A 55,559-nucleotide genomic window follows, 5' to 3' on the forward strand; every position below is an offset into this window, starting at 1 on the left:
ATTTACTCAACCGCAAAACAACCTTTACAGGAAAGTGATCGGATGGTAATCGGGATTCATATTTTGTCAGTGAAACTTCTTTTGGGAAATTATCATTGGGCTGAGGTTTGCTATCGGCAGTTATTGTTCTGTAGGTATCCGTTAAAATACCATAGCGCTCCACCGTAAATTCAGGACTAACAAACACATGATCTATTCTGCTATCTGTTTTCTGATTCGTTTTAAATCCGTTGAAGGTTCCATTTAAAGCATAACAAACTTTTGCCGCCTTATAAGAATCCTTCAGTAACGAAGATCCTTCAAGTATGGCGTAATTCGGACTATTTTGATCCACATTAAAATCTCCGGTTAAAATAACCGGCTTATCTGAACACATTTCTGTAATCTTATTTAATACCTGCTTTGCACTATTCTTGCGCGCCTCCACTCCTACATGATCCATGTGCAGATTAAAAAAGTAAAACTCAAACCCGGTTTCTTTGTCGCTCAATGAGGCCCATGTACAAATGCGTGGCAATGCAGCATCCCAACCTTTATTGGGTTTGTCTGTAATATCCGAAAGCCAGAAATGACCTGATTGTGAAACTTTAAATTTCTCTTTCTGATAAAATATTGGCGCATACTCACCTTCTGTTTTACCATCGTCGCGCCCAACACCTACATAATCATATCCGGGCAGTCCGGCCAACATATCCTGCAATTGATCGTGCAATACTTCCTGTGCACCAAACACCTGAAAATTATTAAAGCGAATTAAATCACAAACCACCGGACATCTTTGCTGCCATCCATTTCCTTCTATGGAATCTTCTGAGTTATGATAGCGAACATTAAAAGAGGCAACAGTTATTTGCTCTGCTTGCTGCCTACAATTTGTAAACAATACAATGATTAGAACGATAATAAAAGTGTGTTTCATATTTATTTTAATAATAGACATTAGATGTTAGATAATAGATGATAGATTTTAGACTTTATATATTACAGAAAAGCTTTACAATCTTCTTAATTTCTGATTTTGGAATGTAAAACAAATACAATTCTACAAATAATCAAATTATAGGATAAACAAATCACCCAAACCAACTCTTCCTCATTATGATTAATATTTCAGATAGCAATAATTTATTAAATTCCTTATAATTATTCATTAATCATTTAATAAATTACTAATTACCCTACCTATACCCCTCTCTATAATCCATATACAATAGCGAAATATGCAAATACCCCGCCAGTACCCCTCAATATTATATAAAGATTTCAATTTATTTAAACTTTGGTAATATTAATTAAACATTCATACCGACTAGTCGGTCTATATTTGTGTAAAATTTCTTAACATAAATAATATGAATAAACATTTACTCTTTTTAGCATTGCTATGTCTTTTAAGTATCAATTTGCTAAACGCACAAATCGTAATCAACGAGGTGGATTCTGACACTCCAAGTACTGACATGGAAGAATTCATTGAACTAAAGACAAGCACTCCCAATATGTCATTAACCGGCTATGTGGTGGTTTTATATAATGGTTCCAATGACGCCAGTTACGATGCCATTGATCTGGATGGATATACCAGTGATATCAACGGTATCTTTGTGATAGGTACAACTGGTGTAACTCCAAGTCCTGATTTACTATTTTCAAGCAGCTCAAATGCAATTCAAAACGGTGCTGATGCCGTTGCAATTTATTCCGGACATGCATCTGAGTTCCCCAATGGAACGGCTGTTACCAGCACCAACTTAATCGATGCTATCGTATACGATACTAATGATAGTGATGATGCCGGACTACTTGCTGGTTTGGGTCAAACCACACAATACAACGAAGGCGAAAACGGAAATAAAGATACGGAATCTTTACAACGCCAATCCAACGGAACTTTTATTGCTGCAACACCAACTACCGGTTTATTAAACGATGGCTCAGGAGAAACTGCTACCACAATTACGATCTCAACAGACGCAGATGTGTATATGGAAGGTAGTACAATAAACGTTACTTTTACTTCATCCGAAGCAGTGTCTGAAGACCTGACTATAAACTTTACTTTAGATAACGATCCTTTCACCTCTGCTGATTATTCAGGTACTTTATCTGTAACAATATTAAATGGTAACACTTCTGCCAGCACCAGCATTACAATCATTGACGATTCTGAGAATGAAGACATTGAAACTGCAGTAATTTCTATTGTAAACCTAGATACAAACTACGAAGCCTATAATGACAATTACTCCATTACCATCAATGATAATGATTATACAACAAGTAATTATGGTACTCCGGTGAATCCAACTTATGGTTATGTGCTATCAACTGCACCTGATGAGTATTATTCAAGCATTGACGGCTTAAAAGGAGCAGCTTTAAAAACAGCTATTACAACCCTTATTTCAACAAATGTACACGCTCAAACATACGGAGATGTATGGACTATTTTAAAAGAGGCCGATGAAAACCCTGAAAACAATAACGAGGTTTGGCTTATTTATACAGAACAAGGAAGATCAAAATCGTTACAACAAGGTTCTGGATCGGGAGTTGGACGATGGAACAGAGAACATATCTATGCCCAATCCAGAGGTGGTTTTAAAGATGGAACTTCAACCAGATCAGATGGTAAAGATGTTTACATGGAGTCAAGTTCTTCTGATTTAAACCATGCTCACGGAGATGCTTTCCACCTTAGAGCATCTGATTCTTCAGAAAACAGCAGCCGTTCAAATGAAGATTATGGCGAAGATACCGGTGAATATAACGGACCGGATGGTAATGCAGGAAGCTGGAAAGGTGATGTGGCCAGAAGCTTGTTTTACATGGCTTTAAGATATGATGACTTAAGCCTTGCCACTGGTAATCCTTCCAATTCTACAGTTGGAGAATTGGGTGATTTAAATTACCTGTTAACCTGGGATAAAGAGGACAAGCCTGATGACTTTGAAATGCACAGAAACAATGTAATTTACACCTGGCAAAACAACCGTAATCCGTTTATCGATCTACCAGACCTTGTAGACTATGTTTATGGTGATAAACAAGACCAGCCCTACAACGTTTCAACAGATGTAGCTGATATGCATGTAAGTAAAGTTGCCATTTACCCTAACCCTGCAAGCGATCAAATTAACCTTACTGATCTTAAATCTGGTGACAAAGTAGATATTTATTCCATCACCGGAGCTATTGTAGCCTCGCAGTTGTATAATAACGATGCAATAAACATATCATCTTTAAAAGATGGCTTTTACTTTATTAAAGTGAATAACATATTCTATGGTAAATTTTTGAAGAAATAGATCCTGGTTACGATCAGAAATATTTCAGGAGCATAACATCATTGCTATTACATAAAACAAACGCCTGTGAAACTGCATTTCACAGGCGTTTTTCTTGTAAGGTACTGATTAATATCAAATAAAATCTGATTTATTCAACGATATTACAGTCGTTATAGTCTTTTAAATATCATACAAATCAATACTTCATATTTTTTGCTTACTATGATTTTTTCAATTCTTTTAAAACATTATTTATCAATTCGGTAAACACCAACAAGTTGTTTATAATATATTCAATATCAAACACCTCATAGGCATTTAGCAATCCATTACCAAATATTACAAATTGGTCTATATTAAAGTCTTCACCTACACTAATATTCCTTAAAGCAAAAGATTTAATATCGTCCATTGCTTGCCGTTCTTTCAGCTTTTCATGTTCCTGTTGAATCTGTTCCAGTTCTGCTAATAATTGCTTTTCTTTTTCTGATGACAATTCATATTTTATCAAAGGTTCATTTGTAATTAATTGAGAATTAGTTTCCCGATTTAATGGTGCATGTGGCAGATATTTAATCAGTTCATTAATTAACACTTCTTCCTTAATTGGTTTGGTTATAAAGGCCGAAAAAATAGAAAGTTCCTCTTTACTATACTTATTTTTTATTGCAGAAGCTGTATATGCAAATATAGGAACACCAGCATATTTTTTTAATTGATTGATATCTCTTGCCAACTCCAGTCCGCTCATCTCTGGCATTTGTATATCTGTAATAATCAAATCAATATCCTTTTCTTTCAGTTTCTGTAGCGCCTTTTTGCCATTTGAACAGGTAACAATCTGTAAATGCCTTACTTCCAGCATATCCTTAAGCAACTGCCTGTTATCTTTAATATCGTCAACTACAAGAACTCGTGATCCTTTAAAATCAACGTTTTCAAATATTTTATTACTCTGGCTTACTTTAATTACAGCATTATTACTACAGGTAATTGAAGGAAAATCAATCATAAAATCCGATCCTTTGCCAAGTTCACTTTCAACAGAAAGCTTTCCTCCCATTAATTCAATCAAATTTTTAGTAATAGTGAGCCCTAATCCTGTACCACCATATTTACGGATATCTTGCCCATCAACCTGATGAAATGAATCAAATATTTTTTTTCTGTTCTTTTTGTCAATCCCTATCCCCGAATCTGAAACAACAATTTGTATACTATAAGTTGACCCGTTTAAAGGTTTTGCCTTAACCTTCAATTTTACATATCCTTCATGAGTAAACTTTATGGCATTACTAATTAAATTAGTTAGTGCCTGCTGCAAACGCAGTTCATCAGCTACAACATGAATTGGAACATTATCATCAACATCAATTTTAAATTCAAGATTTTTTGTTCTTAATTTATAATTGAAAATTGTTTTCATTTCTTCAACAAGATTCCTTATGGAAACATACCCTGTATCCAATTCCATTTTCCCAGCTTCAATTTTTGCCAGGTCAAGAATATCATCTATCAATGAAAGCAATAATTTACTATTGGTATTTATATATGTAAGGTATTTTCGTTGTGTTTCATCACTGATCAATTTAGTCAGTATACTAACGTAACCAAAAATACTATTCATTGGAGTACGAATTTCGTGACTCATATTAGACAGAAATTCAGATTTTGATCTGTTGGCTGTAATAGCACTTTCCTTAGCTTCAATTAACTGTTGCTTTAATTTAATCTCTTCATTAATATCTGAAAATATTCCTATTACTTTATTGACTTTATTATCCTGTATTAAGGCTGCAGCATATACCTTAATCCAAATATATGCTCCATCTTTATTTTTAATTCGATGAATATGTTCATACTGATCTTTTTCTCTTGTCAGTAAGCTTCGATGATCTTCAATAATCTTATTTTTATCCTCCGGATGAATAATATTATCCCAATCCATCATTGAAATTTCTTTACCTTTATCAATACCTAAAATATCATAACCAACCGATGAAAAATACTTTGTATTATTTACATGATCAATAATCCAATAAGCTAAACTATTCTTCTCCAATGCCAGTTTTAATAAATGTTCATTTTCTGCAAGCTTTTTTAAAGACCTTTTCAGTGCCTTTGTCTTTATATGTAACGCACGATCATTTTTTCTTATTCTTAACGATGCTGGAATGATAACAATAAGAAACATGGAGAAAAGCAGAAGATATAGTTTAATAACCAACCACCTGTTTTCATCAATAATGCTATAAGAGATATCCTCTGAAGATGTTTGAAAAAGTTCAGTTGCCAGATGTAGATAATTCAGAATTTCATTGGAGTCTTTTATAATCTTATTTCCCAATAGAGAATTGTCTTCTACATTTAAATAATTTCTTATATCGCTAATAAAAGTTCTTACTCTATGATCGAGATTTATAGGTTCTTTATAATAATAACTCATCAAAGTATCCTGCACCAAACCGGTTACTAAGAATTTATGATTACTTTGAAATTCATCAACCAGTTCTTTAACTTCACTATAATTTGGATTTGACTGATCTTTTTGCTTTAAAATGATCAATGCTATTCGCTGCGAAAGCATACGCTGCTTTCCGGCAATATTGATGTATCTCGCAAATTGTTTTTGTGAATTAAAAATCTGATTTTGATGTTTTGTTTCTAATCTTATACCAACAGCGAGTGAAATAATTAAAATCACAAAACTAATGAGTACAATAATATGATTTGGAATGCTTTGTAGTTGTTTTTCAATCATAAACAGCTAGGTTAAGTTTTTTTGATTTTTACAATTTTAGTTACATAAAATCCATTTTAATACTTTCAAGGTAAAAAAATTTAAATACGTAAACAAACTTTATAGTTATGATTATTAACAACTTAACACCAACCCTTATTCTCAATTACATAACACCTTTAATAACAAACATTTAAATAACTAGTTATCTGCTATTAAAAAAACTATTAAAAACAACTGAATTATTATTATTCAGCTAAAAGTTAATCCTCATTTTTATTTATACCAAGTGTAATTCTATTGCACATCCTCTTATTCTATATTCTATTATTTCGTAAATAAGGTGTTTAATTTTTTTGCCTGACATGTTAGTTTTGCATTCTTATCAATGATATAAAACAATAAAAGGAAGCTATTGATAACTTCCTTTTATTTGTTGCAAATTTTGTGAACTAAAAATATTTATCTCGTTGTTTAGTAAACGAATAAATACTGAACTTATTTGAAATCTTTCACTTTTATTTAAAATTTATTTCGCTTGTGCCTCTTTAGGTCTGATTACCATTCTATCGTAAATGAACAATGCTATAATGGTAACAACACCTATACCTGTAATAAAATACCAAATTCTGTTCGGATCGTAATTGTCCCAAATAAATTGAGTCATTTCATTTTCTGTCATTCCTAATTTTGAAGCCGCAGAAGTAAAGTAATCATTCTTTGTAAATTGCTGGGTTATTTCAGGCATTACAATTCCTCTGCTTGCCATTTCTGTTTGCAAAAGACTTAATTTATCTGACCAAGCCTCGTAAAGATTACCTGAAACAAAGGTGGTTAAGAAATTACCTAAGAAAACTGGTAAGAAATAAGTTCCCATGTATAAGGCTTCTTTTCCTTTGGGTGATATTAAGGCAATAAATGAAGAGAAGGTTGGATTTGTCATCATTTCTCCAATTGAGAAAATCATGATACCCAATATGGTGTATAAACCATTACCTGTGTAAAAAGTAATACCGATACCTATCGCTGCAACAATAAATCCGTTTATCATGGCGCTTACATGGCGCATTCGTAACACAAAATATGATACGATTAACTGAAATACAATAATAGAACCAGCATCAAGGTTAATTAACATCTCAGGATTAACAGAGTCACCTCCTCCACTCATGGCACTGGCAATCCAGGGGGATACCTGGGCAATTGAATCATGCAAAGCTTTTGTATTTACCCAGTCTTCAATAAAAGTAGGGAGCGTATAGAACAGCTGGTTAAACATGGTCCAGAAACCAACCATAATAACTAACAATACAGAAAGGCGACTGTCTTTAACTGCTTCCCAAATCTTTACTAAGGAACTTTTAATGGCTTCGGTAATTGTTTCATTATTTTTTTCTCTGTCCTGTTCTTTATAAAAAAGTAATACGATTAACAGGTTTATGGTAATAACTATTGCTGCCTGAAGAAATATTATTTTCCACCCAAATTGAGTTCTTAAAGTCGATGAAAAAGCAGGACCGATAAAACCTCCAATATTTACCATCATATAAAAAATACCAAAACCTAAGGTTGAGTTAGACTCATCGGTATTTTTGGTAACAATAGCAGATGCTACAGGCTTAAACATTGCTGCACCAACAGCTACCCATAAAAACACCATAAATACCATAAAGTAAGAATTCACTTCACCCATTAAATAGTATCCTGAAATCAACAACAAATAGGCGATTACCAATGATACTTTATAGCCAATTTTATCTGCTATTACGCCTGTAAATAATGGTAACAAGTATAATATTGCAGTGACAATACCCATGATCTGGCCTTTTTCAGTATGCGAAAATCCCAAACCGCCATCATCTGTTGAACCTGTTAAGTAAAGTGCCAATACTGCAAATAGTCCATACCATGCCCAGCGCTCAAAAAGTTCCATAACACAAGCAAGCCAAAATCCTTTCTTAAAGGATTTAATGACTCCAAAAAATGATTTTTTATCTGTACTCATTTTCTTTTAGTTTTTTTATTTCAATGTAATGTCTTATATGATTTAGCTTTTTCAAGCTTTTCTTTATTTTATGCTTTTAACTTACTATTGAGGTTTATTATTTTGATTTATTTGCCAGGAGTATACCATTATCTTAACCCATAAATCATTTAAAGTTGTACTATTTGAATCAAACCCCCACAAATTTAAAAATTTGAATCACTATTCCTCAATTCATTTCATTAATAACTATAATTTGTATGGCATCTTAATAGTTTTAGGTAGTAAAGTGTCATATAATATGCAAAGAAGGCTTAATATAAATGATTAATATTTCTACATCGGGATTTACTTAAACCTATTCGAGAAATATCTCCAAGATTTACAACATCTTATACTATACAACGAAATCTATTGATGGAACATTTATACAAACAAAAAAAACATATGGTATGATCAAAAAACTTATTTTTTGGCTTCTTGCGGTATGAATAAATACATGCTTGCTATTTTTGTCAAGCCAAAAACACATTATTAATATGAAGAAAAATTTATCCGGAATTTTATTTGCGAGAGTGTTTTTACTTATAAGTATCAGCTTGCCATACTTAAGTAATGCACAAAACAAAGCCGACGGAAATTACCCTATTGAACCAGTATCATTTACATCGGTAACCTTAAATGATCATTTTTGGAAACCTAAAATTAAAATCAATCACGATGTTACGATTCCTATTGCGATTGAGCAGTCTGAGATTAGCGGCCGCATTAAAAACTTTGAAATAGCAGGAGGACAGGCTACTGGTGATTTTTGCTCTCAATATCCGTTTGATGATAGTGATATTTACAAGATCATTGAAGCTGCCAGCTATTCACTACAAACAAATCCTGATAAAAATTTAGATCATAAGCTTGATAGCCTGATTGCTAAAATAGCTATTGCTCAGGAAAAGGATGGATATATTTGTACCAACTTAACCATTGCGCAAAAAAATCATACTGAAGCGCATCCCTGGATTGGTTCTGAAAGATGGGAGCATGTAAATGAGCTCAGCCACGAACTGTATAACCTGGGGCATATGTTTGAAGCTGCTGCAGCTCATTATGAAGCTACAGGGAAAAGAAATTTCTTAGATATTGCCATTAAAGCTGCGGATATGTTAGATGCAACTTTTGGATGGGGAAAACTGGAAAATTATCCGGGGCATCAGGTTGTAGAAATGGGATTGGTACAATTATATAGAGTAACCGGAGAAAAGCGATATTTGAATCTTGCCAAATTCTTCCTTGATGTGAGAGGTCCCGGAGGTGAGGAATATTGCCAGGCCCATAAAAAGGTAATCAATCAGACAGAAGCTGTTGGGCATGCAGTAAGAGCAACTTATATGTATGCTGCAATGGCTGATATAGCTGCATTATATAATGATGATTCTTACTTAAAAGCCAGTCATGCTATTTGGGAAGATATGGTGCATAAAAAAACATACGTAACCGGTGGTATTGGAGCCAGTGGTGGTAACGAGGGATTTGCAAATCCTTACGAATTACCCAATATGGCGGCCTACTGCGAAACCTGTGCATCTATTGGTGAAGTATTCTGGAATTACAGAATGTTTTTATTTGATGGTAACTCTAAATATTATGATGTATTGGAACGTACCCTTTACAATGCTTTAATTTCTGGAGTTAACCTTGAAGGTAATCGATTCTTTTACCCTAATCCGTTGGAGTCAATAGGTCAGCACAGCAGAAGTAAGTGGTTTGGATGTGCTTGTTGCCCGCCAAATATTGCCAGATTGTTACCTTCGTTACCGGGTTATATTTATGCTAAAACTGATAAATCGCTATTTGTGAATCTATTTATGGAAAACACAGCACAATTAGAGGTTAACAATACAAACGTTACCATTAGCCAGCATACAGAATACCCATGGAACGGAAAAATAACCATTGATGTTTCGCCTGAAAAAGTAAAAGCTTTCGACTTAAAAATACGTATACCGGGATGGTCTCAAAATGAAGCGATACCAGGAGATTTATACACATTTGATACTAAAACCAATAATAAAATTGACATCATCCTTAATGGAAAACCTTATGCCTATAAAATGGATAAAGGATATGCTGTAATATCTAAAAAGTGGAAAAAAGGTGATGTAATTAGTTTTGATTTAACCATGACGCCTAAAACGGTTTTAGCCAATGAAAAAGTAAAAGACGACCGCAATAAAATGGCTGTTCAGTACGGACCGATGATGTATATAGCTGAATGGCCTGATATGGACGGTGGTAAGGTTCTGAACCTGATCGTAAATAAAGATCAAAAGTTTGAGGTTAAAAAAGAAGCTAAGCTATTGGGCGGAGTAAACACTATTAACGGATCTACACGTATTGTAAAAGCAACAACCGATGGTGGATTTTCTTACAGTAAGGAGCTTCCTCTGAAACTGATTCCTTATTATAGCTGGAACAACAGAGGAGCGGGTGAAATGACGGTTTGGATGCCATATAATGAAAATAGTATTCGTCCCTTACCTGCGCCATCAATTGCCAGCAACAGTAAAGTTTCAGCTTCTACATCTAGTAAAAGTTTAATCGCAATTAATGACCAGTTACTTCCTAAAGATGCCATTGACCATACCTGGCCTTATTATCACTGGTGGCCTAAAAATGATTGTTGGGAATGGATTCAATATGATTTTGAAAAAGAAGAAACAGTAAGTTCATCAAAGGTATACTGGTATGATGACAGTCCTTTTGGAGGTTGCAGAGTTCCTACGCAATGGGAGATTTTATATAAAGATGGTGAAAACTGGATTCCGGTAAAAGCTAAAGGTGAATATAAGGTTACCAAAGACCAATGGGATACCATAGAGTTTGAACCTGTTAAAACAACAGCTTTAAAACTAAGAATTAAACTACCTAAAGAATTCTCAACAGGAATTCACGAATGGATTGTAGAGTAAGGAATATCTCTTTCAAATAAGCAGTTTTGCCGCTGCTATTATTTGTAAAAACTACTATAAAAAAGCCTCTGATTACAAATATGATCAGAGGCTTTCTTTTTTTTTTTATTCAAGCAGCAGCTTAAAATTTATAATGCTTACGGTACATTTGAAAATGGGCTATTTGATTTAATTTGTTTCTGTTTAAAATCCTGATCTGACGTCCATGGAGACTAATCAGATTTTCATTTTTAAACGATGTTAAAACCCGGATTACTGTTTCTGTGGCCGAACCCAGTTTATTGGCCATTTCATCTCTGGTAATTCTGATATTGAGCATTTTTTCACAATCTTCGCCAAACTCATCATACAAATACAAAAGCATTTCAGCTACTCTTTCTCGTATTGATTTATGCACAATTTCTGTTACAAACGCGTTTAATTCACCCAACTCCTTACACATCATCTTAATCACCTTTTGTCTGAACTTCCAATTGTTATCAAATAACCGGGTTACTATTTCAAATGGAATATACCGAAGTATGGCATCTTCCATAATTTTAGCTGAAGTACAGGCTTCTTCGTTGGTAAGTAATGATCTGTAAGCAATTAAATCGCCTTTGTGAGCAAAACGCAAGATATACTCCTTACCTGTCAATCCCATTTTAAAGACTTTTACCACTCCCTTTTGTATACAATACAAGCCAGAATGCTTTCTGCCTTCGTAATAAACCACCTCTCCTCTCTTAAATCTGGTTCTGGAACTTTCTCTTTCTAAAAAAAACAATTCCTCATCCGTAAGATTATTAAATAAATCCATTGATTTTAAACAACAGTGATCTACATCAATTATCTGTGTTTCTTTAAAACTACTTACGAATGTTTCCATGAATATCTTTACTTCCTGTTACTATAAATATTTTACGCCTATACTTTATACAATTGTAAGTCCTCTCTCAAAACGATTCAATGATTCAGATCCATCTTCGCAAACTAAAACAGAATCCTCAACACGCATTCCGCCAAAGCCTGGTATATATAATCCAGGTTCTATCGTAACCACCATATCTTTCTTTAAAATGGCTTCTGAATCATATTTTATAAAGGGAGCTTCATGTATATTTAAGCCTGTTCCGTGACCAATACCGGGATAAAAGTATTGTTGATAGTCCTGAGGAATTGAAGCCCTTACAATACGGTCAATTTCTTTTGCTGAGGTATTATCCTTTATGGCATTTTGAGCATTTAATCCTGCATTGTTTACTATATCATGGATTTTTATTTGCTCAGGGCTCGCTTTCTCACAAACAAAAACACGACTGATATCGGCATGATAACCATTGTATAAAGCCCCGAAATCGAAAAGAATAATATCCCCACTCTTCAGCTTGGTTGAACCGGGTTTTCCATGCAAAAGAGAACTTCTTTCTCCAAACAACACCATCGTTTCAAAGGATAAATCGTCGGCACCACTTTTTTTCATGGCATATTCCAATTCTGCTGTTACATCCAGTTCTGAAACACCCGGTTTAATTAATGAAACAATTTTACTCAATGATTCATCAGATATTTCTGCAGCACGTTTTAAAGCATTAATTTCATCTTTGCTTTTAATTAAACGTAACTGTTCCACCAATCCAATTTTACCGGTTACCACAGTATCTTTAATCTGGCATAATTCAGCATGCTCAACATGTAAAAGATGCGCACTTTCAAATGCAAGAAATTTTACTTTTTCTTTACTGCACAAGTATTGATAGGTAGGCGCCTGAAATCTTTGATCTTCAATCCAGTTAAAAATCTGAATCCCTTTAAAACATTCCAGCTCTGCCTGTTCGGTATACCTGCCATCGGTTATTAAATATGTCCCTGTTTTTGTAATTAACAAACGCGAAGAATCTCCAGTAAACCCGGTTAAATACCTAATATTCTCCACTGAGCTAACAAATAATGCATCTAGCCTGTGTTTTTCTAATATTCTTATTATTTCGTCTATCTTTTGCATATAACCACTTATTTATGTTTGCAAAAAATGGCAAATACTTTATTATTCGCCATTTTCCTTGAAGCAATTGTTATATATAAATCTGTAATATTGATTTGATCTACATTATCTTTTTACAATTCTGGCACTGGCAACCGGACCGGCTCTATGCCCGTCATTAGGCACAAGTTTTACAGTTACTTTACCGCCATTAACCGTTAAGCTATCGGGTAAAGCATACTGCTGATTATAAAACTCACCGTTATTTTTATTCGATAAATTCTCTGTTGCTATTTTCTGATCATTTACAAATACATCAAAGGTTCTTTTACCTGGTAATCCACCATAATACTCCAATACAAGAGCCATAGGCTGACCTGCGTAAACATTCATTTCAAATGAAAACCATCCTCCCCGATCTGCCTCTCTGTATTTTACATGTTTCAATTCCTCAACCCAGGATTTATCTTCTTTAAAATGATGATCTCGTTCTGGTTGCATCTCTCCTAACTTAAAATAATCAATGGTCATCTCCTGAAGCTTCTTCATCTTCTGCTGTATTTCAAGATATTCAGCTTTATGCTGATCCCATTTTTCTTCTGTAAAAAGATCAAAATACACAGAATAGCTTCTTTCATGAACCTGATAAAAAGGTCTGAGCAACACATCCTTTGGTCTGCCAACACCTTCTGTTTTAAAAGTATTGACCGCTCCATCCTCTTTAAGCAACCACATTTCAGGGTTTCTTTCCGAGGTCATCAATACAGGAACGTATAGAAGATCTGTAGCTTTGGGATCATTCTCCGGACCTAAATCGCCAGCCATAACCAATGGCCCGTACATCACAGCCACTCTGTTTTCATCATCTGGCATAGATTCCAAGCGTAACGTAAAAGGAATAGAAACCTTCACCTCATCACCTGATTTCCAGGTTCTATGAATGGTTACAAAACTCTGAGGTTGTTCCACTACAGTTATTGGTTTATCATTAACAAAAATTTCAATGCCTTGTTGTGCCCATCCGGGATATCGAATATTTAAAGCAAAATCAACCGGTTTTTCGCATTTAATTTTGAATGATGTTCCTTGCTCGTCTGGGTAATTTGTATTTTGAGTAAGATGAACGCCTTTTTCTTTCCAGTTTAATTCAGATGCTATAAACTGCGACACAAAGAGTTCTTCGTGATTATGATAGTATATATTTTTACCATACTTGGCATGATTTTCCATACCAGTTCCAATACAACAGGTAAACCAATCTGGATCCTGATAAGCTTTTTGTCCACCCATTTCAAGCGAAAGGTTGTAGACTACTCTTCCGTCGACTGGATTTTGAGAAGAAAGAATTTGGTTAAAAAGAGCTCTTTCATAATAATCTGCCACTTCAGCTTTAGCTTCCCACTGAAACAAATGCTTCGATAATTTAAGCATATTGTATACATTACAAGTCTCTGTGGTTCCATCGCTCAATCTGTCTCGTAAAGTATCTGGTGCACCAAAATACTCGTGATTACAGTTTCCTCCGGTTACATAGGAATGATGATGTACTACTCTCTCCCAAAAATACTCAGAAGCATCATAATCACTTTTATTTCCTGTAAGCTCATATCTTCGTGCTGTACCAACAAACTTAGGAATTTGCGTATTGGCATGTTTACCTGGCAAAATATCTTTATGGTGAGCTATTGAATCAATAATGGCTTTATGATGAAATACCATTGACATATCAAGGTATTTTTGATTACCGGTAATGCCATAAAGTTCAGCAAGAACTTCATTAATACCTCCATGCTCACAATTCAACATTTCCTGAATCTGATCATCATTTAAATCCTTAACAATGGTAAATAACCAGTCAGAAAATTTCACCGCAATATCTAATGCTTCTTTATTATTGCATAATTTATAGGCATGTATCAAGCCATCTAAAACTTTATGCTGGGTATAATAAGGCACCCATATGCCGTTTAAGTTAAATCCCTGGGAACGAATATCTCCTTTGGCCACCTCTTCTTCCAGTATTCTTTCACCGTTTTCAAAAGCACCTACATATCCATTTCCTTCGGCATTTTGGCATTCAGCAAGCTCACTTACAATATAATCTGCTCGTTCTTTAAAAACTGAATCGCCTGTTGTTTGATACATTAAACAAATTGCAGTTAAGTAATGACCTAAACTATGTCCGGCAATGGTATTATCCTCCCATCCATGATATTGCTCTGCTTTAGGTTGAAGACCAGCCTCAATACGAAATCTAGCTAAAAAACGATCTGGTTCATAATTTAACAACACCTGCTTATCCAATTCAGTAGCATGATAAAAAGGACCATCCAATAGTTTTACATCAGTAATATCAAAAGTAATTGCCCTGAAAGGTATAACCTCTGATTGCGCACCGTTTATTGTTGGAGGATGATCTGTTGATTGTTTACAACCCATGGTAAATAAGAATATTATTACACAAAGTACACCAATATTTTTTGCCATTATTGTTATTGTTTTTAAAGGGATTCTTCACTTGTTTTTAGTTCAATCTGTTGATATTTAATCGCCTAAATATTTATTTTCAGCGGCATGACAAGATGGTGAAGTCTTAAACTCTGAAAAATATTGACTTACCAACTCATACAAATTCGGATCATATTTTTTTAAATCTTCTCTTGTATTAACCCAATTATGTTTTCCATCCGTTTCAGGAACCTCAGCATTGACATTAAACCAATCCTGAACAGCTTCTGCCCAGTATTCATAAATATCTGTTTTTGCATAAGTATTTTCATATTTGCCTTGAGCTATGGCATTATCCATAAGCTTTTGCAATTTGTCGTTGAAAGTTTTATCGCTAGGAGCAATTCCCAACAAATGTATGCCGTGCGAAAACTCATGAATGGTAATATCTTCTGCATGATATTTATCTATCTGGTAACACAAAAGGTTTTCTTCTGCACATGAAGAAAGCGGTGCATTTAAGTCACCTCCCAGTCCTCGAGCACGAACATCCCAGTTGATAGTTGTATCATTGGCCAACTCTTTTTGTTCCGGAAGATCAGTCGTTCCCTCATATCTTGCCATTACAGCCATACGAGCATCGTTCTTAATCATTGACTTTAAGACTTCCTTTGGTAAATCTTTAGTCATAAAATACACAATCTCCCATGCTTTTATTAAAGCAGCATCCGGCACTCTCCATGAGCTAACCACTGGTATTCCATTAGCATCCATATACTTTTTGTAAAACGGATCTAACTTTAATTTTGCAGGAGGAGCTGTAATAGCAGGAGTTTCAATAGAAGTGTTTTGTGCTGAAATAATAAAGAAACAGCAACAAAACAATAAGATAGATATGATTGATTTTTTGATATTCATTTTTATTCTTTTATAATATGTTTATTTAGTAGTACTCAGTTTTCAGTACTTAGTCAACTGAAGACTACTTAGTATATGTCCTGGTTCAAGTTTACAACTTGGACCTTCATTAAAATTTATTTAACTAACCAACATTGTATCATTCAATTAAAAATTCAAAGGGTACGAGATACAATCTCGCACCAGCATATGATTGCCTACTGTTAACTGTAAGATACTTAGCATGTAGTCTGGTTCAAGTTTCTAACTTGGACCTTCTTTATTATTAATAAAACTAACAATACTGTTTCATTTAATTTCTAATTAAAGAGGTACGAGATGCAATCTCGCACCAGCATAATACAATCTCGCATCAGCTTATGACTGCTAACTATATACTTCAGACTACTTACTATTTCTTTCCGGAGCAAATTGTTTATAGAAACACTCTACAAAAAAATCTCTTCGTTTTTGCTCACCAAATTTACCTCCCAGTGTATGAGGTAATCCTGGTAAAACAACCAATTCAAAATCTTTATTTGCTTTTATCAATGCATCAGCTAACTGCATGGTTGATGAAGGATCTACATTATCATCCAACTCTCCAAGAATTAACATTAAATGTCCCTTTAATCGATATGCATTAACAATATTTGAACATTCCTCATAATGCTTTCCGATAGGGAAGCCCATCCATTGCTCATTCCACCACATTTTATCCATTCGGTTATCGTGACATCCGCATGAAGAAACTGCAGCTTTATAAAATTCAGGATGAAATAAAACAGCTGCTGTAGAATTCTGTCCACCTGCAGATCCTCCAAAAATACCTACCCTTGTGGTATCCATAAAAGAATGTGTTTTAGCTGCGGCTTTGATCCATTTTATTCGATCAGGAAATCCGGCATCCTTAAGATTTTTAAAACACACATCATGAAATGCCTTAGATCTGTATGAAGTTCCCATCGCATCCATCTGAACAATAATAAAACCTAGCTCAGCTAAACCTGAAAAAGCATAATTATATGCTCTAAAGGATTTTTGCGTATAAGCAGCCTGTGGACCGGCATATATATACTCAATAACAGGATACTTTTTGTTAGGATCAAAATTGGTTGGATAATAAATATTTCCCCATATATCGGTTTTTCCATCTCTTGCTTTTGCTACAAAAACCTCTGGATAACGATAATCACTTGCCAATAACGCTTCAGCATTCGCAGTCTCAAGAATTTGCTTTTTACCAGAATCTGCAGTGTTTCTCACAAGCGTAACCGGAGCTTCATCTACTTTTGAGTAAGTATCTACAAACCATTTATAATCAGCTGAAAATACGGCCTGATGATTCATTTTTTCAGGAGTTAAATCAACCAGATTAGTTCCATCTAAATTAATTTTATAATAGTGAATAAAATAAGGATCCTCATCGTTATTCATTCCACTTCCTTTAAATATAAGGGATTGGTTTTTATCATCCACAAACTCAACTCCTCTTACTACCCACTGACCTTTAGTAATTTGGTTGATAACCTTACCAGAGATTCCGTCGATTAGGTAAAGATGATTCCATCCATCGCGTTCAGAGGCCCAGATGATTTGATTTTTGTCTTTTAAATCATATCGGAAATATTTTCCACTATAATCAATAAATGTTTTTGATTGCTCATCAATTAGTACAGAATATGCTCCAGTGCTGGCATTAACCTTTACCACCTGATAAACCTGATGACCTCGCTGATTAAATTCAAAAGTAAATAACTGACTATCCTTGTTCCATCGTAATTTTTCAAGTGAAAACTGATTCTCAAATGGTTTACTATCAACAGGTATTTGCTCCTTATTTTCAACATTAAATAAACAAGGTTTGGCAATTGGTAAAGCATCGCCGGGCTTTAAGTACTCGCGCTTTAAAAGTTTTGGTTCTAACCTGTCTTTAGGAGAAGATTCTATCAAATGAATATAGTGCTTTTCATTATCACGAATTCTAAGTGCAGCAATCTTTTTAGAATCTGGCGACCAGTGAATCTCTCCAGAGTAAAACTCACCAATAGAACCATCTGTACTTAACTGATACTCGCTATTTGTGGCAAGCTCTTTTACGTAAACATTATAGTTTTTAATATAGGCTACATAAGCAGAATCCGGTGAATAAAACGGATCAAAATCATAAATACCATCAGTCCAGCCCCAATGTCTTTCAGATGCTGTTTCAACATCGCCCAATACAATAATTGAATATTTCTTTAAGCTGCATTTTAAACGCTTACTGTTGTATTCAAAATTCAGCTCATTCAACTGTTTGTTTACAGAAAGGTTACCCAACCTATATTTATAAGGTTCGATCTGCTTACCAACAACCTCCCCAAGGCTTTTTACAAACTTTTCCTGGTTAAATAATGGATTAACTTTTTGTTTTTCGGAATCCACAATTTTATACTCTGTTCCTCTCTTGGTTTGAACTTCATACCAAAAAAAATGGCTTTGCTCAATCCATTGTACTCTATGTACATCCCCATATACCAATCCGCTAAACTTATACAGCGTATCAGCTCTTTCATAGTCTGCTGGTGTTACCTGCCCAGTACTAACACCACAAGTGATCAAATAAATAAAAAATCCTAAAAGAAAATGTTTCATCCGTTTATATTTTAATTTTTAATGCCAGATGGAACTCGCCAAATTTAATCGGTATCCCAATGGGAAATAACTAAATTTGAGGAGTTCCATCTGATCCTGCTTTCTATCCTCCCTAAAAGGGAGTTATTATTAATTCATAATCTAATTATTGATTTAACTTCCATTCTAAAATTCCGGCGGAAAAACCTTTCTGAATCTTAGCTGTAATTCTTATCGCTTTGGTTTTTACCGGATCAAAGGAAACTGTATTGTATTGATCCAATTTTGATTCATAGGCTGAGTGATTTTGTACTTCAACCCAATTGCCTTTTGCTGTCTGGTAACTGATTTGATATGATTCAGGAACTCTGTAATTCACATCATAATGATCAAGATTTAACCAGTATACAGAAGAAGATGAAATAGTCACTGACTTATCAAAATCATACTGAACCCATTCTTCTGATCCATCTTTTAACCACCAGTAAAAATAGGATTTATCGGTATCTGATGAACTTGAAGGATTAAAGCCATCGTTTAATCCGGGAGCCCAATCAGTTGATGCGCTTGCATTTGCCTGCATAGCCAGCTCTGTTGAATCAATAACCGTGGCAGCCTCTGAAATGTAAGGCATCCATACCTTCATACTGGCAGTACCACGGTTATTCCATGCATAGTAAGGAATTGCTTTAAGCATGATGGTTTCATCATTATTTTTTTCACCTTTTGTTTTAATTTTCCCCTTCATACTTAAAGTTACTACACCACCCAACAGGTTTTCTTCAAAACTAGTTTTAACATCCACACCTGAATCAACATATTTATCGAAAACATATTCGTTATTATTGTCTTTGTCTTCAAAACAAAAAACCACAGGTCCTCTCTGAAAAGCAATCTTACCTTTATCATAAGCAACTTTATCATTGGCAACCACTTTTCTGGCTTCCATAGGAAAATGAATATCGATTACATCTCCCTCTTTCCAGTTATGTGATAAAACAGCATATCCATTCTCCTCAACCCATTCTATACTTTCCTGATTTACCTTAATGGTATAGGTAGAATCCATTTGATTTACAAAATGGTATAGATCAGATGGAACCACCTTATTTTTAACCCAACCCGGAATACGGATTTTTAATTTGAATTTACTACTTACATTGCTTTGAACTGAAATATTTACATCTCCTCCCCAAGGATATAAAGTATTCTGAGTTAATTTCAAAGTATCTTTTCCTACTGGAATCGAAGCTGTTCCTCCTGCATATAAATTTACATAAACGGCATCTTTCGACTTTGTATAAATATATCCAGGAACAGAAGCCATAAAACGTGTAATATTACCCGGGCAACAAGCACATCCAAACCAAGGTGCACGCTCATGATTATGAGCAGATTCTAAAGGATTATCATAGAAAAAATGATCTCCGCTCAGTGAAACTCCCGATATTAATCCATTGTACAATGTTCTTTCCAATACATCATAGTATTTTGAGTTTCCTTCGTGCAAAAACAAACGATAATTCCAATAAACATTAGATATTGATGCACAGGTTTCGCAATAGGAAGTCATGTTATTTAACTCATAATTAGGACCAAAACCTTCTCCCTGTGCTCTTTGACCGATTCCTCCGGTAATGTATAATTTTTTGGATACAATATTTTCCCATACTCGTTTACTGGCATCCATTAGTTGCTGATCATGCATTAATGAAGCCACATCGGTAACTCCTGAATACAAGTACCCTAAACGAACCGCATGTCCTACAGCTTCTTCCTGATCTACGATAGGCATATGATCCTGACTGTATGCATTCAGCTTATGTCCATCTGTTCCTCGCCCTGTTTCATCGATGAAATAACGAGCCAATTCAAGATATTTCTGATCGTTTGTAACATTGTAAAGTTTTACTAATGCCATTTCTATAATCGGGTGACCCGATGGAACATGCTTCTGACCTTCATTCGGTCCGAATACTTTATAAACTAAATCTGCATTTTTAATAGCGATATCAAGCAGACTTCTTTTTCCTGTAGCCAAATAATGAGCCACTGCAGCCTCATAAAGGTGACCAGAATTATACAATTCGTGACTATTTAATTTATCCCATCTGCCTTTGCCGTACCATCCTCTTAAACGATCGCATTTATTGGTAACACAAGTCGTTAAATACCCATCATCTTCCTGTGCTTCTCCTATCAAATAAATTAAACTATCTAAATACAGATCCAAATCACTATCAGGTTTAACTGCCAATGCGTATGAAGCTCCTTCCAGAATCTTATACACGTCGGTATCATCAAACGGAAAATCTCCCTGATGTTCTTTATCTAATAAGCCACCAGCTACAGCAAAATTATCCATGCGCCCGGTTTCTTCGGACTTTTTAAAGGCCGAAGGAATTGAAACGGTTCTGTTTACTTCAATTTTGGGTGCCCAAAACGAGTCATTTAAATGCACCTGAGTAAAAGGTACCTGTTCCATTTTTTCTTTCTTATCTGTAGACTTCGTACATCTCCAGACCAGTAAAACACTGATAATAAATGTAATATAAATTGATTTTTTCATAACCTGATTTATTCTTTAATTAACACAAGCTCAACAGGCTTATTTTTTAACTTTATTTCATAGGTCCCCTTTTCGTCTTTTTTATATCCTTTGACGATATAAGAAGGGGTATTAGTTCCAAAATCTGCAATATTTAAATAAGCAGTTGTATTAAATTCGCTTTTCTTAGCAAAAACTATGCTAATTTCATTTGTTGAGGCATTGTATTTCACAGTTTGAAACTGACCTGCATCCAATGTTAACCATAAATTTTGCTCAGCGATATAAAACTTCGATTTGGCAGCTGTGGTAAGATCTGTTTTAATCCAGTCACCTTCTTCTGAAACATTTCCACCAAAGGCCAGCCAACCAAACTCTTTATGATGAATTAAATACGAAGAGGTATTCACTGCATATCCATAAAATCCGGTTCCGTAATCTCCTGAAATTCCATCATTTTTTAAGGTGGATGGGAAGGAATGAAAAGCACAAGGTGCAAATCCATCTTCTGTAATATTTGCAATTGCTCCCATAACTCCGCCATATCCAACTTTTAGCAGATAAAAGTCATCTGGATTTAGTTTATATTCATTTAAAACCGGAATCGCATTTAAAGCAGATCCGTAATGATGAATCTGACGTTCTACTCTGGAAAGTTTACCTCCAAACCAGAAATCCCAATAACGACGTGCATTTCCATTATATGCCCAATGTGGGATTGTTGGCATATAAGCTAAGATGGCATTTAAAGTAACAGCTGCTTTGTCTGAAAAACCAAAATAGCGCGACCATATATAAACTTCTTCCTGCCCGGTTGAATCCCATGGCATTTCACTTCCAAACGGATAATTCAAAGAAGCCCAATGTTCTGCCCGTTTTTTCATAGCATCCTCTAACCTGGCTGCCATCTCATTTAAACCTTCTTTTTGTAAATCTTTCAATATCAATAAAAACACACTTCCTTCCATTTGTCCGAACTGTGCATAATGCGGAGCCTGCTCAACCATAGCCATGGTTGTATAGTAAGCCTGGTTTAAATACCAATCCCAACCTTCCTGTTTTACCAGACCATTATAATACCTGCCTAAACGATACATCACCCAATAAGCTGCGGCAACGTGCGGATAATTATAAGAACGACCAACATCTTCAGAAGCCTCTTTACTCCATGCTGCCCAGGTTTTATAATTTATAGAATCATTATAAGTACCTTTGGGCATAGAATCCGGTTCATAATAAAACACACTTTTACGAACCCCATATTTACGAGCTCCGTCCTTAAATTGTATACCTCCCCACATGGTTTGGTGAATAAACGATTCCATTTTTGCCACCTCTGCAGGATCAGGTAAAACCAACTGTTTCATCACGGCATTTAACCATGCACCAGCTCCACCTTCATCACTTAATCCGGCAATCCATGAGCGACTATCTTGTGTTACCTGTTTTTTTGTTTCGTAATCGTAGGTAATTGCTGAGGGAGCACGGTGAAACAAATCATCCTCATCATCAAACCATTGTTCTGTTGTTAAAAAATGGCCATTATCAGCAACTACCTCAGTCTCCGACTTAATTACTTTGTAATTGATGGTTTGCTTTAAGCCATCAGCATAAATAATAGTTGCTCTGGCTCTTCCCCATTGATTCCCTTTTACTTCATATTCTTTCCAACCATGCTCCGTTGTTTTAGAAAAAGTAAACGAAAGAGCTTCTTTAGGTTCACATGTAATTTCTTTAATTTCTTTCTGATACTTCAGGAATAGTTTACCATTCACATCTTTAGGTAATACGTATCCGGGAATTCCCTCAGCCACAGGACGATTGTTGTCGATTAGAGTATTTTCAATATCCTTAACTGAAGAAGCTAACACAAACTGTAATCCTACTTCATACTTTTCTCCTGGTTTTAAAACCTTCGATGTTGGCTTATTCCAGGGTGTTGCATTTTTCCATTCCTTGTTCGCATAGGCTTTAGAATGAATCATCCATTCGTGAAAACCTTCAAAAGTAATTCCCCTGGGCGTTGGCTCATCCAATAAAGGTCTGTATGCTTCAAACGGGGAATTTTTCATGGGGAGAACCAATAATGGATTTCCATTGCCATGCAGGCGAATTACTTGAAGGTAACCAGCATCCATACCTATGTATGGGTCGAAAAATACGTTTTCGGTATGTGCCTGATCTAAAGTTTTTCCATCAATATTGTTATTGAAAATTACAGGAATCCCTAAGGCCCCTATTTCAATCGTGTTATCTGTAGTATTCTTAATCTGAAATTTTAAAGCCAGATGATTGTCTTCCTTAACCCACATTCTGATAATCTCCAGTGGACAATCTTCAGGTAATGTGGCATTTAATTTAGCAGCAGACAGACAGTTTGATTCTGAACATTTTATTGGCTCTACAGCATTACGGTGTTTTGCAGTTGAGTAATCTTTATATTCATTAGCACCTACCTCTTTTACTCTAAAATTGATATCTCCAAGATGATAAAAACCATCTGATGCTCTATTTTCTATCCTTTCACCTGGTGTAAAATCAAAATGCTCCTTTTTGTTTATTAAACTTTTAATGGTTTGAGAAGCATTTACCAATTCCAGCGATAAATCATCTGTATCATAAACAGTAGTACCCTCTTCCAAACCTAAAGTAGGTATCTTTTTAGCTTCATCCTGCTGGGCACTTAAAATCATACCTGAATTAAAGAGCATTCCCACTAGCACAACAACTCCAAATAAACAGGTGTTTTTATGTTTTGTCAATTTCATAGATCTTAATTTTTCTCTCTCGTTATACTTCATCCTACCTTTAATTTTTGCTCTGTTGATACAATTCTTCAACTTCTGCTTTATTCAGGGCTTTATTATATAATCTGACATCATTCAAATAACCGGTAAAATTTTCAGGTTCAAAACCAGATGATCCTATTCTGATTTTATCAGCTCTAACAAAAAGATTAATTGGAAATTCTTGATCTTTTTGTCCATCAACATAAATCACCTCTTTCATTCCATCAAATGTTACCGCAACATGATGCCATTTATTCACTGCCGGATAGTTTTCAAATGCCACATCCACAGATCCATCTCCATGAGCTATCGCTCCAAAATTTCCATTACCATACATCATAGCAACATACGAAGCTTGTAACATATCCTCACGACTGTTCCATGAAATAATACATTGTCCGATGCTCTCTGTTGTTGCATAGATCCAGGCACTTGTTGAATAAGGCGCATTCCAGTTAAAGTTATCTTTTGCACTTTCTGATAGTTCCAGATAGCTTTTCCCATCAAGGTATAAGGCTTTCTTTCCTTCATGCTTTTTAATTGTACAATTACCTACTGGTACAAATTCACCATGAAGCGCTTCCTGATTTGCAATTGAAGTGCTTATTGCTCCCAATTTTAAATCGGAGGCATCAAATAAAACCTCTAGTTGATTACTGGCTTCAGCATAATGAGCATCTGTTACCGGTCGATTTTTATAAGCTGGTGTCTCAAATAATTCATCGTATACTTTTACATTCCAAATAGCGGGTAACACACCTGTTTTTTCTGTTCCTGTAATTGTAATACGAATATATCTGCAAGTCGCATTACTATCATCAATCATAGGGCTTCCAGGGGTTTGATTATGCGTTTGATCTGAAAATAAAGTCCAGTCCTTTTTATTTTGCGATACTTCTATTTTATACTGATAGTAATATGTTGCATACTCAAACTGTGTACATATTCTTGCAATTGATTTTTCATCTCCCAGATCAATAGTCACAGATTGTGGCAAAGTGCAATTTTCGGCTTTCCACATGGTTCCATTATTATCATCTGTGATATATGCTGGTTTATATAAATAATCGGTAGCTTGTTGTGTATAAACCGTGGCTTTTGATTGCAAATGATATGCTGATGAAGCTTCTACTGTAGCACCAAAGGCGATATTTTCATATACGTTTTTGAACTCTTTAACACCTGTATGAGTTGGTATAATTTTTTCAATTGTAGTATCATTCGAGAATACAATTTCATCCATACAAACCTGACGAAATTCCCCTCCTGAACTGTGCGGATTATCGTGTCGGTGATATAGAATATAGGTATGTCCATCTATTTCAATGATGGAATGATGACCCGGTGAATCTACCGTTTTATCTTCATTGGTTTGAAGGATAGGATTGTTAGCGCCATATTTAAACGGACCAGTAGGAGAATCTGCATAAGCGTAATGCACTGCATAACTACTCAAACGGCAATCGCCTGAAGAGTACATTATAATGTATTTCCCATTTCTTTTTAAAGGATAAGCAGCTTCAAATACCTGAGGTAATTGCTCTGTTGGTATCAATCCGGATTGTTTCATGGTGAACATATTGTCCCCGTCTACTTCGGCCCAACCTAAACCTCCAAAACTGGAACACCATGTTCCAAAGTAAGAATACAGCTTTCCATCATCATCAAGCATAAACTGAGCATCCAAAGCCGGCAAGCCCTCTTTTCCGGAACCAACAGGTATTACAGGTTTTCCTTCATTTAAAGGACTCCAGGGACCAATAGGATTATCAGACATATAGCCATAAATATTACATCCAAACTGACAATTACCCATGTAGTAATAATATTTTCCGTCGTTGCCTTTTACCACATCAGGAGCCCAGCAATTGGTTAAACCTTCAGGCAAATCAATATCCAATTCGTGATTATACCAGTTTACCATATCCTTAGATATCCAAACTGTTGGTTCACCTGATGCCAATTTTACCCCATCTGTTGTTGAATAGATGTAATAGGTATCATCAAACTTTTTAATGGTAGGATCAGCAAAATATCCAGGTAAAAGTGGGTTCCTGTCATATTCCTTTATTGTTGTATTTTCTTGCTGTTTACAAGCTACAATAAGTAAAACAAGACTGATTATATAAAATGGTTTTATCATATTCAAAGGGATTAATCTCAATAAATGAATATTAGCTTATAATATTTTTGTATTGTTAAATTTTACATGATAGGGCCATTGATCATCATTTTTCTCATCATCATCCCAGGCATGTGGCACATAAGTATTGGGAGCTCCTGTAACCACAAACCATAATCTGGAACAATTTGCAGGAACTTTAAACTTTGCCTTATCTTCTGATTTATGATTTATTTTTCCGTAAACCCGTGTTCCATCCTTTTTCAAAGCAACAAAACCATATCGCCATCCGGCTCTTTGAGCTTCTTCAACTTGATTAAATCCGTCCTTATTTACAAGACCGGTAAACTCAACTGAAACAGCAGATTTTTTATGAGGGATTTCCAGTTCTAACACATTATACCCTGTTGTTCCAGGACAATGCTTATAATCAACTGTAAATTCATTATTGGTTTCAGATTCAGGATGCAAAGCCTGTTCACCAATATGATCTTTACCCAATTTTCTCAACCCATCAATGTCCCAGGTAACCATTTTAGCAGCAGCATTATAGATTTCATTATTAAAATCGGATACTGAAGTATGGGTTAATCTCATATAACTTTGCATGGGATCTTCCGGTTTTTTAGAATTGATCCAAAGCTTACCTATCATATCTATACCATGTTTTTCAGTCCAAAAAAAGTGAATAAAATAACTTGAGTAACGATAATCCTCATGGCAAATATGGCGATGACAATTCTGAATATAAATTTCCAAATCTCTTTGATTAAAGATATTTTCAGGATAACATTCCATGGCCTGCCATTGGGCTGTTTGTTCCCAAAAACCATTTCCTCCGTTTCCTCCAAAACCATAGCGAAACCCACGAGTAAATTCTTCTTTCACATCACCATTAGCCAATAAATCTGCATAAACCTGGTACTGAAAAGAATGACCTATTTCGTGCGCAATAACACTTCCTACTGGTTTACAGGTGCTCGGACTCACCCATAAAGCTCCTATTACATCATCGTACCCTGCTCCAAATGCCATCCAATCGGTAGTGTAATGAAGCATGATGATGATTTTATATTTATCCAGATTTGATTTTCCTGAACCAACATTTGCAAAGTGAAGTTTATTAATATTTAGTTCATAAAATTCTTCTGCCTTAACGAGCATATCATCTATGTCAACACGATATTCTTCTGGTACTGCGGCTGAATTAGGATTATTTTCTCCATATCCTGACTCCCAAAATAAAATAAAGTGTTCTGACTGCTTACTTCTGGAGAAACTCCATTTATGAGCGGGGTTGTTAAAATCAGCATCTTTAAACTCCTGTGGAATGTAGATTTCTCTGTCTGCACTCTTTTCCTGAGCCTTAATGTTGATGTGTACACTTATGATATACACTAACGCAATAAAACCAAATTTATAAATCTTCATATTATTATTCTTTCAAACTGCTTTATTCAAAATATCCGGTGTACAAAACTGAGATTTTGATGTTTTTAAAACAGTAACATATGTTTAAATAACTTGAACATATGGTTATTTTCACTTCAACAGCGTTCTATACTACTAATTCAGTGTAATATTAAACACAAAGGTAACCTGATACTGTGAACCATTTTTGGTGTAAACCAATGCCTGTTTTACGGTATATTGATCACCAGAAACAGATTTACCGGGATACTGTCCAATACTAAATTCAAAATTGCTTAATGTGAGTTCTGTAAAAATCTTACTGTCGTTATTTTCACCCCATGATATAACATCACCATTACCAGCATACCAAAATCCATAACCATTTGCTGATGTTTCATACTTAAGTGATCCTGAAGATTCCACAGCGGCAAAAGCAATTTTTCCTTCCTGAGGTGTTGAGTTGGCATCTAATACGATACCTGAAATTGCAGATGGTTGCATCACAAAAGCCTGTGCTATTTTTGATATATCTCCGTTGCTATAAAGGTTAACAGTTGTACCTGTATATGCATCTGAAACATCAAAAGAAACATCGTATGTCAACGTCATATTTTCTGGTGTTGCATTTTCATCAATTGTTATATTACCCAAAAGATCTGTATTGGTAAATCTAACTTTATAAGGCCATTGGTCATCATTGGATTCATCATCATCCCACGGATGAGATTTGTAAGTGGTTGGTGCACCTAATACTACCAGCCAAAGATTCTCACAATTTTCAGGTATGGTAAACTCAATATCATCTGAAACTTTACTATTCATCTCACCATATACCCGGGTTCCATCATTTAATAAAGCCACATAACCGTATCTGTAACCGGCTCTGGTTTGCGATGTATTGTTGTAAATCGTAGTTGTTAAAACATTTTCACCAACATTATATTGTCCCGGATCCTTTGCTGCTAATGCTGATCCCGGAGTTAATGCAACAAAAGATGTACTTACTACTGTACCTGCTTTCGGAACATTCAAAGGTATCACATTATATCCTGTTGATCCCGGACATTTACTATAAGCCACCTGATAATATCCATCTTCATTTTGATAAAATTTATATGAATATTTCCCAATATAATTGGCTCCTATGCTGCGAATGGCATCCAAATCCCAGGTAACCATTTTGGATGCAGCATCATAAAGTTCTGCGTTCATCTCCTCAACAGTCAGACTATTTAAACGCATATACGTTTCAATAGGATCTTCAGGACCCATGGATGCTCTCCAAATCTTTCCAATATAGTCAATGCCATGTTTCTCTGTCCAGTAATACTGCAGCCAATAACTGGCATAACGTTGCATTTCATGACAAAAATGACGATGATAATTAGTCATGTACTCATCAAAGTTATATGAAGTAAAAGCTTCATCTGGGTAGCTTTGAAATGATTGCCATTGGGCACACTGTTCCCAAAAGGCATTTCCGCCATTTCCACCATAACCATATCTGAATCCACGATTAAAATCGTTAGTAATGCCATTATAGTTTAATAAATCAGAATAGGTTTGATACTGAAAGCTATGACCTATCTCATGAGCTATAGTAGATCCGACAGGTTTACATGTACCTGGATTTACCCATAAAGCGCCTATCACATCATCATATCCACTACCAGTAGCAAGCCATTCTGCTTGGTACAGCAGATAAATCTCCATCTTATATTTATCCAGGTTTGAAACTCCATGTCCAATTGTTGCAAAGCCTAAAGTATTCACATTTATATCATAAAATTCTTCTGCCTTTTCTAATAAATCGTCAATATCAACTCTTAATGCTTCAGGTACAGAAGCTGCATTGGGATCATCTCCAAACCCTTCTTCCCAAAACACAAAAAAGTGATCAGATTGTCTGCTCCTGACAAAGGACCATTTACTATCACTTCTTAGCATATTCATATCTGCAAATTCAGCTGGCTTATAAAACTTATCAAAATCAGCAATATCAGATTCTGTTAATATTACAACACCTTCAGTATTCTCATTATCATATCCTGAGTCATCATCTTCTGAATCTTCTCCGGTTACAACATCCTGTATTTTTTCTCCTCCATCGCAACCCGATAATAATCCGGAAAAAACGATTAGAAAAACAAATAAAATAATATGGCATAAGCCGGCATTTGCCGACTTATGCTTAGTAATTACTGTCATAGATTTATATTATTCTAGTGTGATGTTTATATACATACGTATAAATTTACTTTCATCACTCGTATCTCTATATCCAATTCTGATTGTATATTCACTTCCTGCAGATAATTCAGGTGCTCTACCTACATATAACACCTCATCATCAATACTTGTCTCTGCAAATAAATGACTAACGTCTCCATTCATTTACTCCATCTCTAATCCTATTTCTCCATACCATTGAAGAAGAAACATCTGTATAATGATCTTTGCCGATATAATTAATTCTGTAATTCAAATTAAATGTATTACTTTCTTTATCAAATGAATTACCATCTAACATCGTAATTTTCTCTATCGGTTCTTGTTCATATCCGGACAGCTTAGATTTAATACCCCAAACTTTCCATTCGTGAATTCCTTGAGATTCTACAGCTATAAAATGTAATCTTATTTTATCAGTTATCACAGGTTTAAATGTTGTAACGTTAAACATATCCTTCTCTCCTCCCAAAGCAGGAGTATCTCCTGAAAACTTTTCTTTATTACCATAATCCTCAGCAGGCACAACCTCACCATTTATTACCGGATCTGACAACAATTTCCATTCTTCAGTTTCTGAATCCCAGTATTCAACATATGAGTTATATGGGATCAATATTCCTCCATTATCAGTCCACCAATAAACTTCTGATTTAGATATTTCATAATACTGAGGAAAATCATATTGCACCCAGTTCCATGTTTCTGCATTTGGCCAGTTTCCATATGCTCCCCCTTCGCTCTTTGTTTCTGAATTAGAAGGTTCCTGTCCATCATGAATGGCGTCAAGATTTTCCCAATCTGAAACAGATGACGTAGTAGATGTACTTGATAAGGCAACATTTTCTTCAACAATCATTTCTGGAACCTTAGGCACATACTCCATATAAATGGAATTGGACTGATCAACCATTAATTTAGCCATATAATCCTCACCTATACCATTAAGTAATCCATTAATTAAAATGGTATCTAAGTCATATGTACTTGCGGTTATTACATTTTCAAATGAGCCTGCATTTAGTTCCTCATCACTACTGCTATAAGTCGTAAAAGACCCCTTATGATTATAAAAACCTTCATAATGATTGATGTACTTTAATGTTAATATCTGCGTGCTTTTAGTTGAAAGTATTGAGTCTTCAGATGTCCTGATTAATCTTATTGGCAATGCATATTTATATTCCAAAGCCTTAGTATCATTAACAAAAGCTGCAGAATCAAGAGATAAGGTTACTCGACCAATATAATCCCCTGATGGTATTTCAAATTTTTCTGTATTGCTTAATGTGTAGTAATTTGAAGGTAATAATTCAAAGTCAGTTCCATCCAAAATACTCTCGTCTATTTCATATTCAACCCACCTATTGGAGTTATTTTCTAATATTCCACCTAAATACACTCCAATATCCAGTTTCATACCCTCATCTTTAACTACAGTACGCGCCAAAACACCTTCAATATCCATTCCTCCGGTTGCATTAGAAAATGCTACTGTGGAATATGGATAATCAAGTCTATATTCATCATAACAACCAGACAAAACGCATACTAACAACAGGAATAAAATAATATATCTCATAATAAATAATTTTTTGTGTTTAATCTATATTTGACCTGTTACCAACCTCTATTTTGTTTCAGGTTCTTCATTATCAATGTTTGAGTATATGGAACTGGTATATATCTCATGTAATCTTGATATATATGCGATTCTACTGTTTCATATTTATAACTGTAGTTAGCAGGACTTGTCTGGATGCCCATTACTTGCCACTCAATTACACCGGTTGATTCGCTATTGCTCTTCATATAAAGCCTTATTTTACTTGTTTCAACGGCATCAAAAGTAGTCACATTCCATTCGTCAGCAGTTTTACCATAAGCGCTATAGTTCTTAACTTCTTCCCATGCATTACTTTCTTCATTCCAATATTCAATAGATACTTCATCAGGTAATAAAATTCCACCTCCATCTGTAAACCAATATACATTTGACTGACTAATTGTATAAACATTGCTAGTACCTTCGGAGGTTAGGTATTCCGGAAATTCATACTGAATATATCTCTTTTCACCACTGCTATCCCAATTTCCATAAATACCATGATTATGATCAGCTGAATTCTCTGGTTCAAAACCATCTTTAATGCTATTTACATCTTCCCATGATGACACAAAATCTGTTGACGCAACAGAACTTAATGCTATATTAAATTCTTCCTGTTCCAATGGTTCATCTGAAAATGTAATTTTAACTCCACTTACACTATGGTTCAAAGGTTCATTCCATCTTCTGATATCCCAAAAACGATGTCCTTCAAAACACAACTCGATCCTTCGTTCATTTTTTATCAGTTCTCTAAACTCATCTGTACCTAAGCTTGCTACTTGATCTAAATATTCATCCTCATACTCTTCACTTGAAGGATTAGAATCTATTCCTGCTCTTTTTCTAATTTTTTGAATGGCTTGTAAAGCTGAAAAACCATAACTTTCATCAGTAGGACCATAAGCCTCATTTGCAGCTTCGGCAAAATTCATATATAATTCATTTTTGCCAAGAAAAACATAAAAATGTACATCTGTTGTTACATCGCCTGGAGTGAGACGAACATCTTTACTCAACAATTTTTTCATGTAGTAACCTGTACGTGTACCTTCTACACTTAAACCACCAGGTGCATCTGCACCTCCCTCAACAGTCTCGATATAAGTATCATTATATAAATCCTGATTAAAGAATATAAATCTTTCAAAGCGACCATCCCTATTATTATATGGTCGTGATGAGTTGTAAGTCCCACTCTCGGATAAAGGATAGCCATCCGAAGATGGAAAAGCATCAACTAACTCTTGTGAAGGATTACATTCCCCGTTTCCATATATTGAAGGTGGATAATAAGTAGATTCCATCCAATTACCTGTCCATGTAGGATAAATCCAAATATAATCAGAGCTTGTTGCTTCATTAAAGTTTCCAAAATCATCCAAATCAGATAAACCACCTGCTGCATTGATTGCAGCAGCAGCTGCCTCTGCTGCTCTTTGCCATTTTGCCTGATCATAAGTTGAATATGCAGGACTTGCTGCATACAAATATGCTCGTGCTTTTAAAGCCATAGCAGCCAATGCAGATCCTCTACCACGATTCATTAATCCTGTATACTCATCAGCTCCTGTCAAATAATCATTCGGCAACACCTTAATTGCGGAATCACAATCTTCTGCTATTTGTTGAACACAATCTTCATAAGTATCTCTGGGTATATCCAGGTCTTCGTTCTGATCCATTACCCAAGTAACAATTGGAACACCTAAGGCTTCTGTTTCATCGCTTGCATAACCACCATAAGTACGTAGTAATTGCCATTGATACCACGCCCTTAAAAAATAGGCTTCCCCCATCCTATGAACATTTAAAACTGAATCCTTATATGAATCTGATACTTTATAAATAAGATCCTTAGCATTTTCAATAAATAAATTAAGGTACCTTATGTTCTTATAACAATTCTCCCAATTTCCAATGCTATTATTCTGAACAGTCCATGAACCAAGAGCCAGTTGATTTGTACCGGGTGTTTTTGCCACAGCATTATCTGTAAAATATGATTCATATATAGGATAATATGCATTTAAATCAGCATAGGCTGTAGTCAAGATACCTTCACCATAAGTTGCATGGCTCCACAAGTCTTCGCTAGTTTGGTCTTGGATAGGTCTTGGATCTAAATATTCACAAGCCCCCATAAGCAAAACCATAACTACTGCTATTATTATGAATTTTAATTGCTTCATGTATTTAATTTTATATTTAAAATTTGCATGTAAATCCTACAGTAACAGTCCTTAACAATGGATAACCAGAAATTCCAGCGTATAAGTTTTCTGGATGTAAACCATATTTTGTCAAATCTGAAACAGTGAATAAATTCTTACCTTGAACGAATATTTTAAATTCATCCATCAATATTTTACGTGAAGATATTTTAGGCAAAGTATAACTTAGCTCAATATTCTTCAACATAAAATAAGATGCATCCTTTAACCAATAAGATGAACTCTGATAGTTATTAGTTGATTGAACTGTTAATCTGGGATAATCATTTGTATAAGGATACCTGTCAAGCATAGGTTTAGTATAGTTGCTACTTGTACCCATAACAGTAAAATACGGTGAATTAAGATAAGACATTTTACCATCCATTCGACCTGTTCCTATAACCTTTAGTCCTACTCCTTTATACTCCAATGCAAGGTTAACACCATAATAAATACGAGGAGAATGCTCTCCTAAATCATGCCTATCCTTTTCATCTACAACATTATCATTATTATAATCAGAATATTTTATATCTCCAGGCTGTAGTGCTCCCCAACTTTGAGAGACAACTCTGGATTCAATTTCTTCTTCCGACTGAAATAATCCTTCAGACTGCAACCCCCAAATATTATCCATTTCTTTACCTGACATTTTGCGATATTCTTCTAATGCCAAAGGTTCATCTATCACTACAATTTTACCTCTATTGTAAGTTGCATTGGCACCTATCGAATACTTGAAATCTCCTATTTTATCAGAATATTGAATCAATCCGTCTATACCCCAATATTTTCTTTCACCAAAATTTGATGCTGGTAAGAAATCATATCCACCATATAAAGATGGTGTTTCATACTGTTTTAGAGAAAAGTGTTTGGTTTCTTTACGGCTATAATAATTTGCTTCGAAGGCTAGCTTATTATCAAATAAATTACTCTGAATTCCTACATTAAAAAACTGTACAACTGGCAATTCAAAATCACTGCTTCCGGCTTGCATAATATTGTAAATATTAACAGCATTACCTTTATTCCCCTCAATACCAGATTCCCATGTACCTTGCTGTTGCCAAAGTGTTTCAAACAGATAATAAGAATTAAAACCTGCTAATCCTACATATTCAATTCCCATTTTGCCATAAGAAGAATACAACTTAAGATAATCAACTACTCTACTGTCTGCTAAAAAGTCTTCCTTGCTCATAATCCAACCTGCGCCAAATGTTGGGTATAAATCAAAGCGGTTATCTTCTTTCAAAAACATACTTCCTGTGTAACTAAGATCTACCTCGGCTACATATTTACCATCATAAGCATAATTAGCTCTAAAACCCAGATCTTGTCTTTTTAATGGCTGATAATTTGCACTTGTATTTCTTATCTCTTCTAATAGTTGGAAATATGAAGCATTCATTGTTAAAGCATGCTTGTCAAAAGTTCTATCATAAGTAAACTGTCCATTAGCAGAGGTACGACGCAAGTAATTATTTCCACCTTCCGATAAATTAGGATCAACTTGCGCTTCAACAATTCTCTCCACATCAAGTTCTCCGTTGTTATCAATCAGGCGAAATAAATCAGCAGTACCTCCTTTATTGTTAGTAATCATATTATTTACATCAAATGCAGCAGATGTCTTAAACGTTAATCCTTTTAACACATTACCTAAATTGATGATTAAATCAGCACTATTCTGGGTATTAAACTGAGCACTTTCTGCATATCCGGAATATTTTAATTCATTTGTAATATTCGTTGGATAGTTATCGCTTATTATTAGCTTATCTTCATATGAAATAGGATGCGCATTTGATGGCATGTTAAACATATCATAAAACATATCATATGGTTCGGCACCAGATCCATCATTTGCATACTTCCTTTTTCCATATACTGCAGATAAATTTACATTCATTTTCAACCAGTCATTCATCCTGATATTTACATTACCTCTAATCTTATACCGGTTATACTTCATATCTTGACCAACTGCCTCAAGTCCATCTGTTCCAATGTAGTCAAGCATAGAAAAATAGTTCACATTTTCATCTCCACCTCTGAAGTTTACATTTGCTTTGCGAAACATAGAACGTTTTTTTACATATTCATCCTGATAATCAATATTAGGATACTTTATTGGATCAGTATTATTTTTATACGCATCCAATACTGCAGAAGAATATATTGAACTTAAACCGTCATTATTCCGTCCCTCATTAACTAAAGTAGCATAATCATAGGCATCCAGATATTCTGGCAAACCAACAGGAGTATTAATTCCAACACTAGCAGATGCATTTATTTCATGTTTATAGGATATACCCTTTTTAGTTGTAATCCAAATAACAGGATTTGTACCACTTAAACCAAGTATTGCTCTTCCTGCCAAATCTCTTATTACATGAACACCTTCAACTTCGTCAACCGAAAGATCAGAAGCATCCCTTAAAACACCATCAATATAGGTAGAAGCAGCTACCCCCCTGACTGAAACAAAAATACTTTCAGCACCTGGCGTTGCACTATTTTGCTCAACTACCATTCCGGGAACCCTACCACTTAGTGCTTCTAAAAAAACAGTTGTTGGATATGTAGACAACTCTTCCCCTGAAACATAAGTAGAAGAAGAAACGGAGCGATCCATGGTCATTTTTTGATAAGGGAATTCTAATTCTCTTTCACCATCAATAATAAGCTCAGGTTTCAACTTTAACAAACTATCGTTTAATAAGCCGTTTTCTATTTTTATAACCAAAGGTTTATATCCACGTGCAGCTATATATAAATGATCGGTAGAACCTGCAGCTACATTAATTTTAAATTTACCATCTACATCAGTAACTGCCTTATTTTTCGCTACAAATGATGTTACTACAATATTTGTTACTGGATTATTATTATCATCCAATATTTTTGCAGTAACCAATGATGTTGGCACCTCTCCTTTCTGCGCAACTGCTGTTGCATATTGCACCAGCACAATAACACACAGAATCAAGAGTTTATTAATATATTTTTTTTCCATATTCCTAATCTTTTAAACTGAATATCCTAAAATTGTAATCTTCTATATTACATTTCAGATCTATATATCAGATTGTTATTTACCACCCTGGATTTTGTTCAAATTCTTCAAACATTAAAGCATCCTCTAGTGGAATTGGCCATCTATAATGCTTTTGATTGAATGTTAATGTAAAAAACGGAGTAGTAGATCGAGTAATTATATAACCAGTTGGACTACCTGCATCTGCTTGAAAATCCAAAGCGTATAATTCGCGATGTTCAGCTTTATGCGCATCGCCCCAGCGTGAAAGATCAAAAAAACGTTTTCCTTCAAGATAAAACTCTACGGCACGTTCATTTTTAATTCGTTCTCTAAACGAACCTGCATCTTCCAAATAGATACTATTAACAGGTGGCATACCCACTCTTGCCCGAACAATGTTTACTGCTTCAACTGCACTTAAGTTTGCACCACCTAACTTATAATTAGGTCCTCCAAGCTCATTTGCAGCTTCTGCATATTGTAAATACATTTCTGCTAAACGAAAGTAAATCACATGTGTAAATGGAGCACTAGTTCCCGACCACTGGTCTATATTTTTTGCCCAAAACTTACGAGCCAGAAAACCTGAGTAAGAATTATGTTCTGCACTTTTACGCTCATTCCCTCCATTGAACAATTCCATATATCTATCCGTCTGGCTAGTCCATCTTTCACCATTAAAAATAATAGATTGATAAAAGCGGGGATCACGATCTATAAATGGATCCTGATTATCAAAATCCTGATCGTCCTCAATCGCTAATCCGCGATTTGTTTCAAACAGATCGACAAAGTTTGCAGAAGGACTAAAACCCTGAATTACTCCCCCGGCATTCAAACTTGGAGTTGTAAAAACTGCATACATACCACCATCAGTACTTGCTGCAAAATTCTCCCAAAGAATTTCATCATTATAGGGTTGATACATAAAAATACTATCAAAACCACTAGCATATTCTATGGTTTTCACACCTGAAGGTGTTGTATAAGTTACGTGATCGACATCGTTGCTTTGTAGTAATTTATATCTACCTGTAGATTGTGCCATATTAATCACATTCCATGCAGCTGTTGCTGCTGCTTCCCACTTACTCGCATCACCTTCCGGATTATTGCTTGGGCTGGCATCAAATAAGAAAGTTGAAGCCTTTAAAGCCATGGCAGATCCTACAGTTGGTCGTCCCATGTTTGCATCATCCCATTTTGCAGGTAATAAAGTAATTGCTGAATCACAATCTGCAGCAATATTAAGTGCTGTTTCATGGTAACTTAAACGAGACAACGCAAAATTATCCGTTCCCTTAAATGCCTTTGTAATATATGGCATTCCACCTTGACGTTTAAGGAATTCATAATAATACCATGCTCGCATAAAATGAGCCTGTCCTTTTAACTGTTTAATCTGATTCTCAGTAGCAACTCCTTCTAATTGGTGCAGGTTTTCCAATACTAAATTAGCAATACGAATACTTTCCCAACTATTCCAAACTCCATAAAACTGAAGAGCTTGACCTGTGTTATATGAACGAATCCAGTCCCCACTTTGTGCAATAGGCATAGTTTCCCATCCTGGTCCTAAATACCCTTCATCACATAAAGCAGCAATGTATGAATAATCTCCTGCAGAGATATAATTATTCAAGTCTTTATACATCCTGTCTTCAAACTTTCTAAAGTTTGAATAATCTGTATATACCGCATCTGAATCTAGTCCAGCTGAATCCTGAACTTTATCGAGATAATCCTCACAACCAAACAGTGTGATTGCTGAGAACATTATCAAAAATATCTTTTTCATACGAATCGGTTTTTCGAATTAAAATGTCACATTTAGCTCTAACGTATATCTTTTGGTTTGCGGATAAGCTCCAAAATCAACCCCGTAATTGAATCCTTCCGGGTCTCCTCCCCAACTACGTTTTTTCCATGTATATAAATTAGTTCCAACAAGAGCAAGACTCATGTTCTTTACACCTATTGTTTTCAAGGCTGGAATTTCTAAATTATAACCAATTCTAGCATTTCGTAAACGAACATATTGACCATCTATCATTGAATAATTACTGATCTGGTAATTATATTGATTTGTTGCTTCCGTATGAACTGATGGAAATTCCGGGTTTGTATTGGTTGGAGTCCAGTGATTTGCATGTGCTGTATATGCATTATGTTTATTTTGTGAAAATGGATACAAATAAAACATTCCTCCTTGTCTCATTGGAGTTTGCACTGCACTGATTCCATAAAACGAAACATCTCCATACCATTTTTTATAAGTTAATCCTAGTTTAGCATTCCATGTTACATTAGGTACTGTAGGTGCTTTAGCAACTACCCAATCCTGTTTATCAACACTTCCATCTCCATTAAAGTCCATAAATTTTAAATCTCCTTCAATTGGGCTTCCTCCTGTTGCTAATGGCCATATAAACAATTCATCAAAATCCTGATAAAATCCTTGGTCTACCAAACCTGTACCCGGAGTATAACTACCAATACGTCTTCCTATATCTACAGGCTTACCTTCTGCTCTCAAGTTAAATGGCGTTTTCTCAGGTTCATCGTAATAAACCACTCTATTCTCGGACATAGACAGATTACCGTCAAAAAGAAGTCCTAATCCGTTTCCTAATTGCTTATACAACGAAACATCTATCTCAATACCATGACTTTTTGTTTCTCCAAGGTTACCTCGTATTTCACTAACTCCAACATAACTAGGTACAGACATTCTTTGTTGCAGCATATTTTTTCTTCTCTCATTAAACAAGTCTACGTTTATTGATATCAAACTTTTAAAGAAAGCCATTTCAAACCCTAGGTTTTGCTTTATAGCTTCTTCCCATGTAGCATCTGTAACAGGTATTTGTCCCTCCTTTATATATGGATAATATTGCATTGGGTATCCAAATCCTACAGAAGCATCTTCTTCTGCATACTCTGAGATATAAAGCCACCTGTCTATACCAGCATCGCTACCTACTTTACCCCATGAATATTTAATTTTAAATGAATTCATAACACCAGTTATTGGCAAAAAGAATTTTTCATTGGAAACCATCCAACCTGCTGCAAAAGCAGGAAACGTTCCAAAACGTAATCCTGGTGCAAATTTTTCTGATCCTGTATGAGCTACACTTGCTTCAAAAAAGTAACGATTATCAAAATTATATGTACCTCTACCAACCCAATTTTCTTCGTAATGTGGAAAATCATTAATTCCACGCGATTCCCTTCTACTGAAAACTCCTACTACACCAACATTATGTTTTTCAAATTGGCGGTTATAATTTAATTGTCCTTCATAATAGTGTGAACGTGCCACTTGCCACAAATCATCAGAATTACTAACTGTCAATGGGGGCTGGGGAGTATCAAAATCTTCAGCTCCATTATTAGTGTAACGCATCCATTTCTGTGTTATAGGATCCAAATAATATCCAAAATATTGATCTAAACGATAGGTTTTATTATAAATAGCCTGACTGTTATATGAATATAATCCTGAAACAGAAAGTCCTGGTGTAATAAAATCAAGTGCTTGTGTTAAGCGTAAATCTGAGTTAATTTCATTTGCTTTTTTACGGATGAATCCCTGTCCTCCCATCCAATTCAAACGAACCTCACCCTGATCTGGATTAATCATTGGTCTAGTGCCGGTTTGATTATATGGTATTACATCATCAGGATACTGTCTTATTGCATCTTCTGGATAAAATGCCATTACTGTAGGAGAAGAAAACCACAATTCCTGAGTAAAAGTATCTTCAGGTTTATTCCAAACCTTTATATTTCCCCCTAAATTGACGGAAAGCTTTGTTGTATTTGTTAAATTAAAATCAAGATTATTTCTAAAATTATAACGTCTATGCCAATAATGAGCATTCTTTTTATCATAGTCATATGGAAAGTCATTACCTACTGAAAAAATATCACCTTCATTTAAGTAACCTAAGGAAACAAAATACTGAACAAAATCATTTCCTCCTCGTGCGTTTAAATTATATGACTGATCGAACCCTGGCTCAAATAAATAGTCCATCCAGTTAAAATCAGGATACAAATAAGGTAAATCCTGATTTTTATAATGCTCAAGTTCTTCATCTGAAACAAGCATGTCCCATTTACCGTCATTCTTCCATGCTTCATTACGCAATAGCATCGTTTCATAAGAATTCATATACTCAGGTAATACGGCAGCTTCCTTCATTGTAAAATTCGCAGAAAAATCAAGTTCTACAGCACCTGCACGTCCTCTTTTTGTATTTACTATAATTACTCCATTTGCACCTTTTACACCATAAACAGCAGTTGCAGATGCATCTTTAAGTATAGAAATTGAAGCTATTTCATTTGGGTCAATATTCGAAAATTTACGCTCAACACCATCTACTATAACTAAAGGATTATTATTACCCATTGATGATGTTCCCCGAATAGCCATCTGAATTGGAGAGGCTGCATAATATCCTCCAATTGCTTCTTCTCCTGGTGTAGGGTCAGTCATAATAACTGTTAATCCGGGAAGGCTACCTTGCAAAGTATTTTCAATACTCCCTCCCATTTTTACGCTTTTCAGTTTTTCGCCTGAAACTTGCGAAACAGCTCCAACAACAGATTCTTTCTTTTGTACACCATAAGCTACCACCATGACCTCTTCAATATCCTTGGTGTCACTGCTCATAGCAACCTTAAGTTCTTTTGTGCTTTTGATTTCTATTTCTCTGTTCTTAAAACCAATGAAAGAAATTTTTAATACATCACCAATACTTGCATTTATACTAAAATTCCCATCAAAATCTGTGACAGTTCCTTCGGATGTCCCAACTTTTATAATCGAAGCGCCAGGAATAGGCAATCCCTGCTCATCATAAACCTTACCTGTTATAATAGAAGATTGCCCTGAAGCTGACAACGGCACTAATACAAGTGCTGCCATAAACAGAAACAACCTCATTATTACAATAATTTTGTATTTCATTTACATCACTTTTTAATTGTTTTGTCAGATAAGAAGTATTAAAAAATCTGATCTTTTTTAAATAATACTAAACTTGTGTTTATAAATAACACATCTATTTCATCGGTTAAATAAAATCATAACTGCCAATTTTCATTTACACAATTATTATTTTACTCATTCCAATTAGATAATCAATTAATTCACTTATCAGCACCTAGCCATGAGTGCTTTGATTAAAAAAGTAACTCAACAATTGCATCTTTACTTTTGTACAATTATTGATTTTTAATAAATAACTTTTGCTTTCTTCCATAAATAATTGTTTTAAAATTAGAGTTTAAAAAAGGTTACTTCAAACTTGCAAATTTTAAACTACGCACATTCACACATATGTTTTTTTAATTCGAACACCTGTGTAAACACCTTAATTCAGATACAATTACCTTATGTTTTAACATGAATATTCTTATTCTCTTACGTTTTGTTTTAACTTCGTATATATAAAAGACTAATAAACTTATTTACCGACACTTAAAACAGAAAACACACAACATATAACCTTTTAAAATAGACATCTGTACTTGCTTTTAAACATATGTATTAACACACAACCACATACACTAAACGCTTTATGCTATTACAATTAATAGCTAAACCTGAGTATAAAATGTGAAGCTTAAGGTATATGGACTTATAATTAGTAACCTACATGAATGCTATCATCCTGATTTATTTATAAAAGCAGAGCATTTCAAAAAGATTTTGAATTTAGATTTTTGCATTAATAAAATATGTCAACAGACAGTAATCCTATATTTTGGAACATGATCCACAAAAATAAAAAATTGACCTTATACATAGTAGTAACTTAATATTGATTTTAAATACCTATTCAAGATATTATCCAATAAGTATTTCAATTCAAATTTCATATAAATGATTTCACCATATATTAGATATGCACCTTTTTTTTCAAAAGCAATTTTTTAACCTTAGCAACGACTAAAAATATGAGAGGATAATACACTTTTTAAGGCTTGTGTAGCTTTATGATCTCACATCCAGTATTCCCTTTGAAATATAAAAATATCTTTAACCTAATGAATTCATTACTTTCTTCCTTTTATTATCATAACACAAAAGTAAGAAGCCACACTCTTTGAGTGTGGCCTCTAAATAACCTTACAATGGGGATACAATATTTGATTATAAATAAATCATACTTTCATTTACATGAAATCTTAAATCTAACAATCCATATTACTTCGTAACTTTTACAATATCACTTCCCTTTAAATGAAATCGATAAGCCCACTGTTCCTCTTGTGAACTATCTGTTTTTGGGGCTCCCCAATTAAATTTAATCGGCCAGTGTTTTGTTGGAGCACCACTAACCACAAACCATAAGTATGCTGTATTTTCCGGCACGGTAAAACTTACGCTACCTTCATGTTCTTTTGCCACATCACCATATACTCTTTGGCCGGATTTTAAACTGGCCACAAAACCATATCTCCATCCTGCATAATCTGTTTTTACATTCGTATACCCCGGAGCACCGGCTATGCCTTTAAAATCTATATTAACAACGTTTCCCTCTGTTGGAACCTTTAATTGAATGGCATTATATCCATAGTTCTGAGGTGCGTTAAGTGAATCAATCCTATACCAGCCATTGCCTTCATCTACTAATTTTGTTTGGTGAAGATTTGCATATTGTGAAGCCACATGTTCCACTCGGTCCAAATCCCAGGTTACAAAACGACGACAGGCATCAAACATCTCATCATTAAACTGCTGCTGCGTAATACCTGTTATCCTCTTATATGTTGTTACAGGATCCTCTCCTGTTTTTGTTGCTCTGCTTAATTTTCCAAAAAATTCTTTACCGTGTAACTGCGACCAATATTCAAGTACAAAAGGGGAATGATACATATTAAGGGGATGCAAAAATGACAAATGTGTTCCTTTTAGAAAAGCATCCAGGTGATATTTTTCAAATGTCATCCATTCAGGATACACCTGCCACAACATATACTGGGCAGACATTTCCATGATTGGTCCTGTTGGCCCTGCCCCGCAATCGGCATTACTTAAATACTGGAAACTATGTCCCATTTCATGAGCTAAGGCACCATAAGGTTCTTTAGTTATTCGCACTGCAGGCGTCCATAAAACACCAACTTTATCCTCAGCACCTCCACCAAAGGCAGTTCCCTCATCTCCTCCAAAAACAAACAGAAGTAGTTTATATGTATCGGTAAGCGAACAACCTTTCTGAACCATTTGAAGCTCATCAGTGTAATACTTATAAAAACGTTCACACTCCTCGATAACGCGCTGAGGCGAAAATCTTTTGGTTGAATCGGGATTTACCATAGGATTTTCACCATACTCCTTATGCCAGAATAAAGCCAGGTTTTCTGATTGCAATGATCGGCTATAACAATATTCACTCTGATCATTATTAAAATCATTGTTCTCAGGAATCATATATATTTCTTTCGGCAAACAAAGTTCTTTCTTAGCTGTTAGCTGATGGTATGTTAACTTCACCACAAATCCGCCACCTGAGGCACAATCCATATTCAGTACCGACTTATGATTAACTGTTAATTTACGCACCTTATAATCTGCAGCCTGTTTATTTGCATTAATACCATCCTGGTAAATTGTGGCACTATAAATACCTGAGGCATTTAAGAATGATAAATCAACATTCAAACTTCTTTCTTCCCAATTAGTTAATCCACCTATATACCAATCATTTCCATATCTTCTGGCGGTAACAATATATTCACCCAATTTTCCTGTAAGAATTTTTGTTTCATCGGCTACTAAAGGAATATCAGATAGAAACTTCGTAAAGTCATCTTCTTTTTCGTAATAAACCGGAGCATCACAAAGCATTGTCAAAGGTGAGTCAAAAACCACATAAGTAGCCAACTGATGACAACGTGTTCCCTGACTTAATGGATTGCTATAAATGGGTTGAAAATCTCTTTTGGTTGCATTACGCATAGCTCCCGGAGTATAATCAACAGATCCGGCCATCATTCGTATAAATGGAAAGGTAACATCATAGGCAGGCATATCCACTTCCGGAGTACTCCATTTCATTTCTTCCATTCCAAATACACCTTCAAAATTTAATATATTAGGATAGGTTCTGTTTAATCCGGTAGGTTTATAAAAACCATGTAAATCCAGCACCAGTTTATATTGAGCAGCCTTTTCTGCAATTCGGTATACCATTTTAACCGCTTCCTGATCATCCCTGTCTAAAAAGTCCACTTTAAAACCTTTAACACCCAGATGTGAATAATACTTACAGGCTTCCTCCAATTGCTGATCCAGCACATTAAATACGGTCCATAAAATGATGCTTACATTTCTTTTTTCTGCATAATCCACCAACTCTTTAATATCCAACTGAGGCACAACTTCAAACAAATCTCCCTTCTTGCCATTGTACCAGCCCTCATCCAATATCACATATTCCAAACCGTACTTTGAAGCAAAATCAATATAGTATTTATACGTTTCCATATTAATTCCTGCCTCAAAATCCACATGGTACAATCCCCAGTCGTTCCACCATTCCCAAGCACATTTACCTGGTTTGATCCAGCTGCAATCGCCAATCCTGTTTTTAGAGGCTAAGGCATAAACCAGATTATTAACCGGCATTTCAATATCCTTTTCTGATACAGAAATGATGCGCCATGGTAATTGTTGCTTGGCGTTTAACTTAGCAATATATGATTCTCTTTGAGTTACATGCTCCTGACTTCGCCACGAATAATAATCCACTTCAGCAGGATATCCGGCAAAAACACCCTCAAAACCTTTTTGTGAAGGATTTACTCTTAAAAACATTCCGGGATAATCCTCTAAATCAGACTCTGTGATGGTTAACTTCTTTCCTTCTTTTAAATCAACTGTCATAGGTAGAAAAATCAAACTCGAATCCACCTTATTTAAATCAGTTACAGCGTAAGTATTTTGAAAAGCCATTGCCAAAGGATCCTTTTTCCCGGTAGTATGGGCTGCATACACTTTATAATTCTCATCGAAATTAAAATGAGCTGTTTCATTGCTTACTACCAGATTATTGTTCTGATCAACAATAAAGCGATAGGCAACTCCTCCATTGTTATACACCCTGAACTCCAGTTGAAATCCATTTTTAAACGTTGTGAGTAACTTTCTGTAGTGAACAGTAAATGATGAAAACCTATAGAATGGAGATTCAATGCTTTCGTTTACCACATCCTTATGAAAACTTTTTACTTTAGGATTTTCACCTAACACAGTTCCATCCTCAAGTTGCAGAGCTATTTCAGATTGATCCAGTACCAGCTGATCTGAATGATAGATCTTATATGAAATGGCTTTATCGTAATTTATTTCTACTTTGGTTTTACCATCAGGAGAGCGAACTTCTATATTTTTTGCAGAACAATAATGTGAGAAAACAATCAAAATTGTCAGAAGAACAAATACACTTCTTTTCATTAATTCATTAGTTAAATTTGTAACATAACTTATCATTTTCAAAATTCAGTTTTTCGTAGAATTTGAATAGAAACAAATGTGTTATTTTCTCAAACACATGTTTTCAAGCCATTTAGCCCACACTGCTCAAAACCTAATCTATTACACAACATATCAATATATTAAAGCATTAAATCAGTACTATAACAGACTAATTTCAGTGTTTCAGGGGTAGCTTCATCATCTAAAATCATTGTATTTTTAATATCTTCGTTGGGTGGGTTTACATCCGGGTTCGATTTAAATTTGAGATAGTAAGATTAAAACATGAGATACGCACTATTCACTCTTCTTATAACATTTTTTCAAGTATTAGCATCAGCAAATATTCAAACGCCCAAGTTTGTTCATTATACCAATAAAGAAGGATTATCATCCTCATATGTAAAAGGTATTAAACAGGATAAATATGGATTTATTTGGGTGGCCACCAGAGAGAACATTACAAGATTTGAAAATAATCGTTTTGTAAAATTCCCGGTATATGATGTGCTTCATAATGAAATTGAGCTGGAACCTCAGTCCATTTCCTGCATCAACGATTCTTTGATTCTAGTGGAATCCATGCAGAACTTTTATTATTATTTCGACTATAACACTGAATGTTTTAAGCCCTATACTCCATTATATAATAGCATTAAAAAAGATTGTGTTACAGGCATTAACTCAAATACAGTATTGTTTCTTCAAAACAATAATATCAAATCGCTAAACTTAAAAGAAGGAAACATTTCATTTTCAAATATTTTTGCTGCATCACTAGACAAGTCAATTACAGAACAAATTCTTAAAATTACATCAAACAAAAATATTATAGTGGCCTATACCACAGGCGACAGAATACTTATTTACAATAAAAAAACAAAGGTTTACAGTCAATTTAAAATAAACATAACCATCCCAAATGAAGTTGTGTTTATTAATGCTGATATTAATAACGATATTTGGATATCAAACTTTGCATCCTGTCTTATAAAGATAAATTATCCATCAGGCAAGCAGACTAAATTTACCACTACAACAACTCCAGGACTGCCGCATAATATGGTTCATTGTGTAGCCATTGACAGAAAAAACAGGGCATGGATAGGAACTGAAAATGGCTTATGTATCTGGGATGAATACTCCGGAGAATTTAAGTGTTTTAAATACGATATAACAATTCCTGAAGGCTTAAATACAAACCCTATATACAATGCCTTTGCAGATAAGGATGGAAATATATGGCTCGGAACCTATTTTGGCGGTATTAACCTGTGGTGCGACAAACCCACAAAGTTTACGCATTGGAAAACCGGTACCGGAATACATCACCTTGGAGGCAAAGTGGTAAGTTGCTTTTATGAAGATCGTTTTAACAATATCTGGATTGGTACAGAGGATATGGGAGTTAATAAACTGAATCCTAAAACAGGTGTGATTGATAAAGTGACGGCTTCTTTCAATAAAAACTATTTATCGTACGAAAATGTGCATGATATATTGATGGTTCATAACGACCTGTGGATAGCTACCTACTCGGGAGGAATAAACATATTAAATACACAAAATAATAATATCAGATGTATTCAGGTGGCCAACGAACCAAATCTGGGTTCTGACTTTGTTTTCTCTTTTACACAAAAGGATTCTTTGATTTATATTGGAACCGATGTTGGAGTATCTCTGTATAACACACATACCAAAAGGTTTAGCCGGTTAAACAACAAATTACTCGAGAACCAGGTATTTGTTTCATTTGCATGGAAGGATGATATTTTATGGATGTGCTCCTATAAAGCCATCTACTCGTACAACAGTAAAACCAAACAAGTAAAAAAACACCAGAAGCTAAGCGACGGATTTATTTTTGCGCAGATATTTACCGACAGCAAAAAGAAGATATGGATCGCAACCAATAACAGGGGATTGATTCTTTATGATGACAACACCGAAACGCTTACTTACCACAACAAAAGCAATGGTTTTCCGGCCAACAGAATCTTTGCTATTGAGGAAGCCCATGATCAAACAATATGGTTAAGCACCAACCTGGGTTTAATTAACTTTAATCCCAAAGACAACGCTTTTACAAATTACGATTCCAATTCCGGCATTCCTTTTAATCAATTTAACTTTAGAGCATCTTTCAAAGACTCAAAAGGAATTATTTACTTTGGCAGTAACGAAGGTATGATTTCTATTAATCCTGAAAATTATGCGCTTAAGGCACCTGCTCCTGTAGAATTTACTGAGTTATTACTATTCAACAAACACATTACACCTGAGGAAGATTCGCCTATTATAAAATCAATCACCTCATCGCCAAAACTAAACCTTAAACACAACCAAAATTCCATTACCATAAACTATACATCACTCGATTACACCAATACCGGCTCCATATCTTATGCTTATAAACTTGAAGGTTTTGACAATAACTTTAACTATGTGGGTAATAAAACATCGGCTACTTACACAAACTTAGATCCCGGCAAATATACTTTTATTGTAAAATCATCAAATGATGCATGGGTAAACGAAAGCACCATTAACAAAATACAATTAAAAATAACACCTCCATTCTGGTTAACACCTTATGCTTTTGTTTTATATGCGATCACATTTCTTACTACTTTTTTGTTGCTGAACAGCATTATCATCAGAATGCAAAAATCAAAATCGCAGATTGCCCTGGAGCGACAAAAAAGACTACACAACGACCAGATTAATAATTTCAAATTGGAATTTTTTACCAATATCTCACACGAAATTAAAACCCCTCTTACCTTAATATTGGGGCCACTATCCAAATTAATTGAGAACCAAAAGTTAGATACAACGGTTAAAAGCCAGCTAAATAGAATATACTTAAATGTAAATCGCCTGAATTCGCTGCTGGGAGAACTGCTTGAGTTTAGAAAAATCGATAAGGCATCCACCAATTTTAGAGTGTCAAAAAGCACAGACTTTTTATACATTAAAAACATTGAAGATGCCTACAGATGTATATCCGAACATCATAAAATAAATTTCTTTACCACATACAACAATGATTTAGAAGAGGTTTGGCTCAATAAAGCCATCATTGAAAAAATTATTTTTAATCTGTTATCCAATTCGTTTAAGTATTGTAAAGAAGGTGATACCGTTAATTTAACCGTGGAAATTAACACTGTAAATAACAAAAAGACTTTAACTATTATTGTTAACGATAATGGCCCCGGCATTCCGGAAGAGGAACTGAATAAAGTGAAGAAAAGGTTTTTTCAGGCGGAGTCGGCAAAAAAAATGAACAAGGGAACAGGTATTGGATTGTCGTATGTAAATAATTTGGTGAAGCTCCATCATGGTACCATTGATATTAAAAGTGAGCTATTTAAAGGTACATCGGTAAGTGTGGTATTACCTTGCGACAAGAGTAGTTATTCTGAGGCTGAATTATCAGAAACGTATCAGGCTGAACATGCCGTGGAAGATATTCCAATGAATCAGGACCATAACCATAACACCAATGAGTTACCTGATGCTGACCCTGAAAATAAAAACACCCCTTCGTTATTAATTGTGGAAGATAACCTGGAACTGTTGGCATTTTTAAATGATATTTTGGAAGAATACAATATAACCGTAGCCTCAAACGGAAAAGAAGCCTTATCTGTTATAAAAGAAAATAATAACGCTTTCGATTTAATTGTTAGTGATATTATGATGCCTGAAATGGATGGATTACAATTAACCAATATTTTAAAATCGAGCATTGAAACTTCGCATATTCCTATTATTCTTTTAACGGCAAAATCGGGCAGCGAAAGTCAATACGAAGGTTTAAAACAAGGTGCGGATGTTTATTTAGAGAAACCATTTTTACCTGAAATATTAAAACAAAACATCAGTAATATTGTACGCACGCGACAAAATATTATTAAAAACTTTTCGCAAAACACCAATATTACGCCTTCTGACTTAACCTCTTCGCAAAGGGATAAGGAATTTATGGAGGATTTAACCAAAATAATAGAAGAAAATATTGACAATACGTCTATGGATGTGCAGTTTATCATTGACAAATTACACGTGAGCAGATCGCTTTTACACACTAAACTTAAAAGTTTGGCCAACTGCTCCACCACAGAATATATCAGAATCATCAGATTAAGAAGCGCCATTGAAATAATCAATAACGATAAGTGCAGCTTTTCGGAAGCGGCCTATAAATCGGGCTTTACCTCATTAACCTATTTTAGCCGTGCCTTTAAAAATCAGTATGGCAAATCACCCAGTGAGTTTTTTAATCGGAGTTAGCATATTAATGCGGGTAATACTATTTTAGGATGAGTGGGAAAACTTGAGGAATTGTGCCATACAAACGTTACGAGGATTGTCGTCCTAAAGCAGAGGATAGGTATATTTGTACTTTATTTATATTCTTTTTCTACTTTTTTAATTCGGAGCTTCAGAACCTTATAGTTCTATTAAAACCATTACTATTTGTTTATTGCTAATATTATTTGACAACACGCTTAACTCATTTTTTTATTTGATAATTGAGTATTTCTCTGTTCTCTAACTCTCTAGCTTTTTCTATCTTCATTCTGTCAGGACTGCTACAAATGTAATCATAAATGATATCCAACCATTTGAAGTATATTTTTGTACTGGACAAAATTTATAATGCATTGGTCTCGGTGTTGTGTCACCGTATAGAGGGAGACAAAAACTGTTGACAAAAGCTTAAAGCCAAAGCAATATAGCAATGCAGTATTCCCTGCGTTTTCTTTACCGTATTTATTTTATTATGACATCCAAGCTAAATAACATTCAATTATATTCCATTGGTTTTGCTGTTTCTCTAAGATAAAATAATAACCTGTTCCACTTAATTTTCCCTTTGTAATACTTAAATAAACCAGAGCCTTGCTTTTGGTATTATTTAATCCTGGCCTAGATATATGAAAAACTGGAGAACCTACAATTGTTGTATTATAGCCTTGCCAATTGTCATTTTGAAGATATTTATTAATCTTTTGTTGCGTAATGTATGAAACTTCTTTGTTATCAACTTTATTAAGTTTAATGGTACGAATACTTTTATTTTTCTTCATAAAGTCTTCATACATATCTTTTGAAAAAGAATTAAAAGTCTTAAGACTATTAAGTAAACATGAATCATTCTCTATTTCTAAGAACCCACAGTCATTATTTGTTATTACTACTACTTTTTTATCTGAAAGAGAGCATATACATGGTTTAGGTCGTTCGTTATCTTTTAAATTTCTTTCTACATTAGTTTCTAATAAGTTTGTTAAAACGTCTTGTTCAATTTTCTGTATTTTGCAACTAATACAAACAATAGATGCTAAAAGATATAATAGTATTTTATAGTTTTTATCTTTCATTTTTTTTAATTCAGTTACACCGGTTTTAGGATAAACCTTTTTACAATTAAACAAAGCATACAAACAACTCCAACCATAATTAGTAAGACCACTTATGCTTCATTAGCTATAGTTTGAGGATCATTTTTTATTGTTGTGGTGACATTATTATTCTTATCACAGCCAAATCATCTGTTACAATGTGATTCATATTTTGTTTTAAAAATCTTATTTTTCTTTCAAACATATTGTCAAAGTTTGATTCAGAGCAATCCTTTAACAAATAATCAATAATTTCTGATTCCTCCATCTGCTTGTCTCTTTCTTGAAGGTTTTTAAAAGTAAAAATCCCATCTGTGCATATTGAGATATCTTTAAACTCCATTATGGATAATTTTTGCTTTTGATTGTCAAACCAAAGATCATACTCCTCGTCTAGGTGATATGCTAAATAATCAGGTTTATCGTCCTGTTCATATTCTGTCAAATTCCCGTCGCAACAAATTAAACCATCCCCAACTGTTAACAATTCTCCTTCGTTCTTCTGTGTATCAACAATTCCAATTATTAAAGTCGATAACAATTCATTAGTATGTAAATCAAGCTGGTTTTTGATATGCTTCAACTCTATAAAAAGTTCCCTAATAATCAGTTTTAATTTACTTTTAAGATTTAAAGTCTTTGGAATCACAAATTCTTGATAGTAATATTTCTTTGCTATTTTTCTAAGAATTTTTCCTATCAAAATAGATGCAAAAACTGATTCAGTACCCATTGTGCAACCATCTAGTACAGCAATCAATTTTTCATTTGTACCAATTGATTCATGAATCCAAAAATCTTCACAATGATTCGTATGAAATTCTCCAATATTTAAAGTCGTATATATTTTCATCTTTGTCTCTATCTTTCTTCTCCACCTAACGTATCCCAAATCATTCCCAAGCACCCCTCATTAAAACCATCTATAAACCAATACTGGTATTATATCTATCATTAACTCAGTTGCATTTTGCTGCATTTGGAATAACCCCTAAAATTACTCCGTTATTTGAAAAAAGTTACAATAATGGGATAAAATATTATTTTAAATAGACAAAAGACTGCTAGCAGTCAACGAAGGATGGGCACAGGGCGAAGAGCGTAAGGCGAAGAGCATAGGGCATAGAGTGTAGAGCAAAGGGATTAGGTATGGGGCAACATCACAGGTATATCACGGAATAGAGGAGTATTTACAAACACTAAAAAACTGCTAACCACCTGTATTACACACCTCCACACAACTTTGCGAGACAATTTTGAAAACTCTGGAAAACCTGTCGACTGTACGCGGCAAGCTTTCCACGTTCTGGAAAACCTGCTGACTCCACGCGACAAGCTTTCCACGCTCTGGAAAAGGTGTCGACTGCACGCGGCAAGGTTTCCACACTCTGGAAAAGGTGCTGCTTCCGCGCGACAAGCTTTCCAGAGTCTGGATAGGTCGCTGCTTTTGTGCGAGAAGGTTTCCAGAAAAATTAAAGCAATATATTACACCCCAATTGCGTAAGCTGAATTAAAATGGTTGTGCAATATTTTAAAGATTTTAGCAAGACGAAGCCTGTCCTTTCAGTTTTGATATTTATTACTTTTGCATCATGAATAATATGATTCAAACATTTGAGTTCAAAAAACTACCTATTGAAATAGAGGTAAAGGACTTGAAGTTCGTTAAAGAACTACCCGAATTACTTGGACATCCACATAAGGCCACATTCTTTCAAATTGTTTGGTTAACAAGTGGGGAAGCTGAATTTAATATCGATTTCCGGAAGATTCTTATGAAAGAAAATGAGCTTTTAATTATTACTCCTGGACAAGTATGTTCCTTTGATGTTGAATCAGAATATACCGGAAAATTGATTCTTTTTACCAATTCATTTTTCAACATCAGTGAAATTGATTCTAATTTCATGTATACTTCCGAAATATTTAATCCGGTTCGTTTAAACAAAACAATTACTATCTGTCCCAAATTAATTAGCAATTTAACCGACCTACTCGAAAATGAACTTAAGCAGGGAGATACAAATTATAAAATAGAAATAGCACAAAGTTTTCTTCGTATTATGCTGTTCGAATCTGAAAGGCAGTTTACTAAAACAACAGATTTAGCTGTTAATAACGTGGCCCGCCTCTTTTATAATGCAGTAGAGCAACATTATAAAGAAAATAAGAATACTGAATTTTATGTTCATCTTTTAAATGTTAACGAAAAGATATTGTCGAGAGAAGTTAAAGCCATCAGCGGAAAAACACCAAAGGTTTATATTGATTCACGAACTATTTTAGAAGCTAAGCGCTTGTTAATCTACAGTAGCTTAAGCATTAAAGAAATTGGCTACATCCTTGGATTTGACGAACCTTCCTATTTCAACAAGTACTTTAAAAAGCATACAAAACTAACTCCTCTTGAATTCAGAAAAGAACACTAAAAATTAGCATTGGCGGAGATTTACCATTTTCTGCCGGACATGTATTATCTCTACATTACCATAAGCCTGTACTTTTACATCATCAAAATAAAAGAAATTAAAAACGTACAGATATGAAGAAAGTAGTATTAATTGGGGCAAGTGGATTTATTGGTTCTGCTCTTTTAAATGAAACACTAAACAGAGGTATTAAAACGATTGCTGTAGTTCGCAATCCTGAAAAAATTAAAATCTCAAACGCAAATCTTCAGGTTGTTAAGGCTGATGTTTCGGATGCTGATGTGATTTCTGAAATAGCTAAAGAGGCAGATGTTGTAATAAGTGCATACAACCCGGGCTGGGCAAATCCTAATATTTACGATGAAACGTTGAAAACATATCCGGCAATTTTGCAAGGGGTAAAAAATGCAGGAGTAAAACGTTTGCTCATTGTTGGTGGAGCAGGAACGCTATTTGTTGCTCCTGGTTTACGCGTTGTTGATTCTGGTGCTATTCCTGAAGAAATAATGGGTGGTGTGAAATCTCTTGGCGAATTTTATTTAAATACTTTAACACAGGAAAAAGATATTGACTGGGTATTCTTTTCGCCAGCAGGAACCATTGAGCCGGGCGAGCGCACAGGCGAGTATCGCTTAGGCAAAGATGATTTAATTGTAAACGATAAAGGAGAAAGTAAAATATCAGTTCAGGATTATGCAAAAGCCATGATTGATGAATATGAAACTCCCGCACATCACTACGAGCGTTTTACAATTGGATATTAATTAAGCTTTCTAAATAGAAAGTAATGAATCCTCCATTTATATATGAATTATTGCTTTACAAATAAAGATATTGCACGAGCAATCGTGTAATGAGTGATGGTACAATTAGAAGTTGGGTAGCATTTGATCAATATAGAGGTGTGTTTTCTCAAGAGAAAGGCTGTCCTTTCGAAGATTAAAGCATAAAAAAAGAGGTTGCCTCGTTATGAAGCAACCTCTTTTTTTTTACCAATATCTCTGCTAATTTACTTTAGGTATTTCGAAAAATAATCCCTTTTCTTTCGCTCAAAATAATAGTTGTATGCACCAATATAATGGTGCTCCTGACCTGGTAATACCAGTAAATCAAAATCTTTGTTTGCACTGAAAGAACAGCACTTGTTTTTAGATATCCTTTCAGGAGGGTATTTTAAAATCTAATACAATTTTGCGAACGGAAATATCTTTCTATTGTAATACTGCTTTCCTATGTAAGTATGGACTCAAGGGCATCAGCTGGTGAACCATAAAACAAGATGCTGCAGTCGGCAAAAGCGGTGCTGTTTGAATCCTTGAGGTACGATAGGAT

The 55,559-nt window shown here is 34.7% G+C and carries 27 protein-coding genes (1 of these 27 only partly in view); 5 read left to right on the forward strand and 22 right to left on the reverse strand.

Going from position 1 to position 55,559, the window contains the following annotated elements; genetic code table 11:
* On the reverse strand, positions 1-919 hold the 5' portion of the coding sequence (locus OM075_RS07480; protein ID WP_301189868.1) for an endonuclease/exonuclease/phosphatase family protein. 2 nt of this gene lie to the left of the window's left edge; the window shows 919 of its 921 coding nt (coding positions 1-919); the start codon lies at positions 917-919; the stop codon is cut by the window's left edge — 1 of its three bases falls inside, at position 1.
* Positions 920-1,352: 433 nt separating this feature from the next.
* Between OM075_RS07480 and OM075_RS07485 the strand changes: the two genes are divergently transcribed.
* Positions 1,353-3,308, forward strand: a complete 1,956-nt coding sequence (locus OM075_RS07485; protein ID WP_301189869.1) for an endonuclease — start codon at positions 1,353-1,355, stop codon at positions 3,306-3,308.
* A gap of 202 nt (positions 3,309-3,510) precedes the next feature.
* On the opposite strand, the gene OM075_RS07490 is transcribed toward OM075_RS07485, so the two are convergent.
* Together OM075_RS07490 and OM075_RS07495 are read right to left on the reverse strand one after the other, a co-directional pair.
* Entirely contained in the window at positions 3,511-6,051 is a 2,541-nt protein-coding gene (locus tag OM075_RS07490) for an ATP-binding protein (protein ID WP_301189870.1), read from the reverse strand.
* 508 nt (positions 6,052-6,559) lie between these two features.
* Positions 6,560-8,035 carry an MFS transporter gene (locus OM075_RS07495; protein ID WP_301189871.1) on the reverse strand — a complete coding sequence of 492 codons (1,476 nt, stop codon included), beginning with the start codon at positions 8,033-8,035 and terminating at the stop codon, positions 6,560-6,562.
* Positions 8,036-8,553: 518 nt separating this feature from the next.
* Between OM075_RS07495 and OM075_RS07500 the strand changes: the two genes are divergently transcribed.
* Positions 8,554-10,980: a glycoside hydrolase family 127 protein gene (locus OM075_RS07500; protein ID WP_301189872.1), complete on the forward strand. Its 2,427-nt coding sequence runs from the start codon at positions 8,554-8,556 to the stop codon at positions 10,978-10,980.
* A 121-nt stretch (positions 10,981-11,101) separates the two neighbouring features.
* On the opposite strand, the gene OM075_RS07505 is transcribed toward OM075_RS07500, so the two are convergent.
* The 17 genes from OM075_RS07505 to OM075_RS07585 all read right to left on the reverse strand — a co-directional run bounded on the left by OM075_RS07505 (position 11,102) and on the right by OM075_RS07585 (position 46,360).
* Complete coding sequence (locus OM075_RS07505) at positions 11,102-11,848, reverse strand: Crp/Fnr family transcriptional regulator (protein WP_301189873.1); 747 nt, start codon at positions 11,846-11,848, stop codon at positions 11,102-11,104.
* A gap of 45 nt (positions 11,849-11,893) precedes the next feature.
* Positions 11,894-12,964 (reverse strand): M24 family metallopeptidase, encoded by a 1,071-nt coding sequence (locus tag OM075_RS07510; RefSeq protein WP_301189874.1) that lies wholly within the window; start codon positions 12,962-12,964, stop codon positions 11,894-11,896.
* A gap of 105 nt (positions 12,965-13,069) precedes the next feature.
* Positions 13,070-15,430 (reverse strand): glycoside hydrolase family 127 protein, encoded by a 2,361-nt coding sequence (locus OM075_RS07515; RefSeq protein WP_301189875.1) that lies wholly within the window; start codon positions 15,428-15,430, stop codon positions 13,070-13,072.
* 57 nt (positions 15,431-15,487) lie between these two features.
* Complete coding sequence (locus OM075_RS07520; RefSeq protein ID WP_301189876.1) at positions 15,488-16,309, reverse strand: M90 metallopeptidase family protein; 822 nt, start codon at positions 16,307-16,309, stop codon at positions 15,488-15,490.
* Positions 16,310-16,693: 384 nt separating this feature from the next.
* Positions 16,694-18,925, reverse strand: coding sequence for a S9 family peptidase (locus tag OM075_RS07525; RefSeq protein ID WP_301189877.1), 2,232 nt, complete (start codon positions 18,923-18,925; stop codon positions 16,694-16,696).
* 145 nt (positions 18,926-19,070) lie between these two features.
* Complete coding sequence (locus OM075_RS07530; RefSeq protein WP_301189878.1) at positions 19,071-21,473, reverse strand: glycoside hydrolase family 127 protein; 2,403 nt, start codon at positions 21,471-21,473, stop codon at positions 19,071-19,073.
* A gap of 8 nt (positions 21,474-21,481) precedes the next feature.
* Positions 21,482-24,220 carry a DUF5695 domain-containing protein gene (locus tag OM075_RS07535; protein ID WP_301189879.1) on the reverse strand — a complete coding sequence of 913 codons (2,739 nt, stop codon included), beginning with the start codon at positions 24,218-24,220 and terminating at the stop codon, positions 21,482-21,484.
* A gap of 40 nt (positions 24,221-24,260) precedes the next feature.
* Entirely contained in the window at positions 24,261-26,384 is a 2,124-nt protein-coding gene (locus tag OM075_RS07540) for a family 43 glycosylhydrolase (RefSeq protein WP_301189880.1), read from the reverse strand.
* Positions 26,385-26,420: 36 nt separating this feature from the next.
* Positions 26,421-27,794 carry a DUF6055 domain-containing protein gene (locus OM075_RS07545; RefSeq protein WP_301189881.1) on the reverse strand — a complete coding sequence of 458 codons (1,374 nt, stop codon included), beginning with the start codon at positions 27,792-27,794 and terminating at the stop codon, positions 26,421-26,423.
* Between the two features lie 135 nt (positions 27,795-27,929).
* Entirely contained in the window at positions 27,930-29,984 is a 2,055-nt protein-coding gene (locus tag OM075_RS07550; protein ID WP_301189882.1) for a DUF4859 domain-containing protein, read from the reverse strand.
* A gap of 9 nt (positions 29,985-29,993) precedes the next feature.
* Positions 29,994-30,170, reverse strand: coding sequence for a hypothetical protein (locus tag OM075_RS07555; protein WP_301189883.1), 177 nt, complete (start codon positions 30,168-30,170; stop codon positions 29,994-29,996).
* Entirely contained in the window at positions 30,154-31,587 is a 1,434-nt protein-coding gene (locus tag OM075_RS07560) for a DUF1735 domain-containing protein (protein WP_301189884.1), read from the reverse strand. The genes OM075_RS07555 and OM075_RS07560 overlap by 17 nt, the downstream gene beginning before the upstream one ends.
* 38 nt (positions 31,588-31,625) lie before the next feature.
* Positions 31,626-33,806 (reverse strand): RagB/SusD family nutrient uptake outer membrane protein, encoded by a 2,181-nt coding sequence (locus OM075_RS07565; protein WP_301189885.1) that lies wholly within the window; start codon positions 33,804-33,806, stop codon positions 31,626-31,628.
* A 16-nt stretch (positions 33,807-33,822) separates the two neighbouring features.
* Positions 33,823-36,855: a SusC/RagA family TonB-linked outer membrane protein gene (locus OM075_RS07570; RefSeq protein WP_301189886.1), complete on the reverse strand. Its 3,033-nt coding sequence runs from the start codon at positions 36,853-36,855 to the stop codon at positions 33,823-33,825.
* A gap of 79 nt (positions 36,856-36,934) precedes the next feature.
* Complete coding sequence (locus tag OM075_RS07575; RefSeq protein WP_301189887.1) at positions 36,935-38,677, reverse strand: RagB/SusD family nutrient uptake outer membrane protein; 1,743 nt, start codon at positions 38,675-38,677, stop codon at positions 36,935-36,937.
* A gap of 18 nt (positions 38,678-38,695) precedes the next feature.
* Entirely contained in the window at positions 38,696-41,860 is a 3,165-nt protein-coding gene (locus tag OM075_RS07580) for a SusC/RagA family TonB-linked outer membrane protein (protein WP_301189888.1), read from the reverse strand.
* Positions 41,861-43,102: 1,242 nt separating this feature from the next.
* A complete protein-coding gene (locus OM075_RS07585) occupies positions 43,103-46,360 on the reverse strand; it encodes a retaining alpha-galactosidase (protein ID WP_301189889.1) in 3,258 nt (1,085 codons plus the stop codon).
* A 306-nt stretch (positions 46,361-46,666) separates the two neighbouring features.
* Between OM075_RS07585 and OM075_RS07590 the strand changes: the two genes are divergently transcribed.
* Positions 46,667-50,683 (forward strand): two-component regulator propeller domain-containing protein, encoded by a 4,017-nt coding sequence (locus OM075_RS07590; protein WP_301189890.1) that lies wholly within the window; start codon positions 46,667-46,669, stop codon positions 50,681-50,683.
* 491 nt (positions 50,684-51,174) lie between these two features.
* Here the strand turns inward: OM075_RS07590 and OM075_RS07595 are convergent, their stop codons facing one another.
* A complete protein-coding gene (locus OM075_RS07595) occupies positions 51,175-51,777 on the reverse strand; it encodes a hypothetical protein (protein ID WP_301189891.1) in 603 nt (200 codons plus the stop codon).
* Positions 51,778-51,904: 127 nt separating this feature from the next.
* A complete protein-coding gene (locus OM075_RS07600; protein ID WP_301189892.1) occupies positions 51,905-52,651 on the reverse strand; it encodes a protein phosphatase 2C domain-containing protein in 747 nt (248 codons plus the stop codon).
* A gap of 739 nt (positions 52,652-53,390) precedes the next feature.
* On the opposite strand from OM075_RS07600, the gene OM075_RS07605 reads away from it, so the two are divergent.
* Both OM075_RS07605 and OM075_RS07610 read left to right on the forward strand, forming a co-directional pair.
* Entirely contained in the window at positions 53,391-54,227 is an 837-nt protein-coding gene (locus tag OM075_RS07605) for a helix-turn-helix domain-containing protein (RefSeq protein ID WP_301189893.1), read from the forward strand.
* 113 nt (positions 54,228-54,340) lie between these two features.
* Positions 54,341-54,991 carry an NAD(P)-dependent oxidoreductase gene (locus OM075_RS07610; RefSeq protein WP_301189894.1) on the forward strand — a complete coding sequence of 217 codons (651 nt, stop codon included), beginning with the start codon at positions 54,341-54,343 and terminating at the stop codon, positions 54,989-54,991.
* Positions 54,992-55,559 lie beyond the last annotated feature (568 nt).

Source organism: Plebeiibacterium sediminum, assembly GCF_026013605.1.
Classification (GTDB): Bacteria; Bacteroidota; Bacteroidia; order Bacteroidales; family Marinilabiliaceae; genus Saccharicrinis; species Saccharicrinis sediminus.

Excerpts from the sequence above, each read along its gene's own strand:
- OM075_RS07485 (WP_301189869.1), top strand. The coding sequence starts at position 1,353 with ATGAATAAACATTTACTCTTTTTAGCATTGCTATGTCTTTTAAGTATC.
- OM075_RS07490 (WP_301189870.1), bottom strand. The coding sequence starts at position 6,051 with ATGATTGAAAAACAACTACAAAGCATTCCAAATCATATTATTGTACTC.
- OM075_RS07495 (WP_301189871.1), bottom strand. The coding sequence starts at position 8,035 with ATGAGTACAGATAAAAAATCATTTTTTGGAGTCATTAAATCCTTTAAG.
- OM075_RS07500 (WP_301189872.1), top strand. The coding sequence starts at position 8,554 with ATGAAGAAAAATTTATCCGGAATTTTATTTGCGAGAGTGTTTTTACTT.
- OM075_RS07505 (WP_301189873.1), bottom strand. The coding sequence starts at position 11,848 with ATGGAAACATTCGTAAGTAGTTTTAAAGAAACACAGATAATTGATGTA.
- OM075_RS07510 (WP_301189874.1), bottom strand. The coding sequence starts at position 12,964 with ATGCAAAAGATAGACGAAATAATAAGAATATTAGAAAAACACAGGCTA.
- OM075_RS07515 (WP_301189875.1), bottom strand. The coding sequence starts at position 15,430 with ATGGCAAAAAATATTGGTGTACTTTGTGTAATAATATTCTTATTTACC.
- OM075_RS07520 (WP_301189876.1), bottom strand. The coding sequence starts at position 16,309 with ATGAATATCAAAAAATCAATCATATCTATCTTATTGTTTTGTTGCTGT.
- OM075_RS07525 (WP_301189877.1), bottom strand. The coding sequence starts at position 18,925 with ATGAAACATTTTCTTTTAGGATTTTTTATTTATTTGATCACTTGTGGT.
- OM075_RS07530 (WP_301189878.1), bottom strand. The coding sequence starts at position 21,473 with ATGAAAAAATCAATTTATATTACATTTATTATCAGTGTTTTACTGGTC.
- OM075_RS07535 (WP_301189879.1), bottom strand. The coding sequence starts at position 24,220 with ATGAAATTGACAAAACATAAAAACACCTGTTTATTTGGAGTTGTTGTG.
- OM075_RS07540 (WP_301189880.1), bottom strand. The coding sequence starts at position 26,384 with ATGATAAAACCATTTTATATAATCAGTCTTGTTTTACTTATTGTAGCT.
- OM075_RS07545 (WP_301189881.1), bottom strand. The coding sequence starts at position 27,794 with ATGAAGATTTATAAATTTGGTTTTATTGCGTTAGTGTATATCATAAGT.
- OM075_RS07550 (WP_301189882.1), bottom strand. The coding sequence starts at position 29,984 with ATGACAGTAATTACTAAGCATAAGTCGGCAAATGCCGGCTTATGCCAT.
- OM075_RS07555 (WP_301189883.1), bottom strand. The coding sequence starts at position 30,170 with ATGAATGGAGACGTTAGTCATTTATTTGCAGAGACAAGTATTGATGAT.
- OM075_RS07560 (WP_301189884.1), bottom strand. The coding sequence starts at position 31,587 with ATGAGATATATTATTTTATTCCTGTTGTTAGTATGCGTTTTGTCTGGT.
- OM075_RS07565 (WP_301189885.1), bottom strand. The coding sequence starts at position 33,806 with ATGAAGCAATTAAAATTCATAATAATAGCAGTAGTTATGGTTTTGCTT.
- OM075_RS07570 (WP_301189886.1), bottom strand. The coding sequence starts at position 36,855 with ATGGAAAAAAAATATATTAATAAACTCTTGATTCTGTGTGTTATTGTG.
- OM075_RS07575 (WP_301189887.1), bottom strand. The coding sequence starts at position 38,677 with ATGAAAAAGATATTTTTGATAATGTTCTCAGCAATCACACTGTTTGGT.
- OM075_RS07580 (WP_301189888.1), bottom strand. The coding sequence starts at position 41,860 with ATGAAATACAAAATTATTGTAATAATGAGGTTGTTTCTGTTTATGGCA.
- OM075_RS07585 (WP_301189889.1), bottom strand. The coding sequence starts at position 46,360 with ATGAAAAGAAGTGTATTTGTTCTTCTGACAATTTTGATTGTTTTCTCA.
- OM075_RS07590 (WP_301189890.1), top strand. The coding sequence starts at position 46,667 with ATGAGATACGCACTATTCACTCTTCTTATAACATTTTTTCAAGTATTA.
- OM075_RS07595 (WP_301189891.1), bottom strand. The coding sequence starts at position 51,777 with ATGAAAGATAAAAACTATAAAATACTATTATATCTTTTAGCATCTATT.
- OM075_RS07600 (WP_301189892.1), bottom strand. The coding sequence starts at position 52,651 with ATGAAAATATATACGACTTTAAATATTGGAGAATTTCATACGAATCAT.
- OM075_RS07605 (WP_301189893.1), top strand. The coding sequence starts at position 53,391 with ATGAATAATATGATTCAAACATTTGAGTTCAAAAAACTACCTATTGAA.
- OM075_RS07610 (WP_301189894.1), top strand. The coding sequence starts at position 54,341 with ATGAAGAAAGTAGTATTAATTGGGGCAAGTGGATTTATTGGTTCTGCT.